We start from the raw sequence: 57,671 nt of genomic DNA on the forward strand, positions 1-57,671 counted from the left end.
TTCTGCATCTTTCACTGGATTTCCTTCACTGTCTGTAACTTTAATTTCGCAAGGGAAACTATTTATAGTTTCCTTAGGTAAAATTATATTTAATTTTTCTGAAAATATTTCATCTTTTCCCTGCTCTTTCACTTGAGTTTCTTTAGTATTTTCTGCATAAACTTTTTTGAATTCTGTTATATTTATAGAAGAAAATACCATTAAGAATGTTAGTACTAAGGTAAAAAATCCTTTTAACTTTTTCTTTTTAAACATTATAAGGTCCTCCTAATTTAGCTTTAATACAAAACTTTAGTTTCAAAAGGAGCTAACCCTCTGAAACTAAAGTTTCTTTATTATTGTAGTAATAGATTTACTATAGCATCCTTCACCTTTTTATTTACTACTGCCTCTCCACCTAAAATCATTACACCATCTGTTTTATCCTTATCTAAAAACTTAATTTGTTTATTTAAATTTGTCTCATTTATAAGTAGTAAAGAGCCATTAACTTCCCCTGCTAAGGCACTTCCAGATAAAGCATCTGGATAGTTTTCTCCTGAAGCTATAATAACTGTTTCATTATTTTTAAAATGCTGATTTACATTTAATGAAGTTTCATATCTGTTTTTACCTGCTAATCTAGTTATATTACTACTGGAAGATAATGATTTAATTTCATTTTCAATATTTTTGCTTAAAGCTCCTTCTCCACCAATACAAAAGACTTCAGATGGCTTTGTTTTTTTGATTAACTCTTTGGCAAAATCCGGCATACTATCCTTCTCACTTAATATTATTGGATATCCATTTATACTTGCTGGAGCACTAACACTTAATGCATCTGGAAAATTAAATCCATTAACTATAACTACTGGAGTATTATTTTTTACACTTAACTTGCTAACTATTCCTCTACAAGTTTCTAATCTATTTTTACCCCATATTCTTGTTACATTTTTAAATCCTAATTCACTAAAAGTTTTCTCAAAATTAGTATTTACTACTCCTTCTCCTCCTAATATGTATATTTTCCCATCTTTTTCTAAATTCTCTTTAATATAATTTATTATATTTAAACTATTCTTAGGATCTTTCTCAACTAATAATATTGGCGCTTCTAATTTTTTTGCAAGAACACTTCCGCTTAATGCATCTGCAAAGCCATAGGAAGAAGATATAATAATATTTTCAAATTTTTTATTCCCTTTTTCAGAAGCTAGTTTTTTAGCTATATTTAAAGAAGTTTCAAATCTATTTTGTCCAAATATTCTTTGTACTCTATCCTCTCCTGTAGCTACTATTAAATCATCATCAATATTCTCTTCTGGCTTATTTTCTTTATCACTACCATTATTAAAATCCTTAAATGTTTCAGGAAGTTTTTTATTATCAAACCAGTATATAGATGGTCTTTTATTTGAAAATTCTTTATATGCTACCATAGCCTGATAAGCCTGTTCTGTTGACATTCCGTTAACACCTTCACTGCCATCCATTAAATGATAAAACTCTCCATTTGATTGTTGAAATCTTAATAGGTTCTCTACCAAATTTCTATCCTTAGTAAACTCTTTTGATGTAGGATCTATTCCATTTGCACAAAGTCCTATAATTGTTTGAGCACAACTTTCAGAATTATTCTCTGTAAACCAAGAATTAAATCCACCATCTTTTCTTTGTACCTTAGAAAGCCATTTAACAGCTTCCTCTATGGCAACTTTGACCTTTTTACCATCTTTACTTACATAATCATGATGTGGCGCAAGTGATATAAGAGTCATAGATGTAATGTCTACATCACTATTTTTCCCATTCATGTTTAAATCCCATCCACCATCACTATTTCTATTTTTAAGTATATAATCTAGCATATATTCTCTTGTGTATTTAGCACCACTTGGAATTTCATATCCCTTGGCATCTAAAGCAATAAGTCCATATATAACTCCATTTAATCCTTGAAAATCTAATCCTCTTTTAGGATTTTTAGGATCTTTAAAATTATATATTTTATCAAGCAAATTATATCCACCTATATTTCTTGGATCTCCCCCTGCTGCTACTACTCCTAAAGTTATTCTTTCATAATCCGTTACTTTATAAAAATATCCTTTAGAATCCTTTATAACTTTTGCAACACTATTTAAATAACTACTATTATAATTTGCTGGTAATTGAAGACCAGACTTATTAAAAGCTACCGTCTTCCAATCACTACTATAAGTGCCGTTTTTAACAATAAATTTATGCACCTTGTCTATAGATACATTGGCTTTATTTAATAAATCACTATTAGCCGCCTTTACAGATAATATATTTAAATTTATAGTTGTAAATACAAATATAAACATCATTAAAAAGGCTAATTTTGATTTTATATTTTTTTTCATTATATTCCCTCCATATTATAAAATTATTTTACAATCACAGTAATAGGCTCTGGCCTAACTAAATCTTTAAGGTTACTACTATTAATTCTTTCTGCTGATAATTTATATGTTCCAGCTTTACTAAATTTTATAGTAGCCTTCCCAAAATTATCTGTAACAGCTTTTAGTGGACTTCCATTAGCGTATATAGTAGCTCCTTTAGCAGGTTCCCTAAATTCTTTCCAGGTATTAATTTCATTTTTTATACCATTTAATGTTACTGTAATAGGCTCACCAACTTTTAAAGTTTTAGTACTTACACTCATTTCCGTAACTAAAGTATCAAATCCGTAAGCTCCAAAATACCATAAAATTTCTTCTCCATCTTTAATAGCTCTTCCTTGACAACCTACATTTGGCAATACATTATTAACCCTATACATCCATCCTGATGTACTTCTATAATCAAATTCCCTATTACCACCTATCATAGCTATATATAATCCCCATCCATAATCTTGAAAATCATAATCTGATCCTTTATTTAATCCTTTGCTTTCTAATAATTTAACCAAAGCATGAGCATTAGTAGGTTCTTTAAACTTATCTGCTCCCCATCCTTTAGATGCTGTAGCAGAAGAACCTGTAGCTGGTGACAAATATGAGTTTAAATCAAATACCCCTGTAGTAACCTTTGTTCTAGGAATAAATGTTTTATTATATCCTTCTACTCTTATATATACAGTTTTTTTATTGCCTACTTCTTTCTTTTTAGGACTAGTTGATGAAATATTACTATTTTGTTTAACTTTATTTGACGTGGTTTCTTCTTCCTTTTTCTTTTTTTCTTTCTTTTCCTCTTCTTTCTTTTTTACCTCTTCCTTCTTTTTTTCCTTTTTTTTCTTTTCTTCCTTCTTCTCTTCTATAAAATTACTGCCCTTTTGCTCTTCTTGTATTACCCTAGTATTCTTTGAAGTAACCTTACTATTTATTGAATTATATCTTTTAAATATAATTCCTCCAATTAATATAATCAAAACAGCAACAGAGGCTATTATTAACTTTTTTTTATCTTTCATTTTATGTGATTCCCCCATGCATATTAAGATGTGATGTATATGTTTTATCATATACATCACAATACCTTAATTAAATTTTCCTACAACCACATTTCTATCTTTAATATATTTAGAATCTAATACCTTCCATGTACCATTTTTACTATCATAAGAATTTATCTTTAATCCTTTTTTTCTTATATGTTTCATTTTATTTTCATCAACTTTTATACCTACACTACATCCTAACAAATTTAAATTTTCTACTTTCCCATCTTCCTTTATTTTAAGTAATTCCATTTTATATGGAATAGCTACAATATTTTTATTATTTAAACTATCTTTTATTTTTTCTTCGTATCCTTTATTTGCTAGTGGTGTTTTCCTTATTTCAATGCTCTCTTCTAAATTTATATCCTTAACACTATTTCCACTAATTCTAAACTCCGAATCATCAAAGGAAATTCTTATTCCAAAATTTTTATCCTTCATATAATTTACTATAGAAGATTTTAATTTAAATACAGTATTTTTCCCTTTAGAAACATTTATCTTTATAGGAACTACCTTCAAATCTTCATCTATTTTTACATTCTTATATTTATCTTCTATTTTTCTTAGAATTTTAATTCCACTATTAATTTTTGATGTAATAATACTCTCACTTATAGTAACTACCTGCTTATCATTTTCAGTAGTAATATTTAACTCCTTTTCACTAACTGAGTTATTTTCAAGTTTATTTTTTAATTCGCTTAAAGCCTTTTCCTCTTCCTCCTTACTAGTAGAAGATGATCCCCCACCAGAAGAAGTGCCACTTCCAACTTTTACTACTATAGGTTCAGGTTTTACAATATCTATTTTTTTATTACCACTATTTTTATACCTAATAGCTGTTATTTTATATGTGCCATCATTATCAAATTTTATTTTGGCTTTACCACTTTCATCAGTTTTTAAAACCTGTCCATTTAATTTATATTCCTCATCATCCACAAGAATTGTAGCATCATTTATAGCCTCTTTTATCTTTCCATAATCGTTAACTTCCCCGGATCCTTCTGCTCCTACAGTTTTTATTCCATCTAATTCTAATAGTATTTCTTCTCCAGGCTTTACTTGTGTTTTGTTTGCTTTAAATGTAGTAAATAATGTTTCAAAACCATAGGCTCCATAAAACCAAACAATTTCATCCCCTTCTTTAAGTGGCTTTCCATTGCATCCTACTGGTGGTAGACTACCATTTACGCTATACATCCATCCTGACATTGGACCTTGATCAAATTCCCTATCTCCATTAATCATAGACATATATAAACTCCATCCATAATCTTGAAGATCATAATCTATATGATTATCATTTAATAATTTGGCTATTGCATGGGCATTACTTGGCTTTTTAAATTTTTCTACTCCCCATCCTTTAGAAGGCGTAGCAGAAGAACCTGTTGGCTTCCCTAAATAAGGATTTAAATCAAACAATGAAACCTTTACCTTAGTTCTTGGAATAATTGTTTCTCCATATCCTTCCACTCTCATATATACACTTACTTCTTTATCTTTTGGAACAGTTCCACCACCTGAACTACCGCCAGAACCACTTCCCTTTACAATGGTTACCAAACAGCTATCCAATATATTTTCATCTTTTATAGATGAAACAGAAATAGTAGCTTGTCCTTCTTTTACAGCCTTTACTTCTCCATTTTCACTTATAGTAGCTATTTTTTCATCTGAAGATTTCCAGATTAAATCTTTATATGAAGCATTTTCTGGTGTCACCGTAGCTATTAGTTTTTCACTTTTTCCTTCCTCTAATTGAAGTTTTGTCTTATTTAAAGATATCTTCTCTATATCTACCTTATTTTTTGTAGAAAAATCAAATCCTTTTAACTCTCCTCCAACATTTATATTCCCTTTAAAGTCCATGTTATCTAAAGTTTTAAACTTAAATGTGAAATCACCATTTTTATTGGTCTTGTCTGCATCTATATAATATTTTCTATCCCCATTATAAGTCTGTATCATTACATTTTCTTGTAAATGATTTGATGAGCCCTTTATTATTACCTCATTTCCATTAACACTTATATCCAAATCTATCCTTGCAAAAACTGTACAGGTCATACTCATTATTATTAGTATAAAAGCTATAAAACTTTTCCAAATCTTTTTCATATATTCTCCTCCTTACCTTAAGGGGTACTATAATGTTTTAAAACATTATAGTACCTAACTTAACTATTCTACTTTTATTAATATTGGATCTGCTAATACATTCATTTTTTCTGTGCTTAAATCATCACATATTATAGCTTTAACTACAAAATTTCCTTCTTTAGGTATTATAAAGCCACCTGCAAAATCTTCCTTTGCTCCAGCTTTCAAAGTTTTCTTAATATAACTATAGTTTATCATCTCATTTGTTTTACTATCATAAAGTACTACTGCCAAAGTTATTTTTTTATTTTCTTTTCCATTATTTTTGATGCTTAATTTAGCCTCTGCACTAGAGCCTTTCTTTAGACTTTCCCCTGGCAATAAATTTGTAACTTCTATAGCATCTTCATTATTCTGTTTTCCAAAATAATAAAGTGAATTTTTACCATAACAATATTTTGACCCTGAATTAATAAATATCTTATAGGCTAATAATGCCTGATAAGCTTGCTCAGTTGCCATGCCATTTACACCTTCACTGCCATCCATTAAATGATAAAACTCACCATTTGGTTGTTGAAACCTTAATAAATTTTCTACTAAATTTCTATCCTTAGTAAACTCTTTAGATGTAGGATTTATTCCATTTGCACAAAGTCCTATAATAGTTTGAGCACAGCTTTCAGAATTATTTTCTGTATTCCAAGAATTAAATCCACCATCTTTTCTTTGTACATTTGAAAGCCATTTTACAGCTTCCTCTATGGCAACTTTAACCTTTTTACCATCTTTACTTACATAATCATGATGTGGTGCAAGTGCTATAAGAGTCATTGATGTAATATCTACATCACTATTTTTCCCATTCATGTTTAAATCCCATCCACCATCACTGTTTCTATTTTTTAATATATAATCTAGCATATACTCTCTTGTGTATTTAGCACCATTTGGAATTTCATATTCTCTACTGTCAAGAGCTACCAATGCATAAATTACACCATTTAATCCCTGAAAATCTAATCCTCTTTTAGGGTAATTAGGATCTTTAAAATTATATATTTTATCAAGTAAATTATATCCACCTATATTTCTTGGATCTCCCCCTGCTGATACTACTCCTAAAGCTATTCTTTCATAATCAGTTACTTTATAAAAATAGCCTTTAGAATCCTTTAATAATTCTGCCACATTCTTTAAATATTCAGAATTATAGTTTTCTGGTAATTTAAGACCAGATTTATTAAAGGCTACTGACTTCCAATCACTACTATATGTGCTATTTTTAATTATAAAATCATGAACTTTGTCTATAGCTTCATCTAAGTTTTTTTCTACTACAGGCTTATCTTTTTTATAATTTAATCTAATTACTTCTGTTACTGTATTTTTACTGCTGTTTGTGGCTTCTATATAAATGGTATTAAGTCCATCTTTCAATATTACTTTGTACTTACCATTTTCTTTTGAAATAACTTTATCGTTTAATTTTACTATTGGTTCTAACTTACCATCCTTTTTGTCTATAGCTTCCACTGTAAATAATACTTCTTTTTTATCTGTTACTCCACTTTCTATACCCTTTAATTTTATTTCCGGTAAATTTTTATCTTGTGTATCACAAATAATTTTTATAGTTTTTTCTACAACATTTCCATCTTCATCAACAGCTTTAATTATTAAAGTATTTTCTCCCTCTTTTAATACTGCCTTATAGCTATCATCTTTCCCTGTTAATAATTCATTATTGCATTTTACAATTGGAGTTATTTTCTCACCTTTATTATTCTTTGCTGTTACTGTAAAAGTAATCTCTGATTCATCAAAGGTTTGTCCATGCATAATTCCTTTTAATGAAATATTAGGTTTTTTATCATCCTTTTTATCTATTACATTAATCTTTATAGGATTTGGTCTTATAATATCTATAAGTTTTTTTCCATCTATTCTTGTAGCTGAAATTTCATACTCTCCTGCCTTGTCAAAAGTAAGAGTAGCGTTTCCAAATTTATCTGTCTTTATAATTTTCCCATCTTTACTATATGGTTTCCCATTTACAAGAACTGTAGCTCCCTGTACTAACTTCTTAATTTGCTGATATCCACCTTCATATCCATCTAATTTAATATTTACCTCTTCATTTAATCCTACTTCCTTTGAATTAGCAAAAATTTTTGTATATATGTTATCAAATCCATAAGGTGAATACATCCAAACAATTTCATCACCATCATTTAATGGAACACCATTACAACCCACTGGAGGTAATTTATCATTTACTCTATAAAGCCATCCTGACGAACCTTTATGATCAAATTCTCTATCACCAGCAATCATAGCAATATATAAGCTCCAGCCATAATCTTGGAAATCAAATAATTTTGATTCATCTTTATCTTTAGCCTTCTTTTGTCTAAACCCTGCATCTATTAAAGCCTTTACAATAGCATGAGCATTAGTTGGTTTGTCAAATTTACTTACATCCCAACCATTTGACTCTCCCGCACTACTTCCACTTGCTTTACCTAAATGTTCATTTAAATCAAACACTCCTACCTCTAGTTTTGTTCTTGGTAAAATTGTATGATTATATCCCTCTATTCTTATATACACTTCATATTTATCTGTAACTGTAATATCTACACTTTCTTTTATTGAAACATTATCCTTTAAAATAGCAGTTAAAGTAACAGTGCCATTACCAATTGCTATTACTTCTCCTGTTTTTGAATCTACTTTTGCCACCTTTTCATTACTACTACTAAATATAATTTCTTTTCCTAGAATTGCATTATTCTCTTTATCTACTGCTGCAGCCTTTAAAGTTATTTTATCCTTTGGATGTAGTTTTTCTTTACTACCTTTAATAACTATTTTATTAACTGCAATAGCAGACTTATAAATTAAAGTATATTCTTTTCTTTCACTATTTCCTGCTTTATCTTTAGCAATAATTTCAATAGTATTTTCTCCATCCTTTAATGAAGCCTTATATTTATCCTTATCTTTAGTTAATATACTCCCATTACATTTTACTTCTGGAATAATAACTTCATCTGTATTATCCTTTACTAATACATTAAATGTTATATTCCTTGTAATTACCACTAAGTTATTATCTATACCTTCCACTATAATTTCAGGTTTTTCATTATCCTTTCCTGAAACATCTATAAACCCTAAGCTTACTAAATTATCATTATATACAGCATATACATAATATTTATCTTCTTTTAAATTTAGTTTACCCTTTATATTTCCATTATCATCTGTTATACCTATTAGCCTGTCTTCATGTAACAAATGTGCATAAAATATTTCCTGACTTGCATGATATATTTTTACCCCTGGTGCTACTTTTTCATCTGCAGTAAAATTAATATCAAACTCTTTATTATTATCTACCTTTTTAGGAAATTCCCATTTAAGTTTTGGTAAAAATACATTAATTTTTTTATTCTCAGCTCTAACATAACCTTTCTTTTCAGCAATAATAGAATGTGAATCTTTTTCATTTAATATAATAGTTTTCTTGCCCTCTTTATCAGTTTCCCCATGATCTTTATACCTTTCTTTAATCCATGCTCCTTCTACCCTTTCTCCTCTCTCATCTTTTGCAACCACCTCAATAGGTGTGCCTGATTTACATTCTTTAGGCAATTCTACTTCTAACAATTTTGTAGCCCCATTTTGTGAGCAAACAATACTGTCCCCTGTTTTAATGATTAAATCCTTTGGCCTTTCTATAAACTTTCCATTAACAAATACTGAAAAACATGGTTCTCCTTTTTTCCAATTATCAATATGAGTCAATTTACCATTTTCATCAAATTTAGGTTTGTATTTTGATTCTTTGTCCATCCCAAAATAGGTTGGGGCTTTTAATAAATTTTCTAAATTTATTTCCTTTCCTGGTAACCTAATTTCACTATGATAATCCTTTTGGCTGTTAAGTTCTATTCTTAACATTGTTTTTACTACATCTTTTAAAACCTTTACCTTAATTTCAATGCAGTATCTAGGATCTTTTTTTATACTAGCTTTTATAATTGTTTCTCCCACTTTTAATGCTGTAACTTGTCCATTTTGATCAACTGTTGCAACTTCCCTGTTTAAGCTTTCCCATATAAAATCTTCTTTAATTTCATCACTATTTTTACCATTTATAATAACTTTAAATATATGTTTTTCACCTTGCCCCATTAATAGGTCTTTTTCCTCGGTTTTTATAACATAGTCCTCTTTAAGTAGTTTTAGGGTTTTTATTTCACTTTTCACTTTTCCTTTTCTAGCCTTAAAATACATTGTACATGTAGCATTATTATTTTCTACTTTTATTATAGCCTTTCCAAATTCATCTGTTTTCCCTTTTACATGTTTATCAAAATTACTAAGCCAAGTGTCATATAAACCATATGCAATTTCTGCATCTTTCACTGGTTTTCCTTCACTATCTATAACTTTAATCTCACAAAGAAATCCATTTGTAGTTTCCTTAGGTAAAATTATATTTAGTTTTTCAATAGCATCCTTTTCTTTTACTTCCACCATTAATGCCTTGGTTCTAGATGTATTAGATTTTTCTGCTACTATAAAATACTTTCCTTTTTCTAGTTTTATTTTTGCTTTTCCTTCACTATCTGTTTTTACTTTTGTGTCTATAGGTTTTATTTTATTTTTATTTATACTCTTATAATCATATTCACTTGATTTATAGTATTTAATTTCTGCTCCACTTATTGCTTTTCCATCTTCACTTTTACATATTACTTCAAACTCTTCTCCTTCATTTACAGTGCTGGCCCCTTCTAAAACTGTCCTTCCCATTGCTCCGTTTCCATTTATTACTATATCTTCATCTTTTAAATAGCTTGCTGCATAAGGACTAAATGACCAAAAAGACTTTCCTCTTACCCCTTCTATAGCGTTAACGAATCCTCCTGATTCAACTACTTCTAGTCCTGCTGCTTTTAATACATCCTTATTTTGTGATCCTTTTTTAACCTGCACTTCTGTTTCTGGTAATATTGTATATTCTGGTCCTTCTACTCTTACCTTTACTTTTACTTTTTCCTCTGCCTTTTCTTTTACTTCCACCATTAATGCCTTAGTTCTGGATATATTAGATTTTTCTGCTACTATAAAATACTTTCCTTTTTCTAGTTTTATTTTTGCTTTTCCTTCACTATCTGTTTTTACTTTTGTGTCTATAGGTTTTATTTTATTTTTATTTATACTCTTATAATCATATTCACTTGATTTATAGTATTTAATTTCTGCTCCACTTATTGCTTTTCCATCTTCACTTTTACATATTACTTCAAACTCTTCTCCTTCATTTACAGTGCTGGCCCCTTCTAAAACTGTCCTTCCCATTGCTCCGTTTCCATTTATTACTATATCTTCATCTTTTAAATAGCTTGCTGCATAAGGACTAAATGACCAAAAAGACTTTCCTCTTACCCCTTCTATAGCGTTAACGAATCCTCCTGATTCAACTACTTCTAGTCCTGCTGCTTTTAATACATCCTTATTTTGTGATCCTTTTTTAACCTGCACTTCTGTTTCTGGTAATATTGTATATTCTGGTCCCTCTACTCTTACCTTTACTTTTACTTTTTCCTCTGCCTTTGTCCCAGGAACATTTTCTGAATTTTCTAAGACTTTAAATTCTACCTCATCATTTATATTAGGATTATTCTTTAGTGCTGCTTTTATAGCTATAGTTCCTGATCCCAATGCCATAAACTTATTAGAAACCTTTTCATCCATTCTTCCTAATTTTTCATCACTTATTGTAAATACTAAATTTTCTGTAGGAATAGTATTTTCTTCGTCATCCTTTACTTCTATATTTGTGGTTTCTCCTACTTTTATTTTTGAAGATTTATTTACTATTTTTATAGTCTTTTCCTTATTATTTTCTTCTTTATACTGAAATTTCTCATCTTTAATAGATTTTTCAGCATTATTTTCTTTTGTGTTTTCCGCATGGACTTGATTAAACTCTACTATGCTAATATTTATATAGGAAAACATTATTAAAAATGTTAGAAACATACAAAGAGTACTTTTAAATTCTTTCTTTTTAAACATATCTGACCTCCTATTTTAATATGTACTTGGAAAGGCTAATTTTTTTTAGCCTCCCCGAAATAATTATTCTTACCACTTATATATGGAACCTTTTCCATCTAAATGATATATAAATTGATCTAAGGCATATAAGGCTTGTTCTGTAGCCATACCATTAACTCCACCAAACTGACCCTTTATATGTGAAAATCCTCCTTCTTTAACTTGAAAGCTTAATAATGCATCTACCACATTTTTACCGCTTTTACCTGTAAATCTTTCTTCCGTTGGATTTATTTTATTAGCGCATAGTCCCATAATAACTTGCGCACAACTTTCTGAATTTACAGTTCCCCAGGACTCAAATCCCCCTTCATTTTCTCCTTCTTTTATCTGCATATCTTTTAAAATATCTATTGCATCCTCAATAGCTTTTTGAACATTAGGATAATCTTCATTATTATATGGAGCTAAAGCTGTCATAGCCATACCTGTCATATCTGGATCTGCATTATCTCCAAAAAATGCCCATCCTCCTGTTTTGCTGCATTGTGCGTTTAATATAGCATCTATTAAATTCCCTCTATTCCATTTTGCATTACTTGGTATCTCATAATTCTTTGAATCTAAAGCAATAAGTCCAAATACCAATGCATTTATCCCCTGTGAGGATAGGTCTGCATTGTAAATTTTTTCTATAAGATTTATTCCTGATCCATTAACATTTGTTGGATCCCCTCCTGCTGCAAGCACGCCTAAAGTTATTCTTTCAAACTCTGTAGGTCTACTTTCAAACAAACTTTGGTTTTCTGGATTCTTTAAATAATCCACCGTATCTTTTAAATAAGTTAAAGGTATTTTATGCTGCTGACCAGCTCTTGATAACCCTATAGCTGCCCAATCCATAGAATAGTGGTGATCTATTATTACATCACAAGTTGAATTTATTGCACCTTCAACTCTACCTCTTAAATTTGTATTCTGTACTAAAGCTTTTGTTGTAATTGGTGCAATTTCAGCTGCATGTACATAGGCTTGTCTCATGCCAAGTACTCCAGTTTCCATAGTTGCAGCCATCATCAAGGCCATAACTGAAGTGGCTATGATTTTTTTTATTTTGCTTTTTTTCAACATATTAATTTCCCCCTTTAAAATATAAATTAACTATAAGTAAATGTTTTTTATACTTCCTCCTCTCTTTTTAAAATGTGAAAAATTTGATATAATTACACTGTATATATTTATATAAGCAACATTTACAGGGGCAACTTATTTTATTAGCTGTTTAAATTTAGAAAAACTTATAGCACAATTTAGTCTATTAACAGTTTCACTTTCACTGAAACTCTTAAATTTAAGTTCTTCTACTTTTACAGTTTTATTTTTAAGTTTTGCCCCATTTTCCAATGCTGTTATAAACTCTTTACCTGTAATCTTTTTATCCATATCTCCCTTTTTATTTAAGGACGGAATATCTTTAAACAAACCTTTTTCTATACAAATTTCAATGTAATTATTATTACTATCTATTTCTAATACATTTGATTTTTTATTTTCTTTTACAAACTTTAATTCATCTCCACTAAATTTTTTATAAAAATCCCCTTGAAGATTTAATAAATTTACTAAATATCTTCCTAAATCACCCTTAGTTATTTCCTTTTTAGGTTTAAATGTTCCATCACTATAACTATCCATTATATAGTTATAAACTACATCTATAACTTCTTTATACCCATGACTTCCATGTAATAAGTCACTAAATAATATCTTTTCTGTATTAGGTTTATTGGCTTTAAATAGTCTGTCATAAGTTGTTTCTTCATTATAAATATCTGCCATACCATACAAACATTCATAAGTTGTTAAACTATTATTGTAAAGAGGTGACATATCTTTTTCATCTAATACATGTGTAAAAGCACCATTAGGTAACTGATGCTTTAGTATAAAAGTAACTGGATTACAGTCTTTATCTTTCTCCCACTTTTTATCCAAAGGATTTTCTCCATACATCAAAAGAGCTTGAATTGCCCAAACAGCACTTTCTGGATTTTCTGTTCCCCAGGATTCAAATCCACCATTATCCAATTGATGACTTTTTAAATACTCTAATGCTCTTTTTACCGGTGGATAATCTTTATCCACTTTAAGTATGCTTAAAGCCATAAGTACTGCTGATGTCATATCCACATCAGAGGCGGTTTTTAGATAATCCTCTTTGTCATCAAAGTTTTTTACATCCCAAGTAAAACCACCATCATGATGTTGATTTTTTTCAAGCCATCTCATAGCCTTATCTCTATTTGGAATAGGCTCTCCAGCACAATGAAGAGCTATTGTACCAAAACATTGAGAATTTATAAGGTCATCTCCTACAGGCTTTTTTGTTCTTTTATCTTCCACAGAATCTGCAAAATGACCATTTTCAAGCATTGTATCTTTAACAGCTTTTACTAGATTAATCCCACCAAAATTTCTAGGATCTTTTTTTGCAGAAGTAATTCCTATTATGGTTCTTTGATAATCTGTATTTTTTGTTTTAGAGAGCCCTTGTCCATTTTTAATTTGTTTTTCTCTAAAATAAGCAGCATTTTTCCCATTTACAGTCCAAACTTCACCGCTAATATCCTCTCCAAACCCATACAAACCTAAGGCAGGCCAGTCCATTATTCCAGCAAACTCATCCTTTTTATAGGTATCATAATAATACTGTATGGTTTTTTGAGATGCATCATAAACTTTCTTTTTTAATGCCTTCTTCCTATAAAAATCACTATTTATAAATGCAAAACCTGAAATAAAAATAGCTATTATAATTAATGGTACTCCTATCTTGAGTAATTTTTTATTCTTCATTTTTATCCTTTCCTTCTACCTTATTCTTAAATAAATATCTATAAAAAATAGTATTAATACTAGGGGAATAGATATAAAGTCAAAATTTATACTTGATATATTTTTGCAAATTACTTTTTCTTTAAATACATTTTCATTATCTTTTAGTTTTTTACCTGAAAGCTCCATAACCAATCTATCTAAATCACCGTTTTTATCTTTATCCCTTTTAATACTATATTCAGGAGAATAGTTTAAATAAATACTATCCATGGCTCTATCTGAAACTTTACCTTCTTTTTTTAATATAGCTAAGAAATTATACTTGCCTAATTCATTTAATTCAAAAACTCCTTTATATTTACCTTGCTCTATAGATTTTAATGCTACTTTTTTTTCTTCATTATTTGGAGTAGCCACTAAAACCTCAACCTCATTAAATGGGTCTTTATTTCTACTTTCAACCAATACTTCAACATTACCTTGAGTTTTTTTGAGATCCATTGTAACATCCTTTTTCTCTTTATCCGCTAATAAATAATTTACTATTTTTGAGTAATAGTCATAAAAGCCATTCCATCCTATCCAGTTTTCACTCCATTTTCCACTAATATCCGATGTCCATACTCCAACTTTGCCAATACCATAATTCCAAAAGGCAAGTATAGGATCCTTCTTATCACTTTGCAAAACCAAACTTCCCTTTTCCTTTATTCCTGTGCCTATATATCCTTTAAGCTCAGGTAATAATTTGTTAGATTTATTAAAAATATCATTACATTGCTCTGGGATAAAAACCTGATTATTTATATATTTCTTCTGAGAAATATAGCTTTCTTTTGCCAAAATTTTAGGCACATTTAAATAGTCTTTTGATATATATTTTCTTCCTCCTGAAGAATCTGAAATATAGGCTAACACATCTTTGTCACAATCATTTCCAACAGCTACCGTTGAGGCAGTAATTTTATTTTTTTTCATTTCATTTATATATTTATTAAATCCTTTTTTTTCTGCCTGTCCATCTGTTAAAAGAATCATGTGTTTAACTTTAACTTTATCTCCTTTGAAAGCATTTATACCATCTATTAAAGCTGGAATAATAAGAGTCCCTCCTTTTGACTTTAACTTCCCTACACGGTTTTTTAGCTTTTCTTTATTATTAACTTTTTGAAATGGTACTATCCATTCTAAAGTATCTGAAAAAGCTAGTACTCCTACATAATCCTCTTTCTCTAATGCATTTATTGCTTCCGTAGCAGCTTGTTTTGCTAATTCTATTTTTTTTACTCCACCACTATCTTCATTCATGCTTCCTGAACAATCTATTAATAACATAAGCCCAGTATTAGCCTGTTTTCTATTGTTTTTCATTTTACAAGAAACAGGTAATATTCTTTCTAAAGTAGTGTTTTCATATCCTCCCAAAGCAAAAGATCTCTCTCCTCCAATTGTAAGTAATCCTACCCCAAATTTTTCCACAGCCTTTTCTAAATTATTATCAAATTTATTTGGTAAGCTATTATAGTCAGTATTAATTAATATTATTTCATTAAAATCACTTAAAAAATTTATATCTGTTGGTACTTCTTTTGATGCATAATTAACTCTCTTTATACCGTAGCTATCAAGTAGCTTATTTATATTTTCTTCCTCATTTTCACTTATCACTAGTACTTTAGCCTGCTTTTTTATACTTCTATATATGGTAAAAATATTATTAAACTTATTTTCATCCTGTATGAAATTTATTTCACCTTTAATTGTAATTTCTTTTTCTTCGTTTATTGGGAATTTATATGTATATTTATTTTCCCCTTTTTTTACATCAACTTTTTTATTTATTATCTTTTTATTATTAATATATAAATTTAATTCCCCATGAGTTTCATATGTGCTATTTAAATAAACACTGATAGGAATGTTTCCTGATTTATAAATATTTTTAGGTGCAATTATTTCAGTTAATTCCACATCATTTTCTTTTATATTATCTATTGTTTTTAAAAATAAATTAATATTTTCTTTTTTTATTTTTTCACTACTTTTTTTAACTTCCCCAATATTTTCATTTTTATCTGTAATAATTACTAATCTTCTATTTTTATTTTTAGGGAAATAATCTATAGAAAAATCTAATGCTTTTTCTAAATTAGTAAAATTCTTATTTATAGTAGAACATAATTCTATATTCTTTTTATCACATGTAAGTGGTAATTCTATCACCACATCTTTTCCAAAACCTATTACAGCTATCTCATCAGATTTATTCTTTTTATTTATTTCACTATTCACATAGTTTTCTATATCTTTTTTATATTTCTCAACACTTAAAGATTCATCCACCAAAAATATTGTGCAGTTATCATTATTTTTAAAAATTATCTTAAATTCGCTAACTGATAAGAATAATAAAACTATAATAAGAATTCTAGTTGTAAGCCATAATATTAATTTATTTTTATTCCAAGAATTTTTCAATTTATATCCTTGGATCAGAAAATAAAAAATTACTGATAAAAATATAATTATAAGTTTTATATTTAAATTAATACTCATTTCTAAACACCTGCCATTCTATTACTAAAATAATGAGTATTACTACAGCTAAAATTTTTGATAAATCTACATTTATTAAATTACTTGGAAATAATTTTGTATTATTTTTACTTTCAAAATTGTTAATTAGAAAATCATTTGAATTATAATTTTCACTATCTTTAAAAATAAAATTCCTCAAAATATTTTCTACTAAAATTGGGAATGCAGGTGTTAAAACAATTTCACATTTACTCCATTCTATGGATGAATATATGTTATTTTTTTTATCTATACCCATAACAGGTTTATTATCAATTTTTATAATCTCTTCAATTTCATTATCATTGTCTATTATTTCATAGGCTTCTCCATAAACTTCATTTTCATCCATTTTTTCTAATAGAATGTTAGTGTTTATTTTTAATCCTCCCATAATCTTCTTATTAGTAACAATATTTTTAGGCGGGTGTACCCACCATATATTACTTTTTTTAGGAATATTTTTAATATTATCCTTACATATAACGTAAAGATCATATTTCTCATTATACGTATCTATATTATCTTTTTTTATAATTTCAACATAGGGTATTACTTTTAAAGCCTTTTCTAAAAAATAATTTTCCCCAATTAAAACTACCCTCTTTTTATTTTTTTCAAGTGTATTAAGTAAATAATAATTGTTTTCACTTATCATATCCCTTTCTACAATAGAGAAATGTATTGTTTCTATATTCTTAGACACTATGTTGAAATTTACTTTTTTTTCTTCATTACTATTTAAATTGCATTCACAACTTCCAAGAAGATTATCTGAATCATCCTTTAAAGTGATGGTTGCAACTTTGTTTTTTTTACCATAATTTTTTACAATACAGTAATAACCTTTATTTTTATTGTAACTAGCTGCATAAATTATTCCTAAATCCTCTATACCATTTCCTATCTTTATAACTTTCTTCCTTTTAAATATTTCCTTATCTGTAAAAATTACTATTTTACCACCAAATGTATTTATAACATTATGAGCTTTCTCCACATCAAGTGGTTCATTTACAGGAGAAATATTATCTATTTCTTTAATTAACTCATTTTTGTTTATATTTTCTTTTAGAATATCAGTTTTGTTCTTCATTAAGACTAAATTATAATTAGAATTTTTAGGTGATGATTTTATAAAATCCTTAACTTCTTTTCTAAGCATGTCCATATGGCTATTTCCATTTTCTATAGCTTTCATAGAAATAGACCCATCAACGACAATAGTATATGTTTCTTTATTATTTATTAAGTTTAATCTGGGTTTAGAAAAAATTATAATCACAAATATTCCTATTAAAAGATGTAGTATTAATAGAAAATATTTATTTATTCTCTTCTTTTTCACTTTTTTAATATCTTCAAAAACCTGTTGCCATAAAAAAGTGCTAGATATTAAAACTTCCTTTACTTTTCTTTTCTTTAAATGGATTACAACTATAATACTAAGTAATAATAAACCTAGTAACCTAAGAGGCTTTAAAAATACCATATTTACTCCACCTCTATTGCCTTCATAATTATTTTTACAGGAGAATTGTATTTTGAAGCAAATACATATTTAATACCTCTTTTTTTACATTCTTCCTTAGAATTTAATACAAATTCCTTTACTTTCCTTTTATAACTATCTATTTCTCTACTTCCTATGTCCAGTAATACACTTTCTCTTGTTTCACTATCCCAAAACTTTATTTTTCCATTATGTACAGGATTTAGTTCATCTTTACTCATAACATGAATTAATACTACTTTTTCATATTTATAAGCACTCTGATTTAAAAACTCCTTTATATTATTACTAAGCAAATCAGTTATTATAAAAGCTATTCCTTTACTATCATTTGTGGTTAATAAAACTTTTTTAAAGTCTGTTTTGCCTGTAGCATCTATATCTTTAATTTTATTTAACACCTGATAAAACAAGCTTTTACCGCTAAAATTATTGACACACATATGTATAGAATCATTAAATGAATATAAGCTTAATTTATTTGCTCCATTAAGTGCAATATAACTAATACCTAGTGCACACATTTTTCCTATATTTAATTTGTTGGGCTCTCCAAAATTCATAGATTCACTATTATCTATAAGCACTGTAACGCTAATCTGTTTTTGCTCCGAAAATAATTTTGTATATATTTTTCCTGTTCTGCTAAATAATTTCCAATCAATATTTTTTATATTATCCCCTTCATAGTAAGGTCTCACACCATAAAAGTCATATGAATTCCCTAACGTATTACTTTTATAGTTTCCCGTTAAAGAGCCTGTAATTCTTTTTCTTATTTCAATATTGGCCTGTTCAAGCTCTTTTAAAAAATTTTCCATTTAACTCACCCTGCTAAGTATTTCTTTAATTATTTCATCTTCGCTAACATTATCTTGCATAGCATTAAAATTCAAACTTATTCTATGCCTTAAACATGGATAAGCCATTTCCTTTACGTCCTCATAAGCTAAATTATATCTTTCCTCAACTAGGGCTTTAACCTTTGCTGCAAGTATAATAGACTGAATTCCTCTTAAACTTGCCCCATATTTAACATAATCTTTAATAGCCGATATATCTGTTCTTTCATCATAAGTATTGGTTACTATATCAACGGCTAATTTCTTAACTGATCCAGATACTAGTACACTCCTTGATAGTTCTCTCATTTTAAGTATTTGGTTTTTATCTAAAATTTTATTAACACTGTTATCTATCTTAGTATTACCCGTAGTTAAGTCTAATATGGAACTTATTGCCTCATCTTCTGGTAAATTTATATTTATTTTCATCATGAATCTATCTAATTGTGCCTCAGGTAATGGATAAGTTCCTTCTGTTTCCAGAGGATTTTGTGTAGCGAGAACAAAAAAAGGATCCTCTAATTCATATGTTGAATTTCCCACAGTAATTTTTTTCTCTTCCATAGCTTGGAGTAATGCACTTTGTGTTTTTGGCGTAGCTCTATTTATCTCATCTGCTAGAATTATAGAACTAAATATAGGACCTTTTTTAAAAACAAAATCTATATTCCCGTCCTTTTTTGTAACTATTTCAGTACCAATAATATCTGACGGCATTAAGTCTGGTGTAAATTGTATTCTTGAAAAATCTAGTTCTAAAACTTTTCCTATAGTCTTTACTAATTGGGTTTTACCTAGTCCTGGCATGCCTTCTAAAAGCACATTGCCTCCGGAAATAATACCTATTAAAACATTTTTTATAACCTGTCTTTGGCCTATTATATTTTTCCCAATCTCTTTTTCTACCAACTTATATTTATCACTAAAATTTCTTATATGAATTTCTTCCAAATCTAACTCCCCCTATTTGTTCAATTCTTTAAAATACTCTATAACCAAATCTTCTTTATTTAAAGGTATATTATACTTAAATAAATAATCCATTCCTTCCTTTTTAAACTCTTCCCATCTTTTTTTCATATATTTTACTTCACCTTTTTCTCCTATAATCTCCTCTAAACTTTTATCAAATATCTTACCTGTAGAATTTATTTTAGAATTAACATTTGATAAAGTTTTACTTTCCTTTAAATCTGTAGATTTATTATATTTCCCAATGGATCCTTTATTTGCATTTTCCTTTATTTCTTTATTTTCCAATGTCTTACTAGATCCTAAAGAATTATTATCTTCTCTTTTACTATTTCCATTACCAGTTACCATATCTTCATTATTTTTTATGTTTGATTCTTCCCCATATTTATATTTACTTTCTTTTCCACCTAATGCAAAATCATCTGATTTTTTATCTCCTTCTCCATTCTCAAATGCCTTCTGCTCTTTTTTAGCTAAAAGCTTACTTTTAGATTCTGCGATTTTTGAATTTTTTTCGAAATCATTATTGGCATTTTTCATAGCTTCAGCTAGTTCTTTAGTAGTAGCATTTTTTTTCATTAACTGATTTTCTATCTTTTCTTTTACTTCATTGCTTAATCCCATTTTATTTTTATATAAATTTTTCTTTATTTTATTTTTATCCACCTGAGAAATTTTATTATTACTATTTATATTATTTTCATTCATTTCCCCTCTTTGTAAATCCATAACAAAATCACTGTTTTTAATTGATGTTCCATTAAAAATTCCTGCCATTTTTTTAAATTTTTCTTTATTATTATGTTTTAAAATACTATTTAACCTTTCTTCAGCTTTTCCCATTTCAGCCAAGGCTTTATCATAATTATATGTTTTTTTTAATTCTTTTTTTAATTTAGCAAATACATCCTTAGTTTGTTTTTTTTCTTTATCATCCTTAATTTCCTGTAAAACATCTTTCTTCATTTTATCAATATTAACTATTTCTTTTTTTATATTTTTGTTTATATTTTCCAACTCTAATGCCTCTTCTCTTGATGTAGAAGGAATAAAATATAAACCAAAACTTATAATTAAAAATATAATAGACAATAAAATCATTCTATAATTTATATTATATTTATATCTTTTTACCACATTAAAAGTTTGCAATTCATCCTCTAAATCTTCTTTAAAAATATTTAAAGTACCATCTATAAAATCATTATGGTCCTCTCTAAGTTCTACATAAGTTATGAGCTTCTCTTTTAATCCTAGTTTATCTCCTTGTAATGCAACAAATTTCATAGATGGTTTTGATAATATGGTTTTGATTATCATAAATATGAGCACTATAATATATGAGTAAAATATTTTTTCTTTTAAATATAATAAACTTTTAAAATGGCTAAATAAAATTATTATTATACTAAAAATGCCACATATAAATATTAGATTAATTAAATTATTAAATAATATTCCACGCCATATTTTTTTTTTAAGCCTTTTTAAAAAATTATCAATGCTTATCCATTCCAAAATTTTTACCTCCTAAATTTTTCTTGGATAGTTTAACTTTATACAAAACAAATACATTGACTAAAATACATATACTCCAAAATATACTAGCTATAATTACAGGTTTTATCCCTAATTGAGAATAATCTGTTATTTCTTTATTTATATATCCTGTTATAGTCAGTATAGGATTGATAAAAAATATACTTGGTATGTCCTTATCATATATAGTAGTTATTACTACTTGAGAATATCTATAATATATGTATAAAAATAATAGACTTAATATATTGATAAAAAACATACTAAAATGAATTATAAAATTTGTATATTCTTTTATATATTTAATTAATGATAATATGTGTTTAAAAGTTAGAATAGCAACTCCGTATATAACCTGTAAAACAATAGGTATCCAAAAGTTTAAAATCATCACATTTCCCACTATAAAGATAATAAATATTAAGGGTATAATAGAAAATGCTAATATAAGTACTTTTGAAAAATCCCTTAAAAGAACTTTAAAACTATTTAATTCTATTTCGTTAAAATGCATAATACTTAAAGAAAATAGTATAAACTGAAATATCATAAAATACATATAGAATTTTTTATAAATATCAAATGTAAACTGTTCACACTTAAAAATCAAAATAAGTAAATAAGATAAAAGAGTTATACTTAAAGTTAATAAATAACTAACTATTATGAACCCGTCATCTAACTGTAATGCTTTATAGTTACTTTTCATATAATCACCACCTTAGTTTGTAATACCATCCAAAGTTATAGAGGGAATTACAAATCTTCCATTACCTTTTACCCTTAAAGCAAATAATTTATTATCTTTAATATATTTAGAACTTTCAAAATGTAATTTATCTATTTTTTCCCACTCATTTTTATTACTATTAAATATTTCTAAGTAAAAATTCCCATCCTCAAAAGTATTATTAATTTTAATTTTCTTTGGATTAATATTCTTGGGAATTAAATAATAAATTTTTACACTTTCATCTTTCTTAAAAGTATATTCTTTTATACCCAACTCTTTATCATTTAGTTCTTTTTCCACTATAGGCCTTATAATATTTCCAGAAAGCTTAAACTCTTTCTTATGAAACTTAATATCAATAGGAATAATCTCCATATTAATGGTATTAATTTTTCTTTTTTTATTGTTTACATTTAAAATTGTTTTTCTTTTATTAAAAGCAACTAATTTGCATTCTAAATTTGTGTAAGTATCTAAGTTAAAATAGTATTTTACAAACTCTTTATTATATTTATTAGATAAAAGTTTTTCTAGATTATTTAAATACTCATAGTCTCCATTATCCTTTAAATTATGATCTAATTTATAATCTATTTTAATGTTCTCTTTTTCAGACAAACTCCCTATTTTAATAGCAGTATCCCCAACTATTAAAATACAGTCTTCTAATTTATATGGAAAAACATTGGTTATTTTACCTTCTATACGTTGGTCTTTTAATATCAAAGTATTTTTATTATTATTCTTTATATTACTAATCCGCACATTGTATAAGTAATTAGTTATAGAGGAGGATTCTACTAATATACTTTTAGCCAAAGGATCTATGTTGTATTTTCCAGTCCCCTGTTGGGAAATAAATAATGAATTATCAGCAAATATATTTAAATCCTTTTTATATGGATATACATTTATTAAAGAGTTAGTAATACATCTATTCCCCTTATACTCATTTAGTGATGCTAGAGTTATTTTTTCCTTTCCTACATCTTCAATAAAATATATTAAAAAAGTTATTAAAGAAAAAGCTGCAATAGTAATTCCCCATAAAAAAAACTTATTTTTTCTTTTAATTAGAAAGTAAAATAAAATAATTAAATATATAGTAATTACAGAAATCAAAAAGTAAATTACATTTCTATTTATTTTTAACATATTATTAGCACAACTTTTTAACTTTTCACTCTTTACTGCTTCATCTTTTAAATTAATATTTTGAGTTATATTACATAAAAGATTTGTATTTATATTTTCCATTATTTTTTTATTGAGTTTACTTATATTATTTTTATCTCCTAAATCAAAATCTATTGGAATAATATTTCCTTCTCCAACTTTGGTTATATCCTTTACATTTTCAAAAATCCCTGTTAGATTTTTGACTTTATATTTATCGTTTCCAACAAATACAATACCACCTACATTTATCCACTTATCTATACTTTCTTGTTGTTCTGTGGTCAAACTTTCAGAATTAAAATCATCTATAAATATAATTCCAAGATTTTTTGTATAATCTAATGCCAAATTCTTATCTTTTAGATTAACTATTTCCACATTTTTAATATCTAGCGGATTCATTCTTATGTTTTTTAAAAAACTATATTTGTTTTCACTATCACTTAAAAGTCCTATAAACAAAGTCTTACTATTACACACTTCAATTGGAAACTGTTTTTCTTTTATAGTTTCACCCTGTTGTACTAAATCAACTTTAATTTTCTTTATTGATTTATTTAAAGGTACCGAAAACAAATATGTTTTTGTGTTTTTTCCCACAATATTTATGGGATGAGCATATCTTTCTTCCCCTAAATAAAGATTTAAACTTCCCTCTAAATTTTCCATACTTGATTCTACTGTTACTTCTATAGGATTTATATAGCCTAACTTCAATTTACCATTTAAATATGCATTAACTTTTATATCTACACTATTCGCATAAATTTTTCCAGGCATACTAAATACCCCAATAACAACTATAATAAATATAAATCCTATATTTCTAAAATTATCTTTCATATAATCACATCCCTACATAACTCTTTTACTGTATGAAAGGTATTTTAATTACCTGCTCCTTTGATACCACTGCCTCAAAACAATTTTTTATTTTTTCAGGCTTCTTAATAAGTATATTCAAACTCTCCTTTACGCTGTTAAAGTCCGTTCCTGTTACAAGCCAAACTGGCACTGTGCTTCCCATACCTGCTGACGTAGCATAAATAGCCCCTGCATTATTATAACTTTTAATAATCTTACCAGCGTTATCTAATGCATTTAATTTACCATCTTTAAATTGTACATATACTCCTTCCAGCTTATTTTTCCAATTCATATCTTTAAGTCTTTTACTATTTTGGGATAAATCTTCCCATTTCCCAAGTAATATATGATATTTTTCAGGTTTTTCTATGTTATCTGGGTTATACTTTACTACATCAACTGACTTTACACCATTTTTTATTAAGCTATGCTTTAATATTTTTGCATCATTTTTAAATTCATCTGTATACATTACAACAGTGCCTGGATTTTTGCCCCAAAACCCATGTTTAAAAGGCTCTGGATATGATCCAATTATCGCTGGTATAAACATTGTAGTATTCCATTCGTGGTAATCCCACCATATTACATCACCATCCGATGGTCTATATTCAGCAACCCCAACAGGTGCTAGTATTCCATTTACCCAATAAAACCAATCCTCTTTTTTTCTATCTGCGCCACTAAAAAAAGTATATTTTGATTCTAATCCGTTTATAGAATTTACAAATCCTCCGCCATAGGCAGTTTGTATATTTAAATTTCTAAAAAGCACTTCCATTCCAACTTCATCTTTTACCAGACCTACGTTTTTAGAAAACATTTTATTATGTCCAAAATCTTTAGATACAACTAAATCCACATGATAAGGACTTCCTATATCTCCACTTGCTTTTAATTCTTTAGAATTTTGTTTGGCAGGTCTTCCTTCTTGATACTTTATTTCTCCTTGAACAGGTCCTTTATACCCTTTATATATACTTTTATTATCTTTATTACTAGATTCTTTTTTGATGTCACTTACAGCTTGTACACTATCCTTATTAGTTATAACCCTGGTACTTTCTTTTTTATCACATCCTATTAATGAAATTAGAAATATAAAAAAGAGAATAAACCAACATTTTTTTTTATTCATTAATAACACCCCATTAAAATATTAAACTTTTGCTTCACTTAAAATTTTATTTTTGAAATATCTACAAAAATCTTCTCTTTAGATTACATTCTATAGTAAACACTTCAAAAATAATCAATAATTATCAAATTTTATAATATATAAAAAAAACTAGAATATACTCTAGTTTTTTTATTATCTATATATTATTTTTCACAATAAAATACTAATCCTGCTATAAATTTCTTTAAATTAATCCTACCCCTGTCTCTACTTTTTCCCCTAACATAATCCATTTCTTTTTTAACCTGTTCAAAATTATATATACTATTGGAATATTCAACAAAGGTATCATTTAAATAATCCTCTATTCCTAAATTAGCTAAATTACTCATTCCAGATAAAGCTAGTCTCCTAATTCTTTGTTCCATCCATTTAGGATTGCTGGTAAAATAACCACATATTTCTTTTATAGTATAATTAGCCATATTTTTATTTGTATCTATTAAATGCTTTACAATCTGAATTATCTCCTCACTACCAGTATCTCCATATATTCCTATATCTTGCATTATATGCTTTACTTTTTCTTCAGAATTATTAATACTTCTGTTACTACTTAAAATGTTATCTTTATTTATAATTCTAGAAATTTGATTTAACTTATCATTAAGCTTAGATAATTCAACTATTTTTTCTATTATGTTTTCTATTTCTACACTACTTATTGGTTTATTTATACAAAACTCCGCTCCACTTCTATATGCTTGTTCAACTATGATTTTTGATTTTTCATCGGATATTGTTATGCAGTGTATATTAGAGTATTTTTTCTTTACTTGTTTAATTACTGATATGCCGTCTATACTATATACATGATAATTAACTAAAATTAAATCTGGATTCAGTTCGTCAATTTTTTTTAAAGCCTCCACACCATCCCTAGTATGTCCAATTACAATCCCAAGCCCTCTGTCAAGAATCACTCTCTCCAAGTTACCTATAGTTTTAAGATCATTTTCTGCAATAAATATCCTTAACATTTTTCATCCTCCTAAATTTAAAAGCAAAACTATTATATTTATATAATAAACAAAGTCTTAACCTTCCTAAAAAAGTTAAGACTCCTAAATTACATTTAAATAAATTTATTTAAATATATACTCAGATACCAAACTTTACCTGGAAGCTGTATCATAAAAAAAGCAGGTCTCCTGACTTATGGTTCATCACTTTACTCCACCTTCTCAAGACATTGTCTCAATGGCATATAGGAAAAAGCTCATCAATTACAGTGGCCGGACCGTTGAGGAATTGCACCTCATTCCCTTTTAATTTCTACTATTTAAATAGAAAACTTTTTTAAATTCATATGATTATTTTCTAATATTTTATATAATTGTATATTTAAAAACACTAATACCATTATTATACTATAACTTTTTCTAGAAAATTTCAACATATTTCTTAAAAGCAACTCTATTTTTCGAAAAATTACAAAGTTACTATAATAAAAATACTATAATAATTGAAAAAATTCTATTTTTTTAATTGACTTTAATTTTTTTTAATGCTATACTTATTTCATAAATTGAATATTTAAAATTTAGGTGCCTATAATATAGGTGAAAAGGGAATGCGGTTTAAGTCCGCAGCAGCCCCCGCTACTGTGTTGGATGACAAATTTTCATAGCCCACTCTTTATATAAAAAGGGGAAGGGGAAAATGCGAATGAATCCAAAGCCAGGAGACCTGCCTAATTTTATTACAGATAAGCTTTCGGAGGGAGAGTTGTATATTGTGTTATGAAGTATATTTTGTCTACTTTATATGCTGATATATAAAAGCAACCTTTTTTGAAAGAAGGTTGCTTTTTTTATAAAAATTTAATATACACATACTGTGCTCTATATTTTTCTCCATAAAATAGTAAATATTCATCAAAAACTCCTTTGATTTAAATAAAAGTTTATAACTCCTAGACTTTTGTTTCATAGATTATATAGAGCACAGTTACCATTTAATTAAATAATATGTTTATTTTAGCTGTGTTCTTTAATGTACTTATTTCTAATATTGTACATATAACCGCCTTTCTAAATACGGGAACACGGCTTTTTTTATTTTTTTAATATATAAGTATAATATAACACATTTAATACTTGAAGTACAGATAATATTATACAAAATAATGTTAACTTATTACTAAACATTTTATCCTTTATAACAGTATATAAATAAGGTAAAAGTATAATTATAGAAAATATAGTAAATACCACTCTTAAGGGAGAACTTATAGGAAAACTTTTACCAAGTATTGTGGTAAAAGTTATAACTATAAAGGCCAAAGTGGTTAATGATTGCTTATCTTTCATTCTCCAACATTTCCTTTCATATTTAATTTTATAAAATTATTTTAAGAATCCTTTTAATATAGTATCCTCAGCTTCTTTTTCTGTAAGTCCCAAGGACATAAGTTTCATTAATTGATCATTGGCAATTTTACCTATTGCTGCCTCATGTATAAGTTCAGCCTCACTATGCTCTGCAGAAATTGCAGGAATGGACTTAACCTTAGCATTACCCATAATTATAGAATCACATTGTATATGTGCCCTACATTTGTTTTTTCCAGTTACATTAAAATAGAACACTTGTTTTGAATTTTCTTTAGCAACCGAACGAGATATTACCTGTGAGGTAGAATTTTCACCATTCATTTCTATGTTTATACTTGATTTCGCCTCTTGATTATAATCTGTAAGCATTCTTTCTGTTATAACTAAATTAGCTTTTTTATCTAAATATATTTCTGTTTCTCTTTTAGTACTATCTACACCTTTTATCTGGATAAGTTCCATTTCAACCTTAGCACCTTCTTCTACATGAAGAATAGTCTTAGAATTAAATACCTTCTTACCTTCTCCTTCTCCCTCAGCATAGTGCTTCTCTATGTACTTTAATCTTGCCCCTTTTCTTACAAAAAACTCATGTACCCCATCGTGCTGGGTTTTTGAATGCCCTGGATTATGTATTCCACATCCAGCTATTACATCTATATCTGCTCCTTCACCAATGTCAAATGTATTATATACTAAATCCTGTATCCCTTCTTCTGTAAGAATTACAGGTATATGTACGCTTTCACCTTTAGTATTTGGCTTTACTAAAACATCTATCCCGCTCTTATCTCCCTTATTTATAATGCCTATGTTAGGTGAAATACTTCTGTCAAATTTTTGACCATCTTTTCTAATATTATGTGCTCCTGAAAATATATCTTTTACATTATCTATAATATTTAATATTTTTTCATCTATTGAATTTAACATAAATTATCTCCTCCTATCACAAAATTTACTACTACAACCACAAGCTGATTCTAAAGTAACCTCTGAAAGTATGGTATCTTTTGAGGTTCTCTCTTTTATTTTTCCATCCGCTACTACTATAACCTCATCTGCAAGCTCTATTATTCTTTCTTGATGTGATATTATAACCAAAGTTAAATCATTTTCATCATGAAGTTTTTTGAAGGTCTCTACTAATTTTTGAAAACTCCACAAATCTATTCCCGCTTCTGGCTCATCAAATAATGCCAATTTTAACTTTCTAGCTAAAATAGTAGCTATTTCTATTCTCTTTAATTCTCCACCTGAAAGACTATTATTAATTTCTCTATTTACATAATCCTGAGGACATAACCCCACATCTAGCAACAATTTACAAAAATCCACTTGATTATTATCAGCTTTTGCTGCAAGTTCAAGTAATTCCCTCACCTTTAGACCCTTAAATCTTGGTGGCTGTTGAAAAGCATATCCAATTCCAAGTTTCGCTCTTTTGGTTATATTCATAGCAGTTATTTCTTCGTCATCAAAAATAATTTTACCTGAAGTAGGTATTCTTATTCCCATTAAAAGCTTAGATAATGTAGTTTTGCCTCCACCATTAGGCCCTGTTATAACATAAATTTTTTTTCTTTCTAATTGTAAATTTATATTATCCAATATGGTTATTTCTTTACCATTTTCATCTACCTTAAGTGTTACATCTTGAAATTCCAACATAAATTTATCCCTTCTTCCTATGATAGTAATTAAATTTATTATTTTAGACATCAATGCTAATTTTATCACATTTATCGTACTAAAAAAAGTGTTATATTACTCAATATAACACTTTTAAAACATCTAATTTTCTTGACTTACTACTCCAAATTTAAATCCTTGGGATTTTAAAAATTCTATAATTTCTGGAAGTGCTTCAACAGTTGTAGATTTGGTAGAAGAATCATGCATTAGTATTACAACATGTTTATGATTTCCTATTTCATCTTTTACATTTTTAACAAGCTCATCTTTAGGTACATTTAGTCTTCTTGCATCACCATTTTCTACATTCCAATCTATATGCTTAAATCCTGAGGCTAATAAATTTCTTTCATAACTCTTGTGATTAAAAGATCCTCCAGGAAATCTAACTAAATTAGTTTTAAAATCTTGTCCTAATACTTCTTTAATAGCATTATCACACCTTCTTACATCTTTAACAAACTCATCTGGAGTGTATGCACCAGAATATCTAATTTTATGATTATATGTGTGATTTCCTATAGAGTGCCCTAACTCTACTTCCTTTTTTAAATACTCAGGAAAATTTTTAGCAGAAGTTCCAAGAACAAAAAAAGTAGCTTTAATCTTATATTGTTCTAGTATATCTAAAATTTTAGGAGTATGTGGGCTTGGACCATCATCAAATGTTAAAAAGGCAATTTTTTCTCCATCTTTCTTATTCCAAATATCATCTACTGTCATTACAATTTTTTCATCTTTATTATTTTCTTTTTTATCATCTTTACTGTCTGTGCCATTCTTAGAAGCCTGTTCATTTTCTTTACTAGTTGTACTATTATTTGTGGTAAACGTGTTGCTTACCTGATTTTTTTCTTTAGCCACTTCTTTTTCTTTGTTAAAATATTTTATACCCGCAAATGCCCCTATTAGTAAAATAACAACTAAAAAAGTTACAATTTTAATTTTCTTGATTATTCTTTTTTGTTTCTTCCTTCTTTTTATAGAATTTACATCATAATTAATATCGTTTTTCATATTAAGCCTCACCTATTTCCATTGTTTTTACAAAAATATTTACATTATCTTTATTCTACTACATCACCTATAAAAAATATTTACAAAATGGCAACAAAATTATTACATTATAGATAGTTTACTCTTTAAATTGTAATATTTTAAAGTTTTGCATAAAGAAAACACCTTTTCCTATATAAAAAAGGTGTTTTTTATATTGCATTAATTTTCTATTCCCTTACGACACTTTACTCCCTTAGTATAATAATGTTTAATCTCTGCCATTTCAGTGACTAAATCTGCTGCTTCTATTATCTCTTTTGGAGCATATCTTCCTGTTAAAATTATTTCAGTTCTTTTTGGCTTACTATTTATTATATCTATTACTTCTTTTGAAGTAAATAATCTATAATAAAGCGCTATATTTATCTCATCTAGAATAATAATATCATATTTATCAGACATTATAACTTCTTCACATCTTTTTAGCCCATCTATAGCTCTCTTAATATCATCCTCTGTAGGATCATCATATATAAAACAATTCTTTCCGTATTGTTCTATAGTAAAGTTATCAAGATACTTTACTGCATTTAATTCACTATATCTCATTCCCTTTACAAATTGACCCATAAATACTTTTTTACCGGCACATATCGCTCTTAATGTAAGCCCTAAGGCTGATGTAGTCTTCCCCTTACCATTTCCTGTGTAGACCTGAATATATCCTTTAGAGTCCATCTTCAGTTCCCCCTTATCTTAAAACAAAGTAGATTTTAGCTTTCTATTCCTACACGAGCAGGTACTCCTTGAGTATAATAATGTTTAATCTCCTTCATTTCTGTTACTAAATCTGCTCTATCTATAATTTCTTGTTTTGCATATCTTCCAGTAAGTATGACTTCTGTTTTTTCTGGTTTCTTATCTAAAAGTTCTAATACATCTTTAACGTCAAATAACTCATAAAATAAAGCAATATTTATTTCATCGAAAACTACTACATCATATTCTCCTGAAGTTAAAACTTCTTCTGCTCTTTTTAGTCCTTTCATTGCTTGTTCTTTATCTGCTTTAGTTGGAGTTCCAAAAATAAAATGGTCTCCTCCAAATTGTTCCATAGTGAAATTAGGTAAAATCTCAGCAGCTTTTAATTCACTATATTTCATTCCCTTTGTGAATTGTCCAAAGAACACTTTTTTCCCTGCACAAACAGCTCTAAGTGAGAGTCCTAAAGAAGCTGTGGTTTTGCCCTTACCATTTCCTGTATAAACTTGGATATATCCTTTATTTTCCATAAAATCCCCTTCTTTCGACTATTTTCAAATTTTTATAGCTTAACATTATAATATCACAATATAAAAAGTATATCTATTGATGTAAACATTTTAAATTCATTATAATGCTGTTTTTCTAGATTTTTCTCCATATTTTCGTAATAATATGACTTCTAAACTCTACTTCTCTTCCATTAAAGCATTACCTTCTATACAATCCTGTACATGTTGTAAAAATATATTCTGTACCTTTTTGTTCTCACCTATTCCATGCAAATATATTTCAACTTCAAAACCATTGTCTTGCAAAGAAGTCTTCCATGAATCCTTCTCCCCAGCCATATCATTAGTAGCATGATCTCCCGCTACTAGCATAAATGGCATTAAAGTAACTTTTTTTATATTACCTTTTTTAAGTTTCGGTATTATAATGTCTAATTCTGGAAATCCCTCAACATTTGCTATGTATACATTTCCAAGTCCTTCCTCTTCTATTACATATTGAAAAAGAGCATAAGATGAATTAGCTGGATGAGTGCTTCCATGTCCCATAAACACTACTGCTTCCTTTTCTCCTCTTTCAGGTATCTGTGTTTTCAATGCATTTACAGCTTTAAAATAGTCCTCTGTTCTAAAAAGTAATGGTCTTCCAAGAATAAGTTTATCAAATACATTTTTATGAACAAATCTATGAACAGCTAATTTTATATCGTCATACTCCTCTCCTGGCATTATATGTAAAGACTGAACTATAACTTCTTTGAATCCCTCTTTAGCCATTCTATCTAAAGCCTCTTGTGTATTATCAATAAATAAATTATCCCTTTTTTTAAGTTTGTTTATTATCATTCCAGAAGTAAATGCTCTTCTCACTTCATAATCCTTATATTCTTCTTTTATTCTTTTTTCTATAGCCTCAATTGTAAGTTTTCTAGTCTTTTCATAACTTGTTCCAAAGCTTACAACCAATATACCTTTTTTATTCATATCCGTCCTCCTATTTGTTCAGTCTTCCTATAACATTAACTATACCTAAACCGGAAACTTCATGTAAAATTGATTCATCTATAGATGCAATAATTACTGATGCCGGTCCAGCTGTTCTACGTATATCTATAGATAAATTATTTTTTAAAATTAAATTCAATGAATTATTCTCAGCTAATTTCTCACTTTCATATAAAATTCCTTTTGATCCTACAGGAACAATTTCATGTACATCTTCCATTTCTAAAAGCTTATTAATTTGATTATAATTTACTATCTCACTGTCATAATCTAAGCTACTCATTTCAGTGCCTAATTTAGGTAGTCCTAAGGATATTATTATATCATTATCTTTTGCTTTATTTACTTTTATTTCATTAGTATTTGCCAAACCTATAACTGTAACGCCTATGCCTGTAGAAAGAGTTTTAAAATTTTCCTCTGTACTACCATTTAATACATTAATATTTAATCCTAAAGCTTCTAATTCTTTAGTTATTCCTTCTATAACTCTACTACCTGTTGGTTCCATTTCATTACATACAACATTAGTAAGTGTAACTATTTTTGCCTTACAACAAATAACTTCCATTAAAGCTACTCTAGCAGTAAACTTTGCTGCGTAAAAAGGATCTGTTTTAAAGGTATCTCCTTCTTTTTTTCCTATCCCACCTGCACCATCACAAGCAACTACCATAACTTTTTCTTTGTCAATAGAAATTAAAGTTAAATCTCTTACCTTTTTTATCATCATATCCCTTAAAACTCCTTTAAAATTCTATTTTTCACATAATCTATAAGTTTCTCTTTATTATAAAAAACTTTATTATAATATAGTTTTTCTCTTCCTACAACAAATACAAAAATATTCTCATCTAATGCTGCTTTTATTTTTTCTTCTGTTCCTCCTTCAACGCCACTGTCCTTTATTAGTATTGCATTAGCATTAAATTCCTTTATAAAAGCTTTATTTAATTCATAGCTTATTGGTCCTTTTATAGCAATTAAATCATCTAATTGTATACCTAATAAATAACATTCCTCTATAACTTTCATAGAGGGCAATACCCTATGAACTATCCTGTTATTTAAATTCAAATTTAAAATTTTACCTAAATTTCTACTTCCTGTGGTATTAATAACTGTCCCATCTATATTAACTAAGTATTTATAAAGTTCTTCATAGGTATCTACTTCTATTATTTTTTCCTCATTTAAAAATCTATTAACAACACTTTCTCTTTCATATCTTACATACTCTATTCCAAGTTTTTTACATATATTCATAGCATTTTTACTTACTTCAATAGCATAGGGGTGGGATGAATCGATAAGAATTTTAATATTATTTTGTTTAAATAATTTTTCCATATCTCTCGGTAGCAATGGCTTAGTATTCAATATTTTATAGTTATATTTTTTTAAAAGTTCACCACCATATTCTGTAGCTGTAGAAATTAAAATATTATCTGTATATTTATTAAGCATGGAAAGTATTTCTCTTCCATCCGATGTACCACTAATTAAACCAATCATAATATCCTCCCACTTCTTGTAGCTAAATACTAAAATTCTATCTAAATATTATATCCTCTTGGAGTTACAAATTTTCCATCCTTAATAAAGCTCTGGCTATTTCCTATAACAACTATGGAAAACATATCTACAACTTCATCTAAAAAAGTGTCCAAAGTAAATAAGTTTATTTCTTGCCCTTCCCTTAATGCATTTTTTACAACACCAATGGGAGTGTTACTTTTTCTATATTTTTTAACTATATCTATACATTCTTTTAAATAATAAGGTCTTCCATTACTTCTTGGATTATATAATGAAATTATAAAATCTGCCTCAGCAGCACATTCTACTCTTTTTTTAATTAAATCATATGGGGTCATAAGATCACTTAAGCTTATATTACAATTGTCATGCATAAGTGGTGATCCCAATACAGATGCTGCTGATGAAGAAGCTGTAACTCCAGGTATTATTTCTATATTTTCATCTTTTTTCATTTCCAATATAAGTCCTGCCATTCCATATATACCTGCATCACCAGTGCTTATTATAGAAACTACTTTGTCTTTTGCAAGTTCTAATGCCTTAGCACATCTCTCTTTTTCTCCCCTCATTCCAGTAGAAACTAATTCTTTTCCTTGTATCAACGGTTTTACAAACGCCATATATTTAGTATACCCAACTATTACATCACTTTCCTCTATAACTTGTTTAGCTCTTAATGTCATATGCTCAAGTCCTCCAGGACCAATTCCTACTACATTTAATTTTCCCATACTAATCCATCCTTTCCAATTAAAAAACAAAAATAAATCCTTTTCACATATTCTTAAGAAAATTCCATACATAATTTTATACAAACTCTTAATTTTTCAAAACTCCAATACATAATGTCATTCCATTTAATTTTAATTTTTCCGTTAACATAATAGAATTTTGTAACTCTACACAGGGCTCACATACATTTCTTACACCTATGCTTTTTTCTACAAAATCGCTTCCTACATACCTATACTGTATTTTCTTTATTTCTTCTATACTAAATATATTAAGTTTACATTTTAAAAACTCACTTAATTTTAGAATAGCCTCTTCATTTTTTTTAATCTCTACAGTTCCTATAGACTTAACTGCCCTATAATCTATATTGTAGCTTTTTAATATATCTAAGACAGTTTCCTTCATAATATTTCCTGGAAAATCTTTTCTACAACCTATACCTAAAACTATATTTTTTCTAATAAGCTTTAAATTTATTGAAGAATCCTTAAAAATAGAGTTTATATTAATTTTATTGGTTACATAAACAATTCCTTCACAATCTATATAGTTACTTTCATATCCATTAGGTATAGATATTTTATTTTCTTCATCACAAAAATAAACTTTTCTTCCTCTTACTAAAAGTGATGCTATACGTTTTGCATCCTGTAAATCGCCTATACCTAAATAATTATTTTTTGCAATCATATCTGGTGCTACTATATCAAGATTATCAGTTGCTGTAGTTATAACTGGAACAGCACCTAATATATTAGCTATTTTGCTAGTAAGATCATTGGCTCCCCCTAAATGTCCACTCAAAAGACTTATAACAAATTTAGAAGAATTATCAATAGTTATCACTGCCGGATCTATTTCCTTTGATTTGATATAAGGTCCAATTCCCCGTACAGCTATTCCTGTAGAAGTTATAAAAATAATTGCTTCGTAATTTTCCATAGCATTTTTTACTACACATTTAAAATCAAAATGACTGTTTTTATACTTTGAGAAAATATGTATATTAAAATGTTCTTTTAATATTAAGGCTATTTCATCCCCTTTTTCCGTTATAGTTATAACCGCTATGTCCATCTCTTACTTTTCCGCTTCCCTAAACATATGACTAAATGTTTTATCATATAATAGACTCTTTGTATAATCACAGTCAATAAAATCACCAACTAATATTTGTGCACATTTAGTTATATTCGCCTCTTTAACCTTATCAGATATATCGTCAAGAGTACCTATTATTATTCTCTGGTCTTCCCATGTTGCTCTTTCTACAACAGCTATCGGCACATTTTTTCCATATCCTTTTCTTAATTTTTTAGTAACTTTTTCAATCATGCTGACTGAAAGAAATATAGCCATAGAAGCACCTATTCTAGCCAAATTTTCTAAATCCTCTGTTGAAGGTACAGGGGTTCTGCCTTCTACTCTAGTAAGTATTAAAGTTTGAGTTACACTAGGTAGTGTAAATTCCCTTTTTATTGCCGCTGCTGCTGCAAAGCATGAGCTAACTCCTGGTATTACTTCGTATTCTATGCTTAATTTATCAAGTTCGTCCATTTGTTCCTTAATTGCCCCATACATTGATGGATCTCCTGTATGAAGTCTAATTACGGATTTACCATCTGGTATTGATTCCTTCATAACCTCTATAACTTCATCTAATGTCATAGACGCAGAATTATGTATCTCTACTCCTTCTTTGCAATATTCCATATGTTCTTTACTAACAAGAGAACCTGCATAAATAACAACATCTCCTTGTGATAAAATCTCTCTTCCTTTTACTGTTATTAAATCCGCATCTCCTGGTCCAGCACCGATAAAATACACTTTAGGACTTACTTTAATCTTTTTCAATATAATCATCCCTTTCTACTTTCTATGAGCAATAATAAGTGACATGTAATCTTTTTTTGCTATTATTTCTTCTCTATTTCTTAAAATTTCCTGTCCTTCTCTATAAGCTCTTCTAACACAAATATACTGAAATTCTCTATCCTCTAGAAAATCTAGTACCTTTTCTTCATTATTATACAATTTCATTATAATCACATATTTTTCATCCTTTATAGCATCTAATCTAGTGGATGGCAATATTAATAATGGTTCATCTCCTATTACTAATACTTCACCGGCAAGACTTGCAGATGCACAAAAAGATGTTATCCCAGGAACTGTTTCTGTTTCATAACCTTTTTCATTTATGTATTTTAAAAGATATATATATGTACTATATACAAAGGGATCACCTATAGTTAAAAAAACAACATCTTTTCCTTCATTAAGCCTCTCTTCTATAACTTTAAATGCCTGATAAATTTTTTCTTCTTGCTCTTTTCCTCCCATGGGAAAATGTTTAACCAAAACTTCTGCATCTTTACTTATAAAATTTTGTGCTGTAAGTAGAGCAATACTTTTCCCAGCATCCTTTGAAGATGGCGCAATAATAACCTGTGCTTTTTTTATAACCTTTGTAGCCTTTAATGTTAATAATTCTTCATTGCCTGGTCCTACACCTATTCCATATAATTTAGCCATTTACTTTCTCTCCTTCTATTATAAATATTGGATTATATCCCATAAGCATATAAGTTTCCCCTCTTGTTTTACTTATAGTAACTTCTGTACATTTCACGTTAAAACCTAATTTTTTTAATGTATCCATAGCTTTATAAAGGTTATTTATCGTTATAAAATTTAATACCATTTTTCCTTGAATTTTTAATTTTTGTTCATATAATTTTATTATATCTTCTATATTGCCACCACTTCCACCTATAAAAATGCTATCAAATTCGCCTAAAACTTTAGGAAATGACTGTAATGCCTCCCCTTCTATCACTTTTAGATTAGTTATATTAAAACTATCTATATTTTTATAAATCACATCTAATGCCTCTAGATTTTTTTCTATTCCTATTACTTCTCCTTCAGTACATATTTGTGCCATTTGTATACTAACCGATCCAGTGCCTGCCCCAATATCTAAAACTCTAGAATTTTTCTTTAAATTCAGTTTTACAGTACTTAAAATTCTTATTTCCTCTTTTGTCATAGGACAATTCCCTCTTATAAATTCTTCATCTTTTATAAAATGAAAATATTCTTCTGACTTATTGTGTAGTAAATTTTCTACTACTAATACACAAAGTTTTGAAAATTTAATATTTAGTATATCCTTTGCAAATTTTTGTGTTACTTTTTCATTTTTATAGGATAAATTTTCTCCTATATACATGAAAACATCTAGTCCATTGTTAACCAATTTTTCAGCTAACACATTTGGGGTGTTTTTTTTATCTGTAAGCCAAATTGAAATTTTGTTTTCCCTTACCTTTGATAAAAACTCATCTTCTCTACCATGTAAACTTCCAAGATATGCATTATGCCAACTTTTGTTAAGTTTTCCCATAAAATATTGAAAAGAACTAATTCCAGGTACAATTTCTATTTTATCAAAATAATTTTTTCTTACATATTCAGTTATACCATAAAAAAGTGGATCTCCTGAAGCTACTATAGCTATATCTTTATCTTTATTGGAATTTAGAATGTTTATTATTTGATTAATTTTCTCTACTGTCATCTTTTTAGTATTAATAAAATCCACACTCTCCATTATCCTTCCAAATCCTACAATTAAATCTACATTTTCCATAACCTTAACTGCCTTAGGCATAATATAGTCTCTATGCCCGGGGCCTATTCCTACTATGTATACCATATTGAACCCCTTTCTTCTTAAAATAGTTAGTAGAATTTTAATACTATATTATTCTTTTTCTATATATAGATTTTTTTCCATAGAAAACATATAAATTTTGGGCAGAATCTCACCATAGGTATATATCTTTATTCTTTTTTTTATCTTATCTACTAATCTTTCATAAAGCATGCTGTATCCTTCACCTAAAAGTTTTACTGCACCTTCAGTGGTTTTTTCATTATATACTTTTTCTACTAGGTCCCTATCATATCCCATAAGTGCTAACTCAAGAGCTAAAACTTCCAATCTTACATCACAAACTCTACTATGAGTATTAAAGCATCCAGCTGCTATTTTACATAACTTTCCTATATGTCCTACCAATGTTATATCCCTAATATCTTTTTCCCTACAACAATCCAATGCAAATCCAATATAGTTTGATACTATTACCATTTTGTTTTTATCTAAACCTAATTTTTCTCCAGCCTTTTCCCCTATATTTCCGAAAACCAAAATAAGTCCTCTACATCCCTTAGATATCTTTTGATTTATTTCAAGTCTTATTGATTCTTTTAAAGCCTCCTCTGACATAGGCATTACAATCCCCGATGTTCCTAATATTGAAATGCCTCCTAATATATTTAATCTGGGATTAAAAGTTTTAACTGCAATTTCTTCCCCTTTAGGAACAAAAATAGTTATTTCTACTCCTTTATCCTTAGGCAAAACTTCCATTACTTCTTTTTGAATAGTAGTTCGTGGTACAGGATTTATAGCTGGGTCACCTTTAGGTACATAAAGTCCCTCTCCCATAACAACTCCTACACCTTTTCCGCCTCTTAAACTATATCCACTATTTTTTTTATAAGCTTTAGCCCATATCTCTAAACCATGGGTAACATCTGGATCGTCTCCTCCATCTTTTACTACACAACACTCTACAAAGTCACTTCCTCTAACTATTTTTTTTACAGGAAGTGTAAGTTTTACTCCCCTAGGAGTATCTATATTTACCTCTTTTAACTCCACTTTATTATACAAAATAATAGTCGCTGCTTTAGCTGCAGCTGTGGCACAGGATCCTGTTGTGTATCCACATCTTAAACTTTTACCATCTACATTTACATACATTTCAAGCATATTAGATCACCTGCTTAATCTCTTTCTACTATCATATACATTAAAGCATTAACTATAGCTGCTGCCACGTTACTGCCGCCTTTTCTGCCTCTTATAGTAACCATTGGCACATCTTTTAACTGTTTTTCCGCCTCTTCTTTTGACTCCGCCGCTCCTACAAATCCTACTGGTGAACCTACAATAAACTTAGGATTAGCTTTTCCCTCTTTAGTAAGTTCTATAAGTTTAAATAATGCTGTAGGAGCATTACCAAAAACAAAAAACTCTACTCCATCTTCTACGGCCTTTTCAACTGCTGCCATAGAACGAGTTATTCCCTTATTTTTAGCAATAGTTTTTACATTTTCACTGGAAACATAACATTTTACATCACAATTTAACTTTTTTAGGGCAGATTTATTTATACCTGATTTAGCCATATTAGTATCTGTATAAATTGTTACACCTTTTTTCAATATTTCTTTAGCTTTTTCTATAGCACCCTCTCTTATATAAACTATGTTCTGGTAATCAAAATCTCCTGTGGTATGTATTGTTCTTTTTACTATTTTTAATTCTTCATCTGTAAAATGATTTGTTTTCATCTCTTTTCCTATTATCTGAAAACTTTTTTCTTCTATAGCCATTGGTTTTTTTACATAATCTATCATATTATTGTATCCTCCATAAAAATTAATCTTATACCATTTTAGTGTATTTTATACAAACACCTGTTATTTATTTCCATTTACTAGTTGTTGTAAAAAATCTATATTCTCAAAGAAATGCACATGGGCATATGCCCCCAATGTATTATTCTTTTTGTATCCACAATGCCAACTTTTTATTTCACCATCGTACATAGTTTTCTCCAAATTATAAATCTTTTCTTCTTCACAAGTAACATAGGATTTATGAAATTCATGACATTTTATTTTTGTACCTTTTTTTAAAATTCTATCATCTTTAATTATTTCTATTTCTGCATATCCGAAATTTTGAAGTTTTTTTGTCATTACTGCTTTCCCATTAAAGAATCCTACAGTATCTCTTTCAAACTCACCATTGTCTATACCTTTAGAAAGATACATAAGTCCACCACATTCTGCATAACATCTAAGTCCATTATTAAGTGCCCTATTTATATTCTTTAACATGTACTTATTTTTACTAAGCTCGTCTAAAAAAACTTCTGGATATCCTCCCCCTATGTAAAGAAAATCTAGATTTTCTGGTAATTTATTATCCTTTAGCGGACTAAAGTAAACTATCTCCCCCAACTCGCTTAAAAGCTCTATATTTTCTCTATAATAAAAACTAAAAGCCTTATCATAAGCTACGCCTATTTTTAAATTTTTATTATCTAAATGAAATCTATCTTCATATACAAAAGTTTGCTTAAAATATTTTAAAAGTTCATCTACATTCACATGTTTTAAAATAAGTTCACTTAATATATCTATTCTATTTTCTAAATCATAAATTTCACTACTTTGGACAAGCCCTAAGTGCCTACTTTCAAGCAAAAGCCTTTCATCTCTTGGAACATATCCAAAGACTTTTACTCCACAATTATATTCAATTGATTTTTTTAAAAGTTTATAGTATCCTTCACTAATATTATTAAGTATTACTCCCGCTATATTAGCATTTTCAAAACTCACAAGACCATTAATTTCTGCACATAATGTTGCACTTTGAGCCTTAGGAGATATAACAAGTACTACTGGAAGATTTAATACTTTTGCTACATGCGCTGTAGAATAAGAAGAATCTATCCCTTTACCATCGTATAATCCCATCACTCCTTCAATTACACCAAGTTCTCCTACTCCTCTTGAATAAGAAGCTTTAACCCCCTCCTCTCCCATAAGATATAAATCCAAGTTTCGAGAGGGTTTCTTTGTTATCCTAGAGTGAAAGGCTGTATCTATATAGTCTGGTCCTACTTTATATCCCTGCACATCAAATCCTTTTTTCATTAACGCTTTCATAATCCCAACAGTAACGGTGGTTTTTCCACCACCACTACTGTTAGATGATATAACTATACTTCTCATAACTAAACCTCTCTTCTAGAAATTTTTCATAACTTCTAAGAATTTTTCTATTTCCTGCTTTTCATGTTTAACTCCTATAAACATTGCTTCAAATTGTGAAGGAGCAATATAAACTCCATTTTTCAACATGTGCTCAAAAAATTTACCATAAAGTCTAGTATCACAAGTTTTAGCATCTTCATAATTTTTCACTTCAGTTTTATCAGTGAAAAATGCTGTCATCATGGCTCCACATCTATTCATTACCATAGGAATTCCCTTTTCCTTTGCTATTCCTTCCATTCCATTTTCAAGTTCACATCCTGTAGACTCCATATGTTTATAGTACCTAGGATTGTCATAAAGTTTTTTTAGTGTAGCATATCCTGCTGCCATTACAACTGGATTTCCTGACATAGTACCTGCCTGATAAACTGGTCCCATAGGTGATAATTGTTCCATTATTTCTTTTTTACCCCCATAGGCACCACATGGAAGTCCACCACCCATAATTTTTGCGTAAGTTGTTAAATCAGGAGTTATTTTATATATACTTTGAGCTCCTTTATAGGCAACTCTAAAACCTGACATAACTTCGTCAAATATAAGTAGTGCCCCACACTTAGTGCAGATATCCCTTAGTCCCTGTAAAAATTCTTTTTCACCTGGAATAACTCCCATATTACCAGCAACAGGTTCAACTATAATTGCCGCTATTTCCTCTCCAAATCTTTCAAATAAGTCTTTTACACTTTCCATATCATTATATTTTGCAATTAAAGTATTTTGAATACTTCCCTCTGGCACACCTGGTGAACCTGGAATTCTTTCTGTAAGAACTCCTGAACCTGCTTCTACTAAAAATCCATCAAAGTGTCCATGATAACATCCTGCAAATTTTATTATCTTGTCTTTTTTTGTATATCCTCTTGCCAACTTTACTGCACTCATAGTAGCCTCTGTTCCAGAATTAACCATTCTCACCATATCAACATTGTCTAATGTATCTACCATATGTTTTGACAGTATTAATTCTGATTCTGTCGGAGCACCAAAGCTTATAGCATTTTCCACCATAGCTTTTATTGCATTTACTACCTCAAAATCATTATGTCCCAGTATCATAGGTCCCCATGAAGCTACAAAATCTATATACTCTTTATCATCTTCATCCCATATATATGCTCCTAAACCCTTCCTAATTATAGGCGGATTAACTTTAGTATTTGTAAACGCTCTAACAGGACTATTTACTCCTCCTGGCATATATAGTTTTGATTTTTCAAATATATCTATATTCTTCAAAATTATCAGCTCCCTAATTTTTTATACTTAAAAATAAATACACTCTAAGTAAGCTCTCTCTTCTCTAATACCTTTTTTTGAAATTAAAACTTTTTCATATTACATTATTACTCTTTAATCCATTTTGAAGCATCTAAAGCATAATAAGTAATTATCATATCTGACCCGGCTCTTTTTATGGACAATAACATTTCCAATGCTACTCTTTTCTCATCTATAAGTCCCATCTTCGCCGCAGCTTTAACCATAGCATACTCTCCACTTACATTATAAGCTGCTATTGGCATATTCGTTTTATCCTTTGCCAATCTTATAACATCTAAATATGGTAGTGCAGGTTTAATCATTATTATATCTGCACCTTCCTGTATGTCACTTTCTATTTCTAACATTGCTTCTCTAATATTTCCTGGATCCATTTGATAAGTCTTTCTATCTCCGAACTTTGGTGTTGAATCCGCCGCTTCCCTAAATGGTCCATAAAAAGCTGAGCAATACTTTGCACTATAAGACATTATAGGAATATTTTTAAACCCTTCTTTATCTAGTCCTTCCCTTATTGCCTCAATTCTTCCATCCATCATATCTGATGGAGCTATCATATCTGCCCCAGCTTTTACATGGGATACAGCAATTTTTGATAAATATTCTAAAGTTTTATCATTATCCACATCATGATTACATATAATACCACAGTGTCCATGATTAGTATATTCACACATACATACATCAGTAATAACATATAATTGAGGAGCTATTTTTTTTATTTCTCTTATAGCCCTTTGAATTATTCCATCCTGGTCAAAAGCTCCACTACCTATTTCATCTTTATGTTCCGGAATTCCAAACAATATTATTCCTTTAATCTTAGCCTCTACAACTTCTTTAATAACTTCTTTTAATCTATCTATTGAATAATGATAATTGTTTGGAAGGGAGGTAATTTCTTTTTTTATATTCTCTCCTTCTACTACAAAAATAGGATATATAAAATCCTGTGTATTAAGTACAGTTTCCCTAACCATACTTCTAATGGCTTCATTTTGTCTTAGTCTTCTATGCCTTGTAAACATAATTCTTTCCTCTCCTTTAACAATTTTTCTATCATTCCATCAGTAGTATACTCATTACATACTGTATATCTTATATTATTTTTTTCTAATTCTTTCGCAGTAATAGGACCTATAGCTAAACACTGCTTTTCCTTCAATTTATCAATACCTACTAAATCTATCATGTTTCTGACTATACTAGGACTTGTAAATAAAACTATATCCACATCCTCAAAGGCTTCACCATTAACTAAATCCCCTTTAACTATTTCATAAGTTATAACTTCATCTACCAAACATCCTTCTTTCCTTAAAGCCTCTACAAGATATTCTCTAGCCTGTTTTGAACGTGGAAGTAGTACTCTATCACCATTTTTTATCTTTTCCTTCATTTTTTTAAATAAATTTTCTGCAACAAATTCATCAGCCACTATAAAAGCTTTTACTCCCCTATCCATAAGAGCTTCAGCTGTAGCAGGTCCAATACAAACAAATTTAGCTTTTATATTTCTTATATCATACTTAATTTTAATTAAGTAATTAAAAAATATATTTACTCCGTTTACACTAGTTAAAACTATATAATCATATTTACATAGATTATAAATATAGGATCTGAGATTTTCTTCAGTGCTCTTAACTTTTATGGCATTTATTTCAGTAACCTGTGCTCCTAAATCACTTAATTTTTCTCTTAACTTTTTAGCCTGCTCTTTTGAACGAGTAACACAAATATTTTTCCCAAATAAAGGTTTCTTTTCAAACCAATTAAATTTATTATTAAATTCAACTACATCACCAACTAAAATAATACAAGGTGAACTAATGTTTATAACATCAGCTTTCTCTTTTATATTTTTCAAAGTACCTATAGCCTTTCTTTGTTTAGCTGTAGTTCCTTTCATTATTATGGCACATAGAGTACTTTCATCCATACCATTTTCCATCAATTTATTTCTTATTATATCTAAATTTTTATATCCCATTAAAAATATTAAAGTTCCACCTACATTTGCCACGGCTTTCCAATCTATATTTAGCTTATCTGCTGTCATTCCTGTAAAAACATGAAACCCTTGTGATATAGCTCTATGAGTAACGGGTATTCCCGCATAATTAGGTACTGAAATAGCAGATGTAATTCCTGGAATAACCTCAAAATCTATATTATCTTCCATAAGTCTTAATATTTCTTCTCCACCACGTCCAAAAACAAATGGATCTCCGCCTTTTATCCTTCCAACTACATGACCTTTTTTAGCTAATTGTGCTAACATTTCATTTATTTCATCTTGTGTTTTATAATGGCATCCTGGTTCTTTGCCACAATAATATATTTCACAATCCTCATTAAGATATTTTAATATTCCCGGACCTGCTAACCTATCATACATTACAGCAGTACATTTTTTTAACATTCTAATAGCTTTTAATGTAATTAATTCTTCATCTCCTGGCCCTGCTCCTATAAGATATACTTTACTCATGTTCCCCTCCTAAAATTAAACATTTAATATTTTCTTTGCTAAACCTTTTCCTAACTCTTTAAAACTCTCTGCTCTTCCTTCTATATCTTTTTTTATTATTCTTCCATTCACTTCATATATACCTATGATGTACATTAAATCTCCTTGTAGTATAGCGTGGGCTCCTATAGTTGAATGACAATCTCCCTTAAGCTCCGTCATAAAACTTCTTTCAGCCTCAACACAAATTCTTGTATCTAAATGCTCTATATGCTTTATAGCTTCATAAACTTCTTTATTTTCTTTTCTTATTTCCAATCCTAAAGCCCCTTGCCCTATAGCTGGAACCATTTCTTCAACTTTAAAATAATTAGTGATGATATATTCCATATTTAACCTCTTAAGTCCTGCAGCAGCAAGTACAGTACCACTAAGATTTAGTTCCTTAATTTTTCTAATCCTTGTTTGAACATTTCCCCTTATAGGTACTATTTCTATATCTGGCCTTAAAAGCTTAAGCTGTGCAGCTCTCCTTCTGCTGCTTGTACCTATTTTTGCACCTTTTCTAAGGTCCATAAAAGATGTATTATCCTTTGAAACAAATACATCTCTTACATCCTCTCTTTTAGGTATTACTGCTATTTCAAACATAGAAGGTACTTCATAAGGTACATCCTTCATGCTATGGACTGCAACATCTGCTTTATTTTCTAATAAAGCCATTTCAATTTCTTTTACAAAAAGGCCTTTACCACCTATTTTATCTAGTGTTTTATCTAAAATTTTATCTCCTAAAGTTTCCATTAATAACTTTTCTGAATATATACTACTATTTTTCTTAATCATGTCTATTACCAAATCAGTTTGAGTCTGTGCCAAAATACTTTTTCTAGTCGCAACTATTAATTTCAAAATTACTACCTCCATAAAACATTTTTAAAATATATTTATGTACATCCTTTTTATAAAAGAAGTAAAAATCCTCTGAAGAAATAAAATTCATTATTTCATCCTTATTTTTATATTCTTTTACAATATGTCTTATGTAACAATTATACTCTACAAATTCATCATACTTTTTTAAATCTATTTTTATTTTTTCTGCCAAATATCTAGATGTCTTAGGATTTCCTCCTTTAGTATTTATAGCAAAATTGATATTTTCCGTTTCTCTTTGGCAAGGAAGAACAACTAACCCTTCTTTAAAATTAGAGCAATCTAAATATAATTTAAATAATTCAATACAATGCTCTTTTATTTTTTTATTTAAAAAACTATCATTAACAGCAATTATTATAATGTGATTATTTATAATATATTCTCTTTTATACTCACCATTTATAAGTTTTATATTATTTGCAGTACTTATTTTTTTAAACTCATCACAAAAATCTTTTGCTAAAACTGTTATATTGCATCCTTTTTTAGTTAATGTTTTAGCTTTTATAAAACCTGCTCTACCTCCACCCACTATTAAAACATTTACTTTGTTTGATATTAGCGAGAGAAAAGTATACTCTAATCTGTTACATAAAATATTTTCTTTATTATTTCCAGGCATTCATCTAACCTGCCTTTCAATTGTTCTTCTTTTAAAACCTCTATGGCTCTATTTACAAATGCATTAGATGTACTTTTTATAAGAATTTTAGCCAATTCATCAGGATCCTTAGTATTTTTTTTATTTACAAAAGTACTATATCTACTTTTATAAATTTCCTCTCCACACTTTTTTAATTTTACTATTTCCGGTGATATCTGTCGTATTTTTTTCCACTGCCAAAACTCTTTTATATATTTATAAAGTATATCCATATTACTATACATTATAGTTTCTCTTTCTCTACAATTCTTATCATTAATAGAAGTTATGGTATCTATATCAAAAAGCTTTACACCTTCAATATGAAATATACTTTCTTCAACATCCCTAGGTACTGCTAAATCATATATTATAAAATCCTTTTCAGGCAATTCATTTTTGTGAACCACTGTATGTGGAGCAGATGTACAACTTATAATGCAGTCCACATCTTTATAAAACTTTTGTCTTTCATTAAATTTTATTACCTTTACTCTACTATCTTTTATATCCACAGCTAAAGTATTTCTTACAGCTATATATAATTTATCAAAAATTCCAGATAATATATACTTACAAGCTAAATTTCCTATTTCCCCATAACCTAATACCATATAACTTTTGGCTCCTAATCTTCTACTTTCATTAACTGAAATAGACGCGGATGATACAGGTATAGAATATAATTTAGTTTCCGTTCTAAATTCTTTCCCACAGGTTATAGCCAGATGAAACAGCTTTGATAACTCTTTTGTTACACTTTTAGTTTCTAATGCTACTTCGTAAGCATTTTTAATTTGCCCTAAAATTTGGTCCTCTCCAAGTATATTTGATTCAAATCCACAAATAACTCGCATAAGATGATGTACCATACTATCATCTATATAATGAAATGTATAATTTATATATTTTTTATCCCAGTTTAACCTATTAAATATTTCTTCTAAAATTTCTTCAAATTTTTTGCTGGTATTAAAATATACTTCCGTTCTATTACAAGTACTTAAAATAACTACCTCTTCACATACTTCTTTAAGACTTTCCAGACATCTATCATAATGTTTAGGTAATATAGAAAGCTTTTCTCTTACATCTAATTTTATGTCACTTTTAACTCCTAAAACTCCTATCATCTACTTCTCATCTCCATAAAGTACTAAAATTTATTGTTGCCTTAAAATAATAATTTATTGAAAAATATGGCGCATAAAACAATTATAGCATTATATAAAAGTATTAAAACTAATCTAGTATTAGAGTAGTCAAAACTTTCACTAATGTATGGCATATATCCTCTATAACATCTACTATTGATTCCATCACTAATATTCTTCCATCTATCCATAGTATTTATAAATAACAGTGCAGCCATCTTTCCAGTGTTTTTAATTTTTGAAGAAAAACTGTCAAATCCACCCCTTGACTTCATAGAACAATACATAATACTATATTCCTCGTTTATTAATACCAAAAATCTTTCCATTGATTTAGCAATATCACAAATATCCCTTAACCAATTACTTTTAGATAATAAATATAACACTTGATCTATAGGAGTAGTCAAAGAAAATAAAGATAAACATAATCCTGCAGACAAACTCCTAAGTACTATAACCCCTGTATATTTAAAACCATAGTCAAATACAAAAGTAATAGAGGAAAAAGCTGCAAATAAAGCAATCTCTAGAGAAAATTTTGTAACAATTTTCATGTTATTCCTTAGAAATAAATGTAAACCTACAAAAAATAGGATATTGCCAATAATTATAATGGGATTTTTTACAAAACCCATTATAATTATTGGCATTATAGATAAAAAAATCTTTTCTATAGGATGTACATTAGTTATTCTATTTCTTTTGGACAGCGCCATTATTAACTTTAACATTACTTTTCTTTCCTATATAATATCCTATAAATCCTGCTCCTATAGCAGCCTGAAGTGCAAATAAAAGACTTTCAATTTCTCCAGAAGGTGGTTCCCAAAAACTTTCAAACCAAGGTTCATAATCTGCATTAGTTTCTTTTATTGTGTCCTCTATCTGATCATCTGCTCCACCAAACTCTCCGCCTTTTCTACTTCCAATTACTAAAGAGCCCAATATAACTATAAAACATACTAATAATAACGATATAGTCCTCTTTTTCACTTATTTCACCTCACTTAATATTTCTATTTCCTTTGATGAATGTTTTTCTACAAACTCAAATATTATAACTGTTAATATACCTTCTACTATAGCAAGAGGTATTTGAGTTATTGAAAATATTGAGAAAAACTTTGTAAAAGCTGCAGCTACTCCTCCTGCCTGTGCAGGAAAAGCTAATGAAAGTTGAATTGAAGTTACTAGGTAAGTAGCTAAATCTCCTAAACAAGCTGCTAAAAATACCGCTGCCTTTTTATTCTTATTCTTTAATCCTATATAGATTAAATAAGAAACTATAGGACCTGCTATTCCCATTGATACTATGTTAGCACCAAGAGTTGTAATGCCACCATGAGCTAATAAAAGAGCTTGAAATAATAATACTATAAGTCCTACTACTGATGAAACAAAAGGTCCAAAAATTATTGCTGAAAGACCTGTACCAGTTGGATGTGAACAACTTCCTGTAACTGATGGAATTTTCATAGCTGAAAGAATAAATGCGTAAGCAGCTACTAAACCTAAAAGCATTTTTAAATCTTTATTCTTTTTAGTCTGTTTTTTTATGTGCATAATTCCTACAACTATAAATGGTATAGCTATAACAAAATATACCCCAGCCCAAGTAGGTGGTAAAAAGCCTTCTGCTATATGCATAGCATGAACATTTGGCATAATGGTAAATAAAAATGCAACCATCATACATACTGTGAATTTTTTTGTCATTTTTCATCCCTCCATATTTTATTAATAAATTATTATTTAATACTTTGAAGTATGTTTATAAGCATTTTATTCATTTCTCTATCCTTTATAGCAAACCTAACAAAACTATTATCAAGCCCTGTATAATTATTACATTTTCTAATAACAATTCCATTATCTAAACATTTATTATATAGTTCATGGCAATCTATCCCTTTAAGCTTACACAAAATAAAATTACTATTAGTCTTATAAACCCTATCTATATAATTTACCTTTTCTAACTGATTTGTTAAAAAACATCTCTCTTCTTTTATCCATTTAATAGAATCTCTTATGTATTTTTTATCTGTTAAAACATATTTTGCTGCAACCTCCGCAAAACAATTTATATTCCAAGGATTCTGTTTCTTTTTTATATTTTCTAGAAGTTCATAATCCTTACTAAACCCAAATCCCATTCTTATTCCTGGCATTGCATAAAATTTTGTTAAAGCTCTTATTATAAAAATACATTTATATTTACTTATATCAGTTACAAAACTATTATTAACATCTCCTGTAAACTCAATAAAAGCTTCATCTATAATTACACTTTTTTTATTTTTTTCACAATACTCTAATATATTTTTAAATTCCTTTTTATCTACTATCCTTCCGTTAGGATTATTAGGATTTCCTATTAACAAAGCGTCTACATTATGTAATTTATCCAATATAGCATGGTAATCATATTCCATCTCTTCTGTCATAGACACATATTCTATATGTAAACCCCATTTTATAGAATCCTCTTCATACTCACCGAAAGACGGTGTTATAATAAGTATTTTTTTAAAACATGATATTACTAAATCTATAATTTCTGCTGCACCATTTCCTAAAATTAAATCTTGTTCACATATAATTTCATTAATATCTTTTTTTTCAAAATTATAATTATTATTTATATAGTTTTTCAAATAAAGTTTTAAATTTCTATAATGTGCATCAGGATATCTATTTAAAACTTCTATAGCTTCTACTATATTACTTTTAAAACTCTTTGGAACACCTATAGGATTTATATTAGAACTAAAATCTATTAACTTTTTCCCTTTTAGTACCCCATCAGTATATATATCTCCGCCATGCTGCATCATTTTCACCACCTTAATAAGTAAATAAACTTGTATTTAGAAAAATCTATTTAAGGTAAAAATTAATATCCCACATAAAATAAGCAATAGTATTTCAGAAGAATACATAATTTTTATACTATTAAATATATGTTCATAACTAAGCTCATTAACTTTATCTCCAATAGTTGGCTTAAAAACCACTTTACCAAAATACACATTTGTACCACCAATTTCAATACCCATAGCCCCTGCAGTAGCTGCTTCAGGATAGGCACAGTTAGGACTTTTATGATTTTTTCTATCCCTTATCATAATTTTAAAGCTATTAAGTATATTTCCTTTAACTACTGGAGCTACAAAACACATGAGAATACCTGATAATCTTGCTGGTATATAATTAAAAACATCGTCTACTTTTGCTGGAAAATATCCCAAATGAATATATTTTTCATTCATATACCCAAGCATAGAATCCATAGTATTTATCCCCTTATACATCATGGCAAATGCCCCTCCTCCTATGATTCCATAAAATAAAGGCGCTATTACTCCATCAGAGGCATTTTCTGCCACAGTTTCAATGTCTGCTCTTATAATTTCATTTTCGTCTAATTCACTAGTATTTCTGCCCACTATATAAGATAATTTTATTCTCGCATCTTCTATATCTTTGTTTTTTAATGATTTATACACCTTTTCTGCTTCAGTTTTCAGGCATTTAGCCGCCAAAGTTGTCCACAAAATTAATATATTTAAAATATGATGAATCCAAAAATTATTCCTCGTTATCCATAAAATGGAAAATGGTATGAAAAAAGTTATGCTCGCTACTATTAATACTATTAAACCACCAGTTATTTTTAATTCTTTATCACTATTACAAATCTTTCTCATAGTCTTATCTAAATTATTTATAAGCTTACCTATATATATAACCGGATGAGGAAACCAATAAGGGTCCCCTACTATCCAATCTATAACTACTGCTATAAAAACATCTATAAAATTCATTGAAATATACGAAAAAATATTAATCACCTCTATCTTTTCATCCCCATAACTTTATACAAATAATCTACATCTATATTTTTTCTTACTATATCAGCTAGTAAATCTAAATTTTTTTCCCTTAAATTTTCATAAGGAGTAGCCTTTTTACTCCCTAATCCTTTTTTATTCCTTAATCTGTTTAATATTTTTTCCCTAAATTCTACACCATCAAATACTCCATGAATATAAGTTCCCATAACATTTCCTTTTTCATTAATAGCTCCATCTTTGCGTTGAGTTCTCTCTCCGTTTTGTTCATATATATTGAATAAAGGCTTAGCCTTTCCTCCATAATTACATATTCCCATATGTATTTCATATCCATATACATTTATATCATTAGAACTGGCATTTACCCTTGTAGTAATCTTTTCTTTTTCAAATACAGTTTCCACATCTAAAATACCCATACCTTTTGTTTCCTTACTATCAGTCTCTACCTCATATGGATCTTTTAATGCCTTACCAAGCATTTGATAACCACCACAAATACCAACTAATGACCCATTCTTTGCATACTCTTTTATGAGCTGTTCCACACCAATTTTTCTTAAATACAACAAATCATCTATGGTATTTTTAGTTCCTGGGATTATCAATAAATCAGGATTACCAAAATTCTCTTTCGAAGTTATATATCTAATAGAGACATCATTTTCAACTTTTAAAGCATCAAAATCTGTAAAATTAGATATATGCGGTAATTTTATTACTGCTATATCTATATCTGCATTACTATTTTTATTAAATTCTACTGCTCCATCCTCATCTTCTAAATCTAAATTAAAATGTGGCACCACTCCTACTGATGGAACATGTATTATATCTTCTAGCATCTTTAAACCTGGCTTTAAAATTTCCAAATCTCCTCTAAATTTATTTATTATAGTTCCTTTCACCCTATTTCTCTCTTCTTCCGTAAATAAAACCATAGTTCCCGCAAGAGACGCAAAGACTCCTCCTTTATCTATATCACCTACTAAAAATACTGGTGAATCCACCATCTCAGCAAGCCCCATATTAACTATATCTTTGTCTCTTAAATTAATTTCAGCTGGACTGCCAGCCCCTTCTATAACTACTATATCAAAGTTAGATTCTATTTCTTTAAATTGTTCCTTTAATCTATGTGAAAATTCTGTTTTCATGTTATGATACTCCATAGCTGTACTATTTTTAAGTACTTTACCATTGAATATTATTTGACATTTTTTATCACTTGTAGGTTTTAAAAGTATAGGATTCATATATGCTTCTGGTTCTATCCCTGCAGCATAAGCTTGTAATACTTGTGCTCTTCCCATTTCTTTACCATCATTGGTGATATAAGAATTTAACGACATATTTTGCGACTTATATGGGCACACTGAATATCCATCCTGTTTAAATATTCTGCATAAAGCTGCAACCAATACACTTTTTCCAACTGAAGATCCTGTTCCTTGTATCATTATTTTTGCCATGTAAAGCACCCCCGATAAAGTAAGTTTATACTATAATCATCTAGAATAAAAAAACAGTAGGCTCTCAAAGCCTACTGATCTTAACTATAAAAATCCACAGAATGGTATTTTTAATTCAAGACCTTTCCCTCCGAAAGTTCATCTTATTAAAAATACTTAGGCAGGTCTCCTGGCTCATGAATCATTCTAGCCTTTCCCTTCCTCCTTATGGGGGAGTGGTTTTACAAAGGTTCGTCATCAATTACAGTAGCGGGGGCTGCTGCGGAATTAAACCGCATTCCCTTTTCACTTGTATAAACTACAAGCACCTAAATATTAATTATTCACTTTTCAGTATAGAGTTTACTACATTGAAAAAAATTTGTCAATGATTTTTTTTGAGGTAAAATGAATTTTATCTACTTAATAATGCACTAAAAAACAATAAAACTCCTAATTCTACAAACTCATTATTGGCCCCTAAACAGTCTCCTGTTACACCACCTATCTTATTATTGCAAAGTTTTAATACTATTAACGTAATTATGATACCTACAATTATACTCATTAGAGCTGTAGTAACTCCTAATAAATAACTACATATACCTATTGTAATTAATAAACTAATTAAAAAATGAGCTATGGTTGTATTCCCTATAAATAAATTCCCAGTTCCATTTTTTTTAGCTCTCTTACCAACTAAAGCCATAAATGACACTGTACATTTACTTATTATAGGTGTTACTATTATAATAGCTGAAACATTTTTATGAATAGCAATAGATAAAGTGGCATATTTTATTAATATATCAAATATAAGAGCCACACATGCAAATGTGCCAATTCTGCTATCCTTCATTATTTCTATTATTTTATCACTGTCTCCTTTAAAAGAAAAAAAACCGTCAAAAATATCTCCAAACCCGTCTTGATGAAGACATCCCATTAAGAGTATTCCTACTAATATAACAAATATGGCGGTTATATTTGATGGGAAAAATTTAATACTTACATAATAAACTCCCCATTCTATAGCACCTATTAAAAGTCCTATTAATGGAAACATGGCTGTTCCATCCCTGAAATTTTTCATTTCACAAGGAAGACTTTTCTTTACAGGTATTCTAGTTAAAAATTGTATCATAAGCAAAAAATCATATAAGTACTTTTTCATCTCAAGTCACTCCTAATATCTATTTAATTTTTAATGATTGCCCGCAACATATTAAATATACTTCATCACTTAAATTTCCTATATATTGATTCACAAACCCCGCTACATCCCTAAAAATTCTTCCTACTTTATAAGCTGGTACAACTCCTAACCCCACTTCATTAGTTACCATAACTAATGTTTTATTTGTTTCTCTTGCCTTTTTTATAAGTTTATCAAATTCTCTTTTTATCTTTACTATTATTTTATCAATTTCCTCCATTGATACTTCTTCTAAATTATTCCCTAAAGAAAACATTAAATTTGTTGTCATTATAGTTACGCAATCTAAGAGTATATATTTATTACTGTATTTTTCCAAAACATTGTCTAAATCAAAATACCCTTCATAAGTATTCCAGTTGGAATTTCTCCTTGATCTATGTTTTTTTACCCTATCTTCCATTTCTTCATCTGTAATTATAGAAGTAGCAATATATAAAACATCATCACTATGTTTTAATAAATTTTCTGCAAAAGTGCTTTTTCCGCTTCTTGCCCCCCCAGTAACTAGTATAATCTTATTTTTATCCATAAATTTCTCCAATCTATTTATATTATTTTTCAGCATGAACTATAGAATCTAAATATAAATTTCCGTACTCATATTTTACAATAGCCAAATCACCATTCTTAGTGCCAAATTTCCAAAACATATCCAAGTTCTCTTCCATTATATATGAGTATATATTCTTTATTACTCCGCCATGAGTTACAATTAATATATTTTCCTCTTTAAGTTTTAAAATATCCTCAAAAAAACTTTTAATTCTTCCATAAAATTGAATAAAACTTTCTCCTTTAGGCGGTGCAAATTCTTTCCAATTTTCACACCAATTTTTCCACTCCTCCGGATAAAGTTTTTCTATTTCTTTATAGGATTTTCCTTCAAATATCCCCAAATCCATTTCATTTATTCTACTATCTTTTATAATTTTATATTTTTTATCTTTTAACACTATCTTTGCAGTATCCACTGCTCTTTTCATTTCACTAGTATATACAGCATTAAATCTAATGTTTTTTAATCTTTCCTTAACAATTTCCGCCTGCTTAATTCCCTGTTCATTTAATAATGCATCCAATTTTCCATAATATAATTTTTTCATATTATGTTCAGTCTCTCCATGTCTTAATAAAAAAATATTCATAATTCGATACATCTCCCTAAATTAGCTTAAATATATTCTTTAAACTATAAAAAATATATCATTTAATTAATATAATTGCAAATTTGTATAAACCACCTTTAAATTTAATTTTATTGAAGGATTATAATATTTGAACTAGAATATTCAATATAAGGACTTACAGTATAAGTAAATTATAATTATAGAAAACTTATATTTAAACATAAATATAAATTTAAGAAAATTGAAACTATTTATCAGTAACAACAATATATTAATAATAAGATAATAATTAAGAGGTTGTGTTTATGAAAAAAAAATTAACTAATTTAATTAAAAATTTAAAACCTATGTCTAAAAGTTCTTCTAAACCTTTAAAAGATCCTATAGTTAAAAACTCTATCCATTGGGTTGGCCATTCTACTGTAGTAATAAACCTTAACGATAAAATTATAGTAACTGATCCGGTAACAAGTGGTGCATTAGGTCATATAAGAAGATTAATAAATCCATCTATGGACTTATCAAAGTTACACATAGACTATATTCTATTATCACATGGTCATAGAGACCATTTAGATGCAAATACTTTAAGAAAAATAAATAGGGACGCTGTAATAATAACTCCAGGTGGATTTTCTCAAGTAATGACACTTTTAGGATTTGGCAAAATTATAACTGCCACTGCTGGTTACAGAATTAAACTTAAAGATATTTCTATAGATGTATTAGAGCCTTGCTATATGGGTAAACTTTCTTATCTTGGTAAAAGATATGTGGGAAACTCTTATGTAATTAATAGCGATAACTTCAAAATCTTTTTTGCAGGGGCCACAGGATATACGTCTAAATTTAAAAATTTAGATGTGGATGTAGCACTTATGCCCGTTGGATGTTACAAAACTGATGAAATATTAAAATCTCATTGTTCACCATCAGAAAGCTTTAAAATGTTTAAAGAAATGAACGGGAAAATAATGATCCCCATTCATTACAATACATTCATTCCATCACAGGAAAGTGATGCAGGAACAATATCCATGTTAAATGAGCTTAATGATGGTTCAATTAAAATTTTAAAAATTGGTGAAACTTATAAACTTTAAATTATA

General features: G+C 28.4%; 49 protein-coding genes, 1 pseudogene and 3 riboswitches (1 of these 53 running past the window's edge). Of the genes and pseudogenes, 1 reads left to right on the forward strand and 49 read right to left on the reverse strand.

Going from position 1 to position 57,671, the window contains the following annotated elements:
* From EJL03_RS06545 to cobC, 49 genes and pseudogenes are all read right to left on the reverse strand, one after another.
* A protein-coding gene (locus tag EJL03_RS06545) for a DUF4430 domain-containing protein (RefSeq protein ID WP_125153163.1) crosses the window boundary here: on the reverse strand, positions 1-255 show its start. Its footprint begins 2,865 nt before the window's first position; 255 of the gene's 3,120 nt are visible here — the first part of the coding sequence; its start codon is at positions 253-255; its stop codon lies off the left edge, out of view.
* 80 nt (positions 256-335) lie between these two features.
* Positions 336-2,372, reverse strand: coding sequence for a cell wall-binding repeat-containing protein (locus tag EJL03_RS06550; RefSeq protein ID WP_125153164.1), 2,037 nt, complete (start codon positions 2,370-2,372; stop codon positions 336-338).
* A gap of 23 nt (positions 2,373-2,395) precedes the next feature.
* Positions 2,396-3,430 carry a DUF4430 domain-containing protein gene (locus EJL03_RS06555; protein ID WP_125153165.1) on the reverse strand — a complete coding sequence of 345 codons (1,035 nt, stop codon included), beginning with the start codon at positions 3,428-3,430 and terminating at the stop codon, positions 2,396-2,398.
* A 66-nt stretch (positions 3,431-3,496) separates the two neighbouring features.
* Positions 3,497-5,587, reverse strand: a complete 2,091-nt coding sequence (locus tag EJL03_RS06560; protein ID WP_125153166.1) for an Ig-like domain-containing protein — start codon at positions 5,585-5,587, stop codon at positions 3,497-3,499.
* 63 nt (positions 5,588-5,650) lie between these two features.
* Positions 5,651-11,665, reverse strand: a complete 6,015-nt coding sequence (locus EJL03_RS06565; RefSeq protein ID WP_125153167.1) for a DUF4430 domain-containing protein — start codon at positions 11,663-11,665, stop codon at positions 5,651-5,653.
* 69 nt (positions 11,666-11,734) lie between these two features.
* On the reverse strand, positions 11,735-12,778 hold the full coding sequence (locus tag EJL03_RS06570) for a prenyltransferase/squalene oxidase repeat-containing protein (protein ID WP_125153168.1): 1,044 nt from the start codon (positions 12,776-12,778) through the stop codon (positions 11,735-11,737).
* A 135-nt stretch (positions 12,779-12,913) separates the two neighbouring features.
* Positions 12,914-14,503, reverse strand: coding sequence for a prenyltransferase/squalene oxidase repeat-containing protein (locus EJL03_RS06575; RefSeq protein WP_125153169.1), 1,590 nt, complete (start codon positions 14,501-14,503; stop codon positions 12,914-12,916).
* A gap of 15 nt (positions 14,504-14,518) precedes the next feature.
* Positions 14,519-17,041 carry a VWA domain-containing protein gene (locus EJL03_RS06580; protein WP_125153170.1) on the reverse strand — a complete coding sequence of 841 codons (2,523 nt, stop codon included), beginning with the start codon at positions 17,039-17,041 and terminating at the stop codon, positions 14,519-14,521.
* Entirely contained in the window at positions 17,031-18,554 is a 1,524-nt protein-coding gene (locus EJL03_RS06585; RefSeq protein ID WP_125153171.1) for a BatA domain-containing protein, read from the reverse strand. Before EJL03_RS06585 ends, EJL03_RS06580 begins: the two co-directional genes overlap by 11 nt.
* 2 nt (positions 18,555-18,556) lie before the next feature.
* Complete coding sequence (locus EJL03_RS06590; RefSeq protein ID WP_125153172.1) at positions 18,557-19,396, reverse strand: DUF58 domain-containing protein; 840 nt, start codon at positions 19,394-19,396, stop codon at positions 18,557-18,559.
* On the reverse strand, positions 19,397-20,371 hold the full coding sequence (locus tag EJL03_RS06595) for an AAA family ATPase (RefSeq protein WP_125153173.1): 975 nt from the start codon (positions 20,369-20,371) through the stop codon (positions 19,397-19,399).
* Positions 20,372-20,383: 12 nt separating this feature from the next.
* Positions 20,384-21,913: a hypothetical protein gene (locus EJL03_RS06600; RefSeq protein WP_164509023.1), complete on the reverse strand. Its 1,530-nt coding sequence runs from the start codon at positions 21,911-21,913 to the stop codon at positions 20,384-20,386.
* Complete coding sequence (locus EJL03_RS06605; protein WP_125153175.1) at positions 21,894-22,643, reverse strand: hypothetical protein; 750 nt, start codon at positions 22,641-22,643, stop codon at positions 21,894-21,896. Before EJL03_RS06605 ends, EJL03_RS06600 begins: the two co-directional genes overlap by 20 nt.
* Before the next feature lie 12 nt (positions 22,644-22,655).
* On the reverse strand, positions 22,656-24,689 hold the full coding sequence (locus EJL03_RS06610; protein WP_125153176.1) for a hypothetical protein: 2,034 nt from the start codon (positions 24,687-24,689) through the stop codon (positions 22,656-22,658).
* A gap of 25 nt (positions 24,690-24,714) precedes the next feature.
* Complete coding sequence (locus tag EJL03_RS06615; RefSeq protein WP_125153177.1) at positions 24,715-25,851, reverse strand: DUF4430 domain-containing protein; 1,137 nt, start codon at positions 25,849-25,851, stop codon at positions 24,715-24,717.
* Positions 25,852-26,036: 185 nt separating this feature from the next.
* The gene (locus tag EJL03_RS06620) at positions 26,037-26,873 is read right to left on the reverse strand and encodes a DNA-binding domain-containing protein (RefSeq protein WP_125153178.1); all 837 of its coding nucleotides are present in this window, start codon (positions 26,871-26,873) and stop codon (positions 26,037-26,039) included.
* 144 nt (positions 26,874-27,017) lie between these two features.
* Positions 27,018-27,207: riboswitch (cobalamin riboswitch) on the reverse strand.
* Positions 27,208-27,421: 214 nt separating this feature from the next.
* Positions 27,422-27,604: riboswitch (cobalamin riboswitch) on the forward strand.
* Between the two features lie 346 nt (positions 27,605-27,950).
* Positions 27,951-28,205 (reverse strand): hypothetical protein, encoded by a 255-nt coding sequence (locus EJL03_RS06625; protein ID WP_125153179.1) that lies wholly within the window; start codon positions 28,203-28,205, stop codon positions 27,951-27,953.
* A 36-nt stretch (positions 28,206-28,241) separates the two neighbouring features.
* Positions 28,242-29,162, reverse strand: coding sequence for a SufB/SufD family protein (locus EJL03_RS06630; RefSeq protein WP_125153180.1), 921 nt, complete (start codon positions 29,160-29,162; stop codon positions 28,242-28,244).
* A gap of 3 nt (positions 29,163-29,165) precedes the next feature.
* Entirely contained in the window at positions 29,166-29,900 is a 735-nt protein-coding gene (locus EJL03_RS06635) for an ABC transporter ATP-binding protein (protein ID WP_125153181.1), read from the reverse strand.
* A gap of 123 nt (positions 29,901-30,023) precedes the next feature.
* Entirely contained in the window at positions 30,024-30,941 is a 918-nt protein-coding gene (locus tag EJL03_RS06640) for a polysaccharide deacetylase family protein (protein ID WP_125153182.1), read from the reverse strand.
* A 201-nt stretch (positions 30,942-31,142) separates the two neighbouring features.
* Positions 31,143-31,661, reverse strand: a complete 519-nt coding sequence (gene cobO / locus EJL03_RS06645) for a cob(I)yrinic acid a,c-diamide adenosyltransferase (RefSeq protein WP_125153183.1) — start codon at positions 31,659-31,661, stop codon at positions 31,143-31,145.
* A gap of 35 nt (positions 31,662-31,696) precedes the next feature.
* Positions 31,697-32,215, reverse strand: coding sequence for a cob(I)yrinic acid a,c-diamide adenosyltransferase (locus tag EJL03_RS06650; protein ID WP_125153184.1), 519 nt, complete (start codon positions 32,213-32,215; stop codon positions 31,697-31,699).
* A gap of 159 nt (positions 32,216-32,374) precedes the next feature.
* Positions 32,375-33,181, reverse strand: coding sequence for a sirohydrochlorin cobaltochelatase (locus tag EJL03_RS06655; protein ID WP_125153185.1), 807 nt, complete (start codon positions 33,179-33,181; stop codon positions 32,375-32,377).
* 10 nt (positions 33,182-33,191) lie between these two features.
* The gene (locus tag EJL03_RS06660) at positions 33,192-33,935 is read right to left on the reverse strand and encodes an AIR synthase related protein (RefSeq protein ID WP_125153186.1); all 744 of its coding nucleotides are present in this window, start codon (positions 33,933-33,935) and stop codon (positions 33,192-33,194) included.
* Positions 33,936-33,940: 5 nt separating this feature from the next.
* Positions 33,941-34,717 (reverse strand): cobalt-precorrin-6A reductase, encoded by a 777-nt coding sequence (locus EJL03_RS06665; protein ID WP_125153187.1) that lies wholly within the window; start codon positions 34,715-34,717, stop codon positions 33,941-33,943.
* A gap of 41 nt (positions 34,718-34,758) precedes the next feature.
* The gene (gene cobJ / locus EJL03_RS06670; RefSeq protein WP_125153188.1) at positions 34,759-35,475 is read right to left on the reverse strand and encodes a precorrin-3B C(17)-methyltransferase; all 717 of its coding nucleotides are present in this window, start codon (positions 35,473-35,475) and stop codon (positions 34,759-34,761) included.
* A gap of 88 nt (positions 35,476-35,563) precedes the next feature.
* Positions 35,564-36,556, reverse strand: a complete 993-nt coding sequence (cbiG, locus tag EJL03_RS06675; protein ID WP_125153189.1) for a cobalt-precorrin 5A hydrolase — start codon at positions 36,554-36,556, stop codon at positions 35,564-35,566.
* Between the two features lie 3 nt (positions 36,557-36,559).
* Positions 36,560-37,336: a precorrin-4 C(11)-methyltransferase gene (cobM, locus tag EJL03_RS06680; protein WP_243108662.1), complete on the reverse strand. Its 777-nt coding sequence runs from the start codon at positions 37,334-37,336 to the stop codon at positions 36,560-36,562.
* A 15-nt stretch (positions 37,337-37,351) separates the two neighbouring features.
* Positions 37,352-38,017: a cobalt-factor II C(20)-methyltransferase gene (locus tag EJL03_RS06685; protein ID WP_125153191.1), complete on the reverse strand. Its 666-nt coding sequence runs from the start codon at positions 38,015-38,017 to the stop codon at positions 37,352-37,354.
* A complete protein-coding gene (gene cbiT, locus EJL03_RS06690) occupies positions 38,010-38,534 on the reverse strand; it encodes a precorrin-6Y C5,15-methyltransferase (decarboxylating) subunit CbiT (protein ID WP_125153305.1) in 525 nt (174 codons plus the stop codon). The genes EJL03_RS06685 and cbiT overlap by 8 nt, the downstream gene beginning before the upstream one ends.
* A 93-nt stretch (positions 38,535-38,627) precedes the next feature.
* A pseudogene (gene cbiE / locus EJL03_RS06695) lies at positions 38,628-39,203 on the reverse strand (precorrin-6y C5,15-methyltransferase (decarboxylating) subunit CbiE); the annotation flags it as partial.
* A 48-nt stretch (positions 39,204-39,251) separates the two neighbouring features.
* On the reverse strand, positions 39,252-40,328 hold the full coding sequence (cbiD, locus tag EJL03_RS06700; protein WP_125153192.1) for a cobalt-precorrin-5B (C(1))-methyltransferase CbiD: 1,077 nt from the start codon (positions 40,326-40,328) through the stop codon (positions 39,252-39,254).
* A 14-nt stretch (positions 40,329-40,342) separates the two neighbouring features.
* A complete protein-coding gene (locus tag EJL03_RS06705; RefSeq protein WP_125153193.1) occupies positions 40,343-40,978 on the reverse strand; it encodes a precorrin-8X methylmutase in 636 nt (211 codons plus the stop codon).
* 63 nt (positions 40,979-41,041) lie between these two features.
* Positions 41,042-42,367 (reverse strand): cobyrinic acid a,c-diamide synthase CobB, encoded by a 1,326-nt coding sequence (locus EJL03_RS06710; protein ID WP_125153194.1) that lies wholly within the window; start codon positions 42,365-42,367, stop codon positions 41,042-41,044.
* Between the two features lie 15 nt (positions 42,368-42,382).
* Positions 42,383-43,651 carry a glutamate-1-semialdehyde 2,1-aminomutase gene (gene hemL / locus EJL03_RS06715; protein ID WP_125153195.1) on the reverse strand — a complete coding sequence of 423 codons (1,269 nt, stop codon included), beginning with the start codon at positions 43,649-43,651 and terminating at the stop codon, positions 42,383-42,385.
* A 107-nt stretch (positions 43,652-43,758) separates the two neighbouring features.
* A complete protein-coding gene (hemB, locus tag EJL03_RS06720; protein WP_125153196.1) occupies positions 43,759-44,724 on the reverse strand; it encodes a porphobilinogen synthase in 966 nt (321 codons plus the stop codon).
* Positions 44,700-46,190 carry a uroporphyrinogen-III C-methyltransferase gene (cobA, locus tag EJL03_RS06725; RefSeq protein WP_125153197.1) on the reverse strand — a complete coding sequence of 497 codons (1,491 nt, stop codon included), beginning with the start codon at positions 46,188-46,190 and terminating at the stop codon, positions 44,700-44,702. Before cobA ends, hemB begins: the two co-directional genes overlap by 25 nt.
* Positions 46,191-46,205: 15 nt before the next feature.
* Positions 46,206-47,081: a hydroxymethylbilane synthase gene (gene hemC / locus EJL03_RS06730; RefSeq protein WP_125153198.1), complete on the reverse strand. Its 876-nt coding sequence runs from the start codon at positions 47,079-47,081 to the stop codon at positions 46,206-46,208.
* Positions 47,059-47,730: an NAD(P)-dependent oxidoreductase gene (locus EJL03_RS06735; protein WP_125153199.1), complete on the reverse strand. Its 672-nt coding sequence runs from the start codon at positions 47,728-47,730 to the stop codon at positions 47,059-47,061. Before EJL03_RS06735 ends, hemC begins: the two co-directional genes overlap by 23 nt.
* Positions 47,688-48,884 carry a glutamyl-tRNA reductase gene (gene hemA / locus EJL03_RS06740; RefSeq protein WP_125153200.1) on the reverse strand — a complete coding sequence of 399 codons (1,197 nt, stop codon included), beginning with the start codon at positions 48,882-48,884 and terminating at the stop codon, positions 47,688-47,690. The genes EJL03_RS06735 and hemA overlap by 43 nt, the downstream gene beginning before the upstream one ends.
* 41 nt (positions 48,885-48,925) lie before the next feature.
* A complete protein-coding gene (gene cbiQ / locus EJL03_RS06745; RefSeq protein WP_125153201.1) occupies positions 48,926-49,639 on the reverse strand; it encodes a cobalt ECF transporter T component CbiQ in 714 nt (237 codons plus the stop codon).
* Positions 49,602-49,901 (reverse strand): energy-coupling factor ABC transporter substrate-binding protein, encoded by a 300-nt coding sequence (locus tag EJL03_RS06750; protein WP_125153202.1) that lies wholly within the window; start codon positions 49,899-49,901, stop codon positions 49,602-49,604. The genes cbiQ and EJL03_RS06750 overlap by 38 nt, the downstream gene beginning before the upstream one ends.
* On the reverse strand, positions 49,902-50,624 hold the full coding sequence (locus EJL03_RS06755) for an energy-coupling factor ABC transporter permease (protein WP_125153203.1): 723 nt from the start codon (positions 50,622-50,624) through the stop codon (positions 49,902-49,904).
* Between the two features lie 32 nt (positions 50,625-50,656).
* Positions 50,657-51,742 carry a pyridoxal phosphate-dependent aminotransferase gene (locus EJL03_RS06760; RefSeq protein WP_125153204.1) on the reverse strand — a complete coding sequence of 362 codons (1,086 nt, stop codon included), beginning with the start codon at positions 51,740-51,742 and terminating at the stop codon, positions 50,657-50,659.
* A gap of 36 nt (positions 51,743-51,778) precedes the next feature.
* Positions 51,779-52,735 (reverse strand): adenosylcobinamide-phosphate synthase CbiB, encoded by a 957-nt coding sequence (gene cbiB, locus EJL03_RS06765; protein ID WP_164509024.1) that lies wholly within the window; start codon positions 52,733-52,735, stop codon positions 51,779-51,781.
* Positions 52,736-52,764: 29 nt separating this feature from the next.
* Positions 52,765-54,237, reverse strand: coding sequence for a cobyric acid synthase (locus EJL03_RS06770; protein WP_125153205.1), 1,473 nt, complete (start codon positions 54,235-54,237; stop codon positions 52,765-52,767).
* A gap of 142 nt (positions 54,238-54,379) precedes the next feature.
* Positions 54,380-54,564, reverse strand: a riboswitch (cobalamin riboswitch).
* Positions 54,565-54,631: 67 nt separating this feature from the next.
* Positions 54,632-55,390 (reverse strand): adenosylcobinamide-GDP ribazoletransferase, encoded by a 759-nt coding sequence (gene cobS, locus EJL03_RS06775; RefSeq protein ID WP_125153206.1) that lies wholly within the window; start codon positions 55,388-55,390, stop codon positions 54,632-54,634.
* A 19-nt stretch (positions 55,391-55,409) separates the two neighbouring features.
* Entirely contained in the window at positions 55,410-55,964 is a 555-nt protein-coding gene (gene cobU / locus EJL03_RS06780) for a bifunctional adenosylcobinamide kinase/adenosylcobinamide-phosphate guanylyltransferase (protein WP_125153207.1), read from the reverse strand.
* Between the two features lie 22 nt (positions 55,965-55,986).
* Positions 55,987-56,580 carry an alpha-ribazole phosphatase gene (gene cobC / locus EJL03_RS06785; RefSeq protein ID WP_125153208.1) on the reverse strand — a complete coding sequence of 198 codons (594 nt, stop codon included), beginning with the start codon at positions 56,578-56,580 and terminating at the stop codon, positions 55,987-55,989.
* Between the two features lie 287 nt (positions 56,581-56,867).
* On the opposite strand from cobC, the gene EJL03_RS06790 reads away from it, so the two are divergent.
* Positions 56,868-57,665, forward strand: a complete 798-nt coding sequence (locus EJL03_RS06790; RefSeq protein ID WP_125153209.1) for an MBL fold metallo-hydrolase — start codon at positions 56,868-56,870, stop codon at positions 57,663-57,665.
* Positions 57,666-57,671 lie beyond the last annotated feature (6 nt).

Origin of the sequence: Clostridium rectalis (genome assembly GCF_900626095.1) — a bacterium.
Lineage (GTDB): Bacteria > Bacillota > Clostridia > Clostridiales > Clostridiaceae > Clostridium_AS > Clostridium_AS rectalis.

What these genes read in the sequence shown, in the direction of transcription:
- EJL03_RS06625 (WP_125153179.1), bottom strand. Translation starts at nt 28,205, where the DNA reads ATGAAAGATAAGCAATCATTAACCACTTTGGCCTTTATAGTTATAACT.
- EJL03_RS06555 (WP_125153165.1), bottom strand. Translation starts at nt 3,430, where the DNA reads ATGAAAGATAAAAAAAAGTTAATAATAGCCTCTGTTGCTGTTTTGATT.
- EJL03_RS06605 (WP_125153175.1), bottom strand. Translation starts at nt 22,643, where the DNA reads ATGAAAAGTAACTATAAAGCATTACAGTTAGATGACGGGTTCATAATA.
- EJL03_RS06640 (WP_125153182.1), bottom strand. Translation starts at nt 30,941, where the DNA reads ATGAAAAACGATATTAATTATGATGTAAATTCTATAAAAAGAAGGAAG.
- EJL03_RS06760 (WP_125153204.1), bottom strand. Translation starts at nt 51,742, where the DNA reads ATGCAGCATGGCGGAGATATATATACTGATGGGGTACTAAAAGGGAAA.
- EJL03_RS06790 (WP_125153209.1), top strand. Translation starts at nt 56,868, where the DNA reads ATGAAAAAAAAATTAACTAATTTAATTAAAAATTTAAAACCTATGTCT.
- cbiD (WP_125153192.1), bottom strand. Translation starts at nt 40,328, where the DNA reads ATGCTTGAAATGTATGTAAATGTAGATGGTAAAAGTTTAAGATGTGGA.
- EJL03_RS06580 (WP_125153170.1), bottom strand. Translation starts at nt 17,041, where the DNA reads ATGAGTATTAATTTAAATATAAAACTTATAATTATATTTTTATCAGTA.
- EJL03_RS06770 (WP_125153205.1), bottom strand. Translation starts at nt 54,237, where the DNA reads ATGGCAAAAATAATGATACAAGGAACAGGATCTTCAGTTGGAAAAAGT.
- EJL03_RS06710 (WP_125153194.1), bottom strand. Translation starts at nt 42,367, where the DNA reads ATGAGAAGTATAGTTATATCATCTAACAGTAGTGGTGGTGGAAAAACC.
- EJL03_RS06590 (WP_125153172.1), bottom strand. Translation starts at nt 19,396, where the DNA reads ATGGAAAATTTTTTAAAAGAGCTTGAACAGGCCAATATTGAAATAAGA.
- EJL03_RS06705 (WP_125153193.1), bottom strand. Translation starts at nt 40,978, where the DNA reads ATGATAGATTATGTAAAAAAACCAATGGCTATAGAAGAAAAAAGTTTT.
- EJL03_RS06650 (WP_125153184.1), bottom strand. Translation starts at nt 32,215, where the DNA reads ATGGAAAATAAAGGATATATCCAAGTTTATACAGGAAATGGTAAGGGC.
- cobC (WP_125153208.1), bottom strand. Translation starts at nt 56,580, where the DNA reads ATGAATATTTTTTTATTAAGACATGGAGAGACTGAACATAATATGAAA.
- EJL03_RS06610 (WP_125153176.1), bottom strand. Translation starts at nt 24,689, where the DNA reads ATGAAAGATAATTTTAGAAATATAGGATTTATATTTATTATAGTTGTT.
- cbiQ (WP_125153201.1), bottom strand. Translation starts at nt 49,639, where the DNA reads ATGTTAAAGTTAATAATGGCGCTGTCCAAAAGAAATAGAATAACTAAT.
- EJL03_RS06735 (WP_125153199.1), bottom strand. Translation starts at nt 47,730, where the DNA reads ATGCCTGGAAATAATAAAGAAAATATTTTATGTAACAGATTAGAGTAT.
- cbiT (WP_125153305.1), bottom strand. Translation starts at nt 38,534, where the DNA reads ATGACAAAAGAGGAAATAAGAATTTTAAGTACTGTAAAACTGAATTTA.
- EJL03_RS06620 (WP_125153178.1), bottom strand. Translation starts at nt 26,873, where the DNA reads ATGTTAAGGATATTTATTGCAGAAAATGATCTTAAAACTATAGGTAAC.
- EJL03_RS06575 (WP_125153169.1), bottom strand. Translation starts at nt 14,503, where the DNA reads ATGAAGAATAAAAAATTACTCAAGATAGGAGTACCATTAATTATAATA.
- cobO (WP_125153183.1), bottom strand. Translation starts at nt 31,661, where the DNA reads ATGGACTCTAAAGGATATATTCAGGTCTACACAGGAAATGGTAAGGGG.
- cobJ (WP_125153188.1), bottom strand. Translation starts at nt 35,475, where the DNA reads ATGGGAAAATTAAATGTAGTAGGAATTGGTCCTGGAGGACTTGAGCAT.
- cbiB (WP_164509024.1), bottom strand. Translation starts at nt 52,735, where the DNA reads ATGAATTTTATAGATGTTTTTATAGCAGTAGTTATAGATTGGATAGTA.
- EJL03_RS06635 (WP_125153181.1), bottom strand. Translation starts at nt 29,900, where the DNA reads ATGTTGGAATTTCAAGATGTAACACTTAAGGTAGATGAAAATGGTAAA.
- EJL03_RS06665 (WP_125153187.1), bottom strand. Translation starts at nt 34,717, where the DNA reads ATGATTGGTTTAATTAGTGGTACATCGGATGGAAGAGAAATACTTTCC.
- cobS (WP_125153206.1), bottom strand. Translation starts at nt 55,390, where the DNA reads ATGAAAAAGTACTTATATGATTTTTTGCTTATGATACAATTTTTAACT.
- cobA (WP_125153197.1), bottom strand. Translation starts at nt 46,190, where the DNA reads ATGAGTAAAGTATATCTTATAGGAGCAGGGCCAGGAGATGAAGAATTA.
- EJL03_RS06755 (WP_125153203.1), bottom strand. Translation starts at nt 50,624, where the DNA reads ATGACAAAAAAATTCACAGTATGTATGATGGTTGCATTTTTATTTACC.
- EJL03_RS06560 (WP_125153166.1), bottom strand. Translation starts at nt 5,587, where the DNA reads ATGAAAAAGATTTGGAAAAGTTTTATAGCTTTTATACTAATAATAATG.
- EJL03_RS06585 (WP_125153171.1), bottom strand. Translation starts at nt 18,554, where the DNA reads ATGGTATTTTTAAAGCCTCTTAGGTTACTAGGTTTATTATTACTTAGT.
- hemA (WP_125153200.1), bottom strand. Translation starts at nt 48,884, where the DNA reads ATGATAGGAGTTTTAGGAGTTAAAAGTGACATAAAATTAGATGTAAGA.
- EJL03_RS06570 (WP_125153168.1), bottom strand. Translation starts at nt 12,778, where the DNA reads ATGTTGAAAAAAAGCAAAATAAAAAAAATCATAGCCACTTCAGTTATG.
- EJL03_RS06660 (WP_125153186.1), bottom strand. Translation starts at nt 33,935, where the DNA reads ATGATGATAAAAAAGGTAAGAGATTTAACTTTAATTTCTATTGACAAA.
- EJL03_RS06615 (WP_125153177.1), bottom strand. Translation starts at nt 25,851, where the DNA reads ATGAATAAAAAAAAATGTTGGTTTATTCTCTTTTTTATATTTCTAATT.
- cobU (WP_125153207.1), bottom strand. Translation starts at nt 55,964, where the DNA reads ATGGATAAAAATAAGATTATACTAGTTACTGGGGGGGCAAGAAGCGGA.
- cbiG (WP_125153189.1), bottom strand. Translation starts at nt 36,556, where the DNA reads ATGGACATAGCGGTTATAACTATAACGGAAAAAGGGGATGAAATAGCC.
- EJL03_RS06550 (WP_125153164.1), bottom strand. Translation starts at nt 2,372, where the DNA reads ATGAAAAAAAATATAAAATCAAAATTAGCCTTTTTAATGATGTTTATA.
- EJL03_RS06685 (WP_125153191.1), bottom strand. Translation starts at nt 38,017, where the DNA reads ATGGCTAAATTATATGGAATAGGTGTAGGACCAGGCAATGAAGAATTA.
- EJL03_RS06630 (WP_125153180.1), bottom strand. Translation starts at nt 29,162, where the DNA reads ATGTTAAATTCAATAGATGAAAAAATATTAAATATTATAGATAATGTA.
- EJL03_RS06655 (WP_125153185.1), bottom strand. Translation starts at nt 33,181, where the DNA reads ATGAATAAAAAAGGTATATTGGTTGTAAGCTTTGGAACAAGTTATGAA.
- EJL03_RS06565 (WP_125153167.1), bottom strand. Translation starts at nt 11,665, where the DNA reads ATGTTTAAAAAGAAAGAATTTAAAAGTACTCTTTGTATGTTTCTAACA.
- hemB (WP_125153196.1), bottom strand. Translation starts at nt 44,724, where the DNA reads ATGTTTACAAGGCATAGAAGACTAAGACAAAATGAAGCCATTAGAAGT.